This window comes from Leptospira yasudae (genome assembly GCF_003545925.1).
Lineage (GTDB): Bacteria > Spirochaetota > Leptospiria > Leptospirales > Leptospiraceae > Leptospira > Leptospira yasudae.
In genome coordinates this window covers 1-57,671 of the sequence record NZ_QHCU01000005.1, presented here as the reverse complement: position 1 = coordinate 57,671, position 57,671 = coordinate 1, and the positions used below count along the sequence as shown (strand labels likewise).

At 47.2% G+C, this 57,671-nt stretch carries 47 protein-coding genes and 2 pseudogenes (1 of these 49 running past the window's edge); 19 read left to right on the top strand and 30 right to left on the bottom strand.

Translation table 11 applies throughout. From position 1 onward, the window contains the following. On the bottom strand, positions 1–396 hold the start of the coding sequence (locus tag DLM76_RS14515; protein ID WP_118965656.1) for a M20/M25/M40 family metallo-hydrolase. The gene continues 1,050 nt to the left of window position 1, outside the view; 396 of the gene's 1,446 nt are visible here — the first part of the coding sequence; the start codon lies at positions 394–396; its stop codon lies beyond the left edge, outside the window. A 168-nt stretch (positions 397–564) separates the two neighbouring features. On the opposite strand from DLM76_RS14515, the gene DLM76_RS14510 reads away from it, so the two are divergent. Both DLM76_RS14510 and DLM76_RS14500 read left to right on the top strand, forming a co-directional pair. Beyond that, the gene (locus DLM76_RS14510; RefSeq protein WP_118956808.1) at positions 565–1,185 is read left to right on the top strand and encodes an adenylate/guanylate cyclase domain-containing protein; all 621 of its coding nucleotides are present in this window, start codon (positions 565–567) and stop codon (positions 1,183–1,185) included. 544 nt (positions 1,186–1,729) lie between these two features. Next, on the top strand, positions 1,730–2,032 hold the full coding sequence (locus DLM76_RS14500; protein WP_118956810.1) for a hypothetical protein: 303 nt from the start codon (positions 1,730–1,732) through the stop codon (positions 2,030–2,032). A gap of 9 nt (positions 2,033–2,041) precedes the next feature. Here the strand turns inward: DLM76_RS14500 and DLM76_RS14495 are convergent, their stop codons facing one another. The 5 genes from DLM76_RS14495 to DLM76_RS14475 all read right to left on the bottom strand — a co-directional run bounded on the left by DLM76_RS14495 (position 2,042) and on the right by DLM76_RS14475 (position 7,285). Then, positions 2,042–3,436, bottom strand: a complete 1,395-nt coding sequence (locus DLM76_RS14495; RefSeq protein ID WP_118965655.1) for a PP2C family protein-serine/threonine phosphatase — start codon at positions 3,434–3,436, stop codon at positions 2,042–2,044. 13 nt (positions 3,437–3,449) lie between these two features. Then, positions 3,450–4,832, bottom strand: coding sequence for a class I SAM-dependent methyltransferase (locus tag DLM76_RS14490; RefSeq protein ID WP_118956812.1), 1,383 nt, complete (start codon positions 4,830–4,832; stop codon positions 3,450–3,452). Between the two features lie 4 nt (positions 4,833–4,836). Continuing rightward, on the bottom strand, positions 4,837–5,208 hold the full coding sequence (locus DLM76_RS14485; RefSeq protein WP_118956813.1) for a hypothetical protein: 372 nt from the start codon (positions 5,206–5,208) through the stop codon (positions 4,837–4,839). A 1-nt stretch (position 5,209) separates the two neighbouring features. Further along, complete coding sequence (locus DLM76_RS14480; protein ID WP_118956814.1) at positions 5,210–5,743, bottom strand: ATP-binding protein; 534 nt, start codon at positions 5,741–5,743, stop codon at positions 5,210–5,212. Between the two features lie 63 nt (positions 5,744–5,806). Then, a complete protein-coding gene (locus tag DLM76_RS14475; protein WP_118965654.1) occupies positions 5,807–7,285 on the bottom strand; it encodes an adenylate/guanylate cyclase domain-containing protein in 1,479 nt (492 codons plus the stop codon). Positions 7,286–7,902: 617 nt separating this feature from the next. On the opposite strand from DLM76_RS14475, the gene DLM76_RS14465 reads away from it, so the two are divergent. Then, the gene (locus DLM76_RS14465) at positions 7,903–8,841 is read left to right on the top strand and encodes an alpha/beta hydrolase (RefSeq protein ID WP_118956817.1); all 939 of its coding nucleotides are present in this window, start codon (positions 7,903–7,905) and stop codon (positions 8,839–8,841) included. A gap of 165 nt (positions 8,842–9,006) precedes the next feature. Continuing rightward, the gene (locus DLM76_RS14460; RefSeq protein ID WP_118965652.1) at positions 9,007–11,079 is read left to right on the top strand and encodes a 7TM diverse intracellular signaling domain-containing protein; all 2,073 of its coding nucleotides are present in this window, start codon (positions 9,007–9,009) and stop codon (positions 11,077–11,079) included. A 139-nt stretch (positions 11,080–11,218) separates the two neighbouring features. Here the strand turns inward: DLM76_RS14460 and DLM76_RS14455 are convergent, their stop codons facing one another. After that, on the bottom strand, positions 11,219–11,779 hold the full coding sequence (locus DLM76_RS14455) for an NADPH-dependent FMN reductase (protein ID WP_118965651.1): 561 nt from the start codon (positions 11,777–11,779) through the stop codon (positions 11,219–11,221). 69 nt (positions 11,780–11,848) lie between these two features. Then, positions 11,849–14,065: a PAS domain-containing sensor histidine kinase gene (locus DLM76_RS14450; protein ID WP_118965650.1), complete on the bottom strand. Its 2,217-nt coding sequence runs from the start codon at positions 14,063–14,065 to the stop codon at positions 11,849–11,851. A 759-nt stretch (positions 14,066–14,824) separates the two neighbouring features. Here DLM76_RS14450 and DLM76_RS14440 point away from each other — a divergent pair. Both DLM76_RS14440 and DLM76_RS14435 read left to right on the top strand, forming a co-directional pair. Further along, entirely contained in the window at positions 14,825–15,763 is a 939-nt protein-coding gene (locus tag DLM76_RS14440; protein ID WP_118965648.1) for a family 2A encapsulin nanocompartment shell protein, read from the top strand. Further along, the gene (locus tag DLM76_RS14435; RefSeq protein ID WP_118965647.1) at positions 15,750–17,492 is read left to right on the top strand and encodes a family 2A encapsulin nanocompartment cargo protein cysteine desulfurase; all 1,743 of its coding nucleotides are present in this window, start codon (positions 15,750–15,752) and stop codon (positions 17,490–17,492) included. The genes DLM76_RS14440 and DLM76_RS14435 overlap by 14 nt, the downstream gene beginning before the upstream one ends. Here DLM76_RS14435 and epsC read toward each other — a convergent pair. The 5 genes from epsC to DLM76_RS14410 all read right to left on the bottom strand — a co-directional run bounded on the left by epsC (position 17,489) and on the right by DLM76_RS14410 (position 22,114). Further along, on the bottom strand, positions 17,489–18,400 hold the full coding sequence (gene epsC / locus DLM76_RS14430) for a serine O-acetyltransferase EpsC (RefSeq protein ID WP_118956825.1): 912 nt from the start codon (positions 18,398–18,400) through the stop codon (positions 17,489–17,491). The two genes, DLM76_RS14435 and epsC, sit on opposite strands and share 4 nt — an antisense overlap. Positions 18,401–18,549: 149 nt before the next feature. Continuing rightward, positions 18,550–19,062, bottom strand: a complete 513-nt coding sequence (locus DLM76_RS14425; RefSeq protein WP_118965646.1) for a winged helix-turn-helix transcriptional regulator — start codon at positions 19,060–19,062, stop codon at positions 18,550–18,552. A gap of 51 nt (positions 19,063–19,113) precedes the next feature. Continuing rightward, positions 19,114–19,878, bottom strand: coding sequence for an SDR family NAD(P)-dependent oxidoreductase (locus DLM76_RS14420; RefSeq protein ID WP_118965645.1), 765 nt, complete (start codon positions 19,876–19,878; stop codon positions 19,114–19,116). 224 nt (positions 19,879–20,102) lie between these two features. Next, complete coding sequence (locus DLM76_RS14415) at positions 20,103–21,551, bottom strand: catalase (protein ID WP_118965644.1); 1,449 nt, start codon at positions 21,549–21,551, stop codon at positions 20,103–20,105. After that, positions 21,548–22,114 (bottom strand): ankyrin repeat domain-containing protein, encoded by a 567-nt coding sequence (locus DLM76_RS14410; RefSeq protein WP_118965643.1) that lies wholly within the window; start codon positions 22,112–22,114, stop codon positions 21,548–21,550. The genes DLM76_RS14415 and DLM76_RS14410 overlap by 4 nt, the downstream gene beginning before the upstream one ends. A 160-nt stretch (positions 22,115–22,274) precedes the next feature. Between DLM76_RS14410 and perRA the strand changes: the two genes are divergently transcribed. Next, a complete protein-coding gene (gene perRA / locus DLM76_RS14405) occupies positions 22,275–22,709 on the top strand; it encodes a peroxide-responsive transcriptional repressor PerRA (RefSeq protein ID WP_118965642.1) in 435 nt (144 codons plus the stop codon). Positions 22,710–22,838: 129 nt separating this feature from the next. Next, positions 22,839–23,702 carry a flagellar hook-basal body protein gene (locus tag DLM76_RS14400; RefSeq protein WP_118956831.1) on the top strand — a complete coding sequence of 288 codons (864 nt, stop codon included), beginning with the start codon at positions 22,839–22,841 and terminating at the stop codon, positions 23,700–23,702. Positions 23,703–23,705: 3 nt separating this feature from the next. On the opposite strand, the pseudogene DLM76_RS22170 reads toward DLM76_RS14400, so the two are convergent. Continuing rightward, a pseudogene (locus tag DLM76_RS22170) lies at positions 23,706–25,043 on the bottom strand (transposase); the annotation flags it as partial. Continuing rightward, a pseudogene (locus DLM76_RS21905) lies at positions 24,988–25,164 on the bottom strand (transposase); the annotation flags it as partial. The pseudogenes DLM76_RS22170 and DLM76_RS21905, both read right to left, overlap by 56 nt. A 126-nt stretch (positions 25,165–25,290) precedes the next feature. Between DLM76_RS21905 and DLM76_RS14385 the strand changes: the two are divergent. Then, on the top strand, positions 25,291–25,641 hold the full coding sequence (locus DLM76_RS14385) for a DUF3147 family protein (protein ID WP_118965641.1): 351 nt from the start codon (positions 25,291–25,293) through the stop codon (positions 25,639–25,641). A gap of 533 nt (positions 25,642–26,174) precedes the next feature. On the opposite strand, the gene DLM76_RS14370 is transcribed toward DLM76_RS14385, so the two are convergent. Next, a complete protein-coding gene (locus tag DLM76_RS14370) occupies positions 26,175–27,020 on the bottom strand; it encodes a class I SAM-dependent methyltransferase (RefSeq protein ID WP_118965638.1) in 846 nt (281 codons plus the stop codon). A gap of 49 nt (positions 27,021–27,069) precedes the next feature. Next, positions 27,070–27,444: a hypothetical protein gene (locus tag DLM76_RS14365; RefSeq protein WP_206610258.1), complete on the bottom strand. Its 375-nt coding sequence runs from the start codon at positions 27,442–27,444 to the stop codon at positions 27,070–27,072. Between the two features lie 96 nt (positions 27,445–27,540). Here DLM76_RS14365 and DLM76_RS14360 point away from each other — a divergent pair, with 96 nt between their 5' ends. Next, the gene (locus DLM76_RS14360) at positions 27,541–28,356 is read left to right on the top strand and encodes a helix-turn-helix domain-containing protein (RefSeq protein ID WP_118965637.1); all 816 of its coding nucleotides are present in this window, start codon (positions 27,541–27,543) and stop codon (positions 28,354–28,356) included. 39 nt (positions 28,357–28,395) lie between these two features. On the opposite strand, the gene DLM76_RS14355 is transcribed toward DLM76_RS14360, so the two are convergent. After that, the gene (locus tag DLM76_RS14355; protein ID WP_241548255.1) at positions 28,396–29,613 is read right to left on the bottom strand and encodes an adenylate/guanylate cyclase domain-containing protein; all 1,218 of its coding nucleotides are present in this window, start codon (positions 29,611–29,613) and stop codon (positions 28,396–28,398) included. Positions 29,614–29,851: 238 nt separating this feature from the next. On the opposite strand from DLM76_RS14355, the gene DLM76_RS14350 reads away from it, so the two are divergent. From DLM76_RS14350 to DLM76_RS14335, 4 genes are read left to right on the top strand one after another with little or no spacing between them, the layout of a single operon-like run. Beyond that, the gene (locus DLM76_RS14350) at positions 29,852–30,892 is read left to right on the top strand and encodes an MBL fold metallo-hydrolase (protein WP_118965636.1); all 1,041 of its coding nucleotides are present in this window, start codon (positions 29,852–29,854) and stop codon (positions 30,890–30,892) included. 4 nt (positions 30,893–30,896) lie between these two features. Next, a complete protein-coding gene (locus DLM76_RS14345) occupies positions 30,897–31,322 on the top strand; it encodes a YeeE/YedE family protein (RefSeq protein WP_118956837.1) in 426 nt (141 codons plus the stop codon). After that, positions 31,319–31,756, top strand: coding sequence for a DUF6691 family protein (locus DLM76_RS14340; protein ID WP_118965635.1), 438 nt, complete (start codon positions 31,319–31,321; stop codon positions 31,754–31,756). The genes DLM76_RS14345 and DLM76_RS14340 overlap by 4 nt, the downstream gene beginning before the upstream one ends. Before the next feature lie 7 nt (positions 31,757–31,763). Further along, positions 31,764–32,567 carry a sulfite exporter TauE/SafE family protein gene (locus DLM76_RS14335; protein ID WP_118965634.1) on the top strand — a complete coding sequence of 268 codons (804 nt, stop codon included), beginning with the start codon at positions 31,764–31,766 and terminating at the stop codon, positions 32,565–32,567. Positions 32,568–32,666: 99 nt separating this feature from the next. On the opposite strand, the gene DLM76_RS14330 is transcribed toward DLM76_RS14335, so the two are convergent. Then, positions 32,667–33,182, bottom strand: a complete 516-nt coding sequence (locus DLM76_RS14330; protein ID WP_118965633.1) for a copper resistance protein CopD — start codon at positions 33,180–33,182, stop codon at positions 32,667–32,669. 303 nt (positions 33,183–33,485) lie between these two features. Between DLM76_RS14330 and DLM76_RS14320 the strand changes: the two genes are divergently transcribed. Next, the gene (locus tag DLM76_RS14320; RefSeq protein WP_118965632.1) at positions 33,486–34,247 is read left to right on the top strand and encodes a DUF1554 domain-containing protein; all 762 of its coding nucleotides are present in this window, start codon (positions 33,486–33,488) and stop codon (positions 34,245–34,247) included. A 48-nt stretch (positions 34,248–34,295) separates the two neighbouring features. On the opposite strand, the gene DLM76_RS14315 is transcribed toward DLM76_RS14320, so the two are convergent. Both DLM76_RS14315 and DLM76_RS14310 read right to left on the bottom strand, forming a co-directional pair. After that, on the bottom strand, positions 34,296–36,080 hold the full coding sequence (locus DLM76_RS14315; protein ID WP_118965631.1) for an FG-GAP repeat protein: 1,785 nt from the start codon (positions 36,078–36,080) through the stop codon (positions 34,296–34,298). Continuing rightward, a complete protein-coding gene (locus DLM76_RS14310; RefSeq protein WP_118965630.1) occupies positions 36,064–37,686 on the bottom strand; it encodes an FG-GAP repeat protein in 1,623 nt (540 codons plus the stop codon). Before DLM76_RS14310 ends, DLM76_RS14315 begins: the two co-directional genes overlap by 17 nt. Before the next feature lie 573 nt (positions 37,687–38,259). On the opposite strand from DLM76_RS14310, the gene DLM76_RS14305 reads away from it, so the two are divergent. Beyond that, positions 38,260–39,987: an FG-GAP-like repeat-containing protein gene (locus DLM76_RS14305; protein WP_118965629.1), complete on the top strand. Its 1,728-nt coding sequence runs from the start codon at positions 38,260–38,262 to the stop codon at positions 39,985–39,987. Positions 39,988–40,033: 46 nt separating this feature from the next. Here the strand turns inward: DLM76_RS14305 and DLM76_RS14300 are convergent, their stop codons facing one another. Further along, entirely contained in the window at positions 40,034–41,074 is a 1,041-nt protein-coding gene (locus DLM76_RS14300) for an SH3 domain-containing protein (protein ID WP_118965838.1), read from the bottom strand. Between the two features lie 199 nt (positions 41,075–41,273). Here DLM76_RS14300 and DLM76_RS14295 point away from each other — a divergent pair, with 199 nt between their 5' ends. Further along, positions 41,274–42,185: an SDR family oxidoreductase gene (locus DLM76_RS14295; RefSeq protein WP_118965628.1), complete on the top strand. Its 912-nt coding sequence runs from the start codon at positions 41,274–41,276 to the stop codon at positions 42,183–42,185. Between the two features lie 40 nt (positions 42,186–42,225). On the opposite strand, the gene DLM76_RS14290 is transcribed toward DLM76_RS14295, so the two are convergent. Continuing rightward, positions 42,226–43,236, bottom strand: coding sequence for a hypothetical protein (locus DLM76_RS14290; RefSeq protein ID WP_118956848.1), 1,011 nt, complete (start codon positions 43,234–43,236; stop codon positions 42,226–42,228). Positions 43,237–43,543: 307 nt separating this feature from the next. Between DLM76_RS14290 and DLM76_RS14285 the strand changes: the two genes are divergently transcribed. Further along, the gene (locus DLM76_RS14285) at positions 43,544–43,747 is read left to right on the top strand and encodes a hypothetical protein (RefSeq protein WP_118956849.1); all 204 of its coding nucleotides are present in this window, start codon (positions 43,544–43,546) and stop codon (positions 43,745–43,747) included. Positions 43,748–43,785: 38 nt separating this feature from the next. On the opposite strand, the gene soxR is transcribed toward DLM76_RS14285, so the two are convergent. Further along, positions 43,786–44,238: a redox-sensitive transcriptional activator SoxR gene (gene soxR, locus DLM76_RS14280; RefSeq protein ID WP_118956850.1), complete on the bottom strand. Its 453-nt coding sequence runs from the start codon at positions 44,236–44,238 to the stop codon at positions 43,786–43,788. A 385-nt stretch (positions 44,239–44,623) separates the two neighbouring features. On the opposite strand from soxR, the gene DLM76_RS14275 reads away from it, so the two are divergent. Continuing rightward, a complete protein-coding gene (locus DLM76_RS14275; protein WP_118965627.1) occupies positions 44,624–45,898 on the top strand; it encodes an MFS transporter in 1,275 nt (424 codons plus the stop codon). Positions 45,899–45,936: 38 nt separating this feature from the next. Here DLM76_RS14275 and DLM76_RS14270 read toward each other — a convergent pair whose 3' ends face one another. From DLM76_RS14270 to DLM76_RS14245, 6 genes are all read right to left on the bottom strand, one after another. Continuing rightward, entirely contained in the window at positions 45,937–47,073 is a 1,137-nt protein-coding gene (locus DLM76_RS14270; protein ID WP_118965626.1) for a sensor histidine kinase, read from the bottom strand. 15 nt (positions 47,074–47,088) lie between these two features. Continuing rightward, positions 47,089–50,718 (bottom strand): response regulator, encoded by a 3,630-nt coding sequence (locus DLM76_RS14265; RefSeq protein ID WP_118965625.1) that lies wholly within the window; start codon positions 50,716–50,718, stop codon positions 47,089–47,091. Further along, complete coding sequence (locus DLM76_RS14260) at positions 50,715–51,302, bottom strand: chemotaxis protein CheB (RefSeq protein ID WP_118965624.1); 588 nt, start codon at positions 51,300–51,302, stop codon at positions 50,715–50,717. The genes DLM76_RS14265 and DLM76_RS14260 overlap by 4 nt, the downstream gene beginning before the upstream one ends. A 17-nt stretch (positions 51,303–51,319) precedes the next feature. Next, positions 51,320–52,147, bottom strand: coding sequence for a CheR family methyltransferase (locus DLM76_RS14255; RefSeq protein ID WP_118965623.1), 828 nt, complete (start codon positions 52,145–52,147; stop codon positions 51,320–51,322). A 338-nt stretch (positions 52,148–52,485) separates the two neighbouring features. Next, positions 52,486–53,652 (bottom strand): histidine kinase dimerization/phosphoacceptor domain -containing protein, encoded by a 1,167-nt coding sequence (locus DLM76_RS14250; protein WP_118965622.1) that lies wholly within the window; start codon positions 53,650–53,652, stop codon positions 52,486–52,488. Positions 53,653–53,655: 3 nt separating this feature from the next. Further along, the coding region (locus DLM76_RS14245; RefSeq protein WP_158586392.1) for a hybrid sensor histidine kinase/response regulator at positions 53,656–57,671 on the bottom strand (4,016 nt) is incomplete at its 5' end.

The following is a 57,671-nucleotide window of genomic DNA, read 5'->3' as shown; positions in this document are numbered from 1 at the left end:
ACCGCTGAACGGAGGCACGGTCCATTCGGCGGAATCCGCTTCCACAACGTCCATGTGATTTCCCAAAATGATTCCCTTCAAAGAACTCGGCTTGGAAGGTTCCAGCACCGCGACCAAGTTCGCACGTTGGCTATTTTCCTTGGACGCATAAATCTTAGAAGTGATTCCTTCCTTTTGAAGAAGTTTCTGAATGTATAAAACGGCTTCGAGTTCGTTGGAACGTTCGGTGCGAATTCGAATCAGATCTTGTAGAATTTTTGCCGCTTCCTGATTTCGTTCTTCCCAATTGACGGTTTGCGGAATTGGTTTGAGAGAGATCGTTCGAATCGGCGAAGAAGAAATACATCCGCTCAAACACGAAATACAAAGAGCAAGAAGAAGCAAAATATTTATCATAAATCCAAACAGGAAGCTCTTATTCTTGGAAAGAAACAAGTAACTTTTTTCATCCCGTTTGGTTCGATATGCGCGTCTCGAATTTCCGGATGATTTTTATCCGATAAAAACAAGATTCGTTGACGAAAAAAAGAATTCCAGTTACAAAGTTCGGATTCAAGAGGCACTATGGCATTTCGTAGAACGATCGGAGCGAGCGCATCCGAAGACAGACTGGAAAAGTTGATTCAGGATCGATTGAAACCCGGAGCGGATAAAACGAAAATCGATCAAAGGATCTGGGATCTTTTCGGAGAGGATTGGTGCGTGATGTTTACGGATCTTTCCGGTTTTTCCAGAGGAGTCGAAAAGTTCGGAATCATCCACTTTCTACAGACGATTCACGAATCGGAGCGAATTCTTATCCCGATCATAGAAGACCACGACGGAATCCTTTTGAAATCGGAAGGAGACAGTTTCTTGGTTATCTTTCGAAACGTGGGCAAAGGGATCGAATCCGCGATCAAGATGCAACAGGAACTCGTGACGTACAACCAAGACAAGATTCCGGAAGAGAAAATCCTTCTCTGCGTCGGACTCGGGTACGGGAAAGTGTTGAAGATCGGAGATTCGGACGTGTTCGGTTCCGAAGTCAACACCGCGAGCAAACTCGGAGAAGACACCGCAGAAGCGGGCGAAATCCTAGTCACCCAGTCCGTATTCGAACAAGTCGTAGTCAAACACCTTCGTTTCGAGGAATTAAAGGAAGCCCCCGCCGGAACTCCGAAAGCATACAAACTTCTCTACTGATCCATTCTAATATTAGAATATTCTAAATTAGATCGAAAAACGGGCCGCCGATCACATAGGGCAAATCACCCTATGGGTTCGGAATGTTCCGCAAAGATTTCGGAAGATTCTTTCCTTGACCGACCGCGCAAAGAAGGTTTCGATAAAGGCAGTGTTTCCCAAAACGCAATCATTCAAGACGGGATTCTTCCTTCTTTTTTTGTTTTCGACGTTTGGAACCTGTAAAGCGAAGACAGACGGCGAATTGCAGATTCTTCTTCAATCCGCTTCTCTCCTCGGCGAAACAAAATGCAGCTGCGAAAAGGTTGAACGAAAAGAAGGGATCGATTCCGAAGAACTGGCGATATGTCTTCATCTTTTGGAAGAAACCCAAAGAAAATACGGAGTCTACGTTCGGAAATTTCCGGAAACCGCGAAACAAAGCGAACTGGTCGTCCAAAAATCCTATGCCAAAAATTGTCTGCGCTAAGTCCTTAGGACAAAATCCCGCGCAAGAAATTCAGAAACGTTCGTTTAATCATTCGTATACGGGTTCCGCGATTTCATGAAACCATCCATTCACACAGAAGGCCCTCTCCCCGACCTTTCCGGTTCGTATCAAATCACCATTACGGAAACTTCGGTTCTCGCGGTTTCCGCGACGATTCGCATCGAACAGGAAGAGGATTTGATCCGGGTCAGTTTAGAATATAAAAATCAGAACAAGGCGGATTCTCCGCCGAAACGTTTGCAGGGAAGAATCACCGAAAGAAACAGACATCACGTGATCGTTCGGTTTGAAAACGGAACCTGGGAACGTTATGTGTTTCATGAGGGAAGATTTTCCGGTCACGAGTTTCTGTTTTAGAAACGAAACTTAACCCCGGTTTTTCAAAAGCACTAAGGTCATATCGTCGCTCTGAATCTCTTCGAACGCCGTTACCGTGGAAAAGATCTCCGTTCCGAGCTGCCGCAACGGAAGTTTTGCGTTGGATTCCAATAACTTCATCAATCGTTCTTCTCCGAACAAATCCTCGTTTTGATTCCGAGCTTCCGTGATTCCGTCCGTATATAAAAGGACGATGTCTCCCGGCGACATGGGAATCCTATGATCCTCCAAGACTTCCCCCAGATCGTCCACGATTCCAAGCCAAGATCCGTTGGTCGGGATGACTTCGACCTTCTTCTCCTGAGCGCGGTAAATCATCAGATCCAGATGTTTTCCGGCCACGAGAAGATGATCGTCCTCCAATCGAAAGAGCATCATCGTCATATATCGATCCGTTCCGAGCCGCGCGATGTTTTCCTTGATGACTCGGTTCGCTTCGATTAACACTTCGGAAGGACTGAGCATCGCGTGCTGTTGAACGATCGCCTGGATCGCGGTCTGCGCCATCATCATGATGAGACCCGATTCCACGCCGTGACCCGAAACGTCTCCGATGCCGACCCACTTCTCGCCGTTAGGCGCATCGATGATGTCGTAATAATCTCCTCCCACCGAATCGGTGGGAACCATCAACGCCGCCACTTCGTAATGTCCTATGTTCGTTCTTCTCGGAAGAAGAGCCGTTTGGATCATCTTTGCGAGTTGCATTTCTCCCCAAAGAGCGTCGCGGGCCCGCAGCAAATCCGCACGGGACTTGTCCAGATTCTGATTCGCGCCCACCAATTCGGCGCGCAATAGATATTCGGACCGAACCAGTTTAAACCGAACCCAGGAAATCGCTGCGGTGATGATGATCGTGGAACCCAAAAAGAAAAGATTGTTCACGAGAATTCTCGGATCGAACGGTTGATTCTCCCACGCGTTGAACCCGAGATAAATCGACAACGTTAAAAATCCGTTGACCACGGAGTGAATCGGTCTCCAAGAAAGTAGAATGTTCACCGCCATCAACACGAGCATCAACCCGGCGTAATAACTCGAATTGAATCCTCCCAAGTCCACCGTCATGAGAACGATCATCAGACTTACGATGGATGAAATGATGTAACCGTGTACCGGATACGAACGATTCGGATGCGTAAAACGGATGAGCAGATATTCTATGATGACTAAAACCGTGGTCGCTCCCCGATAGATCGCAAACCGCAGATGCAAATGCGGAGGCTGCGTGTAATAATCCAACAGAAGAAAGAAAGGAATCAGAACGATACAGAGCATGGTTAGAACCTGCATCCATTCGCGCACGATACCCTGAAGGTATATTTCGAAATCATGATTTACTTTCGAATCGACGATACTATGTTCTTTTGCTCTAAACGTCATTCTCTTGACCGTTTTAACCGTTTGGTACGCGTATTTCGAGAAACATCTGGCAGCCGGTCTCCTCGAAAAAAATACGTCTGTGTCCCGGAAGAGTCGAAGCCAATTCGAGCATCTCTTCCTCCGTTCTGTGATACAAAACCCAATCCAACCAATACTCCATAAACGCCTTATTCGGATTGCTGACGTGAAAATTTCCGACGATCAGCTTTCCACCCGGCCGCAACATTTCGAAGAGCCGAGCGAGTACGGCTCTTGCCACGGGCGGAGTCAGATAATCGAAGAGCCCCATCGAATAGATAAAATCGAATCTTCCCCAGGCTCCCGGAAGATCCCGAATGCGAAGCATGGATCGCACCGAATCGTTGATGTATTTTACGTGAATGGAAATTCCCTTTTCCAGTTCGAGCTGATTGACCGTGTTCATCGCGACTCGAAGCGCTTCCATATCCTGATCGAGGAGCGTAAAATGAATCTTCTTATTGGTCTCTATATCGCTGAACGCGTCTCCGATTTCCTCAGCGGGACCGCATGCAACGGACATCGCTCTAAATTCGGACGTGTTGTGGTTTTCCACCGCTTCCCGGATTTGATCGGAGATCATCCTGCGGCGATTGCGCACCGCGTTCGCTGCGGGAATTTGTATTGGATAACTGTGAAGCAAACGCGCGAACAAAGTTTTTCCGATGATATCGTTTTCATAGATCATTCTCATCATCTCGTAGTCGCCCGCGTAACCTCTCGGTTTTAAATTGGTTCGGAGCATAAACGCGGAATGCAGAATAAAATCCCAAACCTGTTTTCTAAAAAAGAATCCGTGCGCTTCGTTTTCGTCCTTCGAGAAATCCTTCGTGTGTTCTTCGAGTTCGAGAACCTTCGATTCGAAGAATTCCATAAACGTCTGTCCTTCCCTTTCTATGATCATCTGATGGAGATGATCCTGAACCGGACCCGGTTCCTTTAAAAATTTCCGATCCAATTCGTCGAAGAATTGTTTATATACGTTCAGCTCGAAGGTAAGATTGGAACTGTATTCCTTAAAGTGTTGCGTTACTTTTTCTTTTTGATTGAGAATGAGTTGAAGATTGAAAAGCCCCGTATCGTAAACCGTAAATCTTCTTTTGCCGATCAGATCCGCCACGTCGATCGTGTCGTCGAGAAGAAGGACGATGTATTGAGGAGTGGACGCGTCCTTGACCGGAAGCATTCTGCATCGGCCCAATTCGATTTTTTTTCCGTCCAGTTCTATGATGAATCCGTCCGCGTTGAACGGCACGAAGTAGGAAGGCGGTTTGGGAAGACGAATCTGAAACGAATAACGCGTGTGACCGCATATTTCCACGCCGATGGCGCTTCCATTCGTTCGCAGTTCCCCCGAGATTGTATGTTCCACAATCATAAACTCATTGCCCTACTACTTGAATCCTTCCGTCCTTAGTTTCGAAAATTCGAAGAGCCGAGAAACTCAGATCCTGCCATTTTTTGCCTTTGTTGTAGATGAGCTTCACCTTACCGGTCCCCTTCTTGACCATCTCCAGAGTTTTGATCACCGGAGTGATGGTGGAAGAATTCATATATTCCAATTGTCTAAAGTCCCAGATGACGGCCTTATTCTGCATCGCTCCTCGTTTCATGACATCGGCCAACGTCGGTATGATGAATTGACTCGGGTTTCTCTGAACGCTTTTACCGAGCCAACGAATTTCAATCTGGTCTCCGTCTACAACCTCTAACTGAAGCTGGTCTTCCGAAAAAATCTGATTGTTTAAGCTCATGTCAAACCACCTGTTCCCTGTCCAATTTCGGTTGTAGCGCCGAGACATAGAGAATATCGTCTTCGTTCACGTAAAAATCTAGAATGGCTTCTCCCTCGTATGCGATGCGGATCAATCCGAGACCGCTTTCGTTATCCTCTAAAGGTTGCCCCGCGACGAGTTTTAACCTTTCCAAATACGCTTGAAACGGAGATTGATAACTTCGGATCCATTGAATGATGGAATCAAGTCGTCTTAAATTTTCGACGATCCCCGCGGATGGAAGAGGACTCCAAGCCTGTACGAGCATTCCGTCTTTTCCGGATTCGAGTTTGAACGTGAACTCCTGCGTTTCGCTCGTAAAATGTCCGTATTTGATCGCGTTCTCGAGAATCTCCGATGCGATCATACAAAGGGCGTCTCTCGTCTCGTCGGACGAACCTATTTCTTCTAAAAAGCTACGGCAGCTTTCTCGAGCCCTTTCGATTTCCGCCCAAACCGGGCGCAGTTTCATCTCAAGCAATTTGCCTTCGTTATTTTTTTGACTATTTTCCATCCGAGCCTCCGGGCTTTTTACGGCCGCACATATTCTCCAACGTTGGATGAGGCGTTGGAATCTTCATAACATACCGACCGGGAAGAATACTTCCTGCGGTTCCTTTTTTCCTCGAAGCTGAAACATTCCCACGGCTTCGACGTTGATTTCGTGACGAATCGATTCGTATGTGAGCGAGTCGATCAGGATATCATGACCCGTGGTTTTCGTCAATGCCTCGAGTCTGCTCGCCGTGTTCACTGCATCACCTAACACGGTGTATTCCATGTGACGGGAAGAACCGATGTTTCCGGCGAATACGTTCCCCGTGGAGATACCGATTCCCATGGCGACCGGCGTTTTCAATTTCGGATTTCTGCTTTCGTTAAATGCTCTCAGATACTCCCGGATTTGGAGCGCAAGCCGGACGCAATTCAACGTGTCCTCGTCTTCCGGAAACGGACAACCGAACGTGATCAAAAGCCCGTCGCCTAACAGTTTATTGACGGAGCCTCCGTTCGCATACGTAAGATCCATAAGTCCGGTAAAGAGTTCGCTCAAGAACGCCGCAAACTCGTCCGGATTAAGTTGTTCCGCGATTCCGGTGGAATTACGAACGTCGCAGAACAACATCGTGGCTTGAACGTTCTTCCCTTCGAGTTCCGTTTGTCTGCGTTCATCGACGAGATAGTCCACCAAGTTTTCCGGAAAATATTTTTCCAAAAGACGTTTCGCTTGTTCCACATCCTCCATACGTTTGCTGAGTTCTTCGGATTTAGCGTGCAATTCGCTGATATCCCTCAGAGTAAAAACGCAGCCTTGGGAAGAACCGTTCACGTCGTGGATCGGAGCGATCGTACAGATCACTGGAATATTTCTTCCATTGGAACCCGAAAGAATCGCGTGCTCGAATACGGAAGGAGAATGATTGATCGAAGCGTACGAGATCAGGTTTTCAATGACGGTTCCTTTATCATCCCGGAGATTCATCACCTCGTCCACGATTCGTCCTCGAACGTTCTTTTCTTCCACGCCTAAAAGAGAAGCCGCAACCGGATTTAAGAACTTAACTTTGGAAACGGAATCCGTCGCGATCACTCCGTCGCCGATGGAGCTCAACGTCGTGGTAAACCAACTCGCGTCTTCCCGAAACCGTTTTTCCATTTTATGACGATAGAGACACATCTCGACCGTGATTTCGAGTTCCCGCACGTTCACCGGCTTGAGAATGTAACCGAAGGGTTCAGTGACCCGCGCTCTTCGAAGCGTAGCCTCGTCGCTGTGCGCGGTTACGTAGATGACGGGAACGTCCAAAACGTCCTTCAGCTTTACGACGGTTTCCACTCCGTCTATAAAGCCGGTTCCCAATACGATATCGATCAGAACCAAATCGGGTTTGATCGTACGCGCCATCTGGAGCGCCTTTTCACCGTTAGTTGCAACTCCGATGGAAGAATAACCGATTTTTTGAAGGATCTCCTGAATGTCCCTGGCTACGATCCGTTCGTCTTCGACGATCAGAATTTTGGAGGCCCTGGAAACCTTATTCTGAAGATCCAACATACTAAGTCCGCCGATCGCAAAGAATCGTCTTACGGATTCGATACGAACGTGAAAAAGCGAGGAACAAAAGCGGAATATCGAAAGGATTCGTTTTCGATCCTATTCTGTTTTGCATCGTCAAAACCTGCCTATCGTTCGTAACGAGCTGAAGGCGATCGAGATTCGATTCGTCTCAGCAGCCTGAAACCCTGAATTTGCAACGCTTTGAAACTGAAGATCCTGCGACCTTTTCAGGTCTCGGTAGCCGTTGCGGCAAACCGCCAGTACGGACTAACAGATTTTTTGACATTAGTCAACTAGTTATTTCCACATCTTTAAAAATGGAAAAATCGAAATTGTGAAAATCGCAGCACGATCCGTAACGATCGATATTTTATAAAAATTGAATGTAAGCTATAAAAGAGATTATTTCTTTGAAAGCGGAGAATCCATCCTTCCTCCGCTCCCGGATTCGTATACAAACCGTATCCAGGACCTTCGCGTTTCTTTTCAGTCAAAAACACCGAAAAAATGAAGCAAAAAGCCTCTTTTAAAGCGGGAAAATCTTCTCGAAAAAAAAACGGGAATTCGAGAAACTTCCAAAGCGAGAAACCTGCAACCGGAGATTGCAAACGACGATGATCCATTTTGAACACAACCCCGCTTTAAAAACTTCCAAATCGACTTCAGCCAAAAATCCCCCCATTCTGTTCGCGCACGGGGCTTGGCACGGGGCTTGGTGTTGGAAAGAGAATTTTATCCCCTATTTTCAAAAAGCGGGATACGACGTTTATTCTTTGGATATGAGAGGTCATGGAAAAAGTTCGAACCGAGGCGGATCTTTTCGCTGGCATTCGATCCGAAACTACGTTCAGGACGTCCAAGAGGTTCTAAATCAACTTCCTCAACCTCCGATCTTGATCGGTCATTCGATGGGCGGTTTGGTCGTTCAAAAAATATTAGAAAATACGCATGTACCGAAGGCTGTTCTGCTTGCGAGCGTTCCCACGCACGGTGTCTTTAAGATCACGCTCGAAATTTTACTCAAACATCCGATCAAATTCCTGAAGGTTTTGTTGACAATGTCCCTTCTCCCCGTCGTCGAAAATCCGAAGATCGGAAGAAAACTATTTTTCTCCAAATCGATCAGCGATGAAAAAGCGCTTCACTACGCTTCTCAGATGCAGGACGAATCCTTCCTTGCGTTTTTGGATATGCTGGTTCTTACTCTTCCGAAACCGAAAAAGGTAAAAACCCCTCTCCTCGTTCTCGGAGGAGAAAAGGACAGGTTCTTCGCACCGTGGGAAGTGAAACGAACGGCTAACGCGTATCAGGCGGAAAGTGAAATCTTTCCGGGAATGGGCCACAACATGATGCTCGACGAGGGTTGGGAAAAAGTCGCACGGAGAATCGACTCCTATCTTTCGGATTCAGACGATACGTCCGCGCGCGAGGTTCAAGGCAATCGACAAAACGGTTCGAACGAAATATCGAAAAAGAACGCCGCAACCGCCTCTTCCAAAAAAAAGACCGGAGCGAAAAAAAAGACGCTTCCCAAAAAGAAGAAAACGAAATGACAAACCCCGCTTTTGATAAGCGAACTTCCGTTTTAAACGGACATTTCGAAATAATTTAGTCAATTTATTATTGATTTTTTATAAATCGGGTATTCCATATTCCTTCACGCTTTTGTCCGGGACTCGGCCGGTGGGTCGATCCGGACAAAGCAAAGGAAGCGAAATATGGGATTTAGAATCCGAGCGTCTTTATTTTTTTCGATTCTCCTTCTTTCTTTGCCTCTGTCCTCTCAGAGCCTGCTCCTCGATTCCGGGTTTCAAAAATCCAATCTCATCGGTTATGTGGAACGATACGAGGACGATCACGCCTCTCTCAAGCCCGCGGATCTAAGCAACAAAGAACTTGTCTTTCAAAAAGTCAGCAAGGTAAATCTAGGGTATTCGGATTCGGCGCATTGGTTTCGGTTTAACGTAAAGAACGCCGAGAAGAATTCCAAACTCGTTCTCTACGAACTCGCATATCCGCTGATCGATTCGATCGAGGTGTTCGTTAAAAATCTGGATACGGGAGAAGTGCAAACCCTCTCCTCGGGAGATAAACTTCCGTTTGGAACGAGAGAGATCCGGCATCAGAATTTCATCTTTCCCGTTCGTTTGGCTCCGCAAACGGAATACCGTTTTTTGGTGAGAATTCTCACGGAAAGTTCCGTGCAGTTTCCGATGACTCTGTGGTCCGCAAACGAGTTTTCCAATCATATCGTGGATGAACAGAAAACGTTCGGATTATATTACGGAATCATGATCGCCATGATGGCGTATAATTTTTTTCTCTTTATCGGAACCAGGGACAGATCCTATCTCTTTTACGTATTATTCTTAACCGGTTACGTTTTGTTTCAGGCTTGTTTAAACGGACTTGCCTTCCAATATCTCTGGCCGGATTCGATCTGGTGGGCCAATTCTTCACTTCCGTTTTTTATGTTCTTCGGAGGAGGCTGGGGCGCGCTATTTTCAAGAGAATTCCTACGGATGAAATCCTATCATCCGCTTTTGGATCGGATTCTTCTCTCGTATTTCTTTTTGGGAATGATTTCTTCCGTTCTAACTCTCGGACTCAACTTTTCGATCGGAATCAAATTAGCGATCGCTTATGTGTTTTTGATGGTGGTTCTTTTGATCTCCTCGGGTCTCGTTTCCATCTTCAAAGGATATCGCGCCGCCCGATTTTATCTTTCCGCGTGGATCTTCCTCTTATTGGGAATCGTAACCTACATTCTGAAAACGCTTACGTTGTTTCCCTCCAACTTCGTAACGGAATATTCGATTCAATTCGGCTCTTCCTTTGAAGTCCTATTGTTGTCTCTGGCGCTCGCGGACCGAATCAATATCTTAAAAAAGGAAAAGGAGGAAGCTCAAAAGAAGCTGATCGAAAACCAAAAAGAAGCGTTGAAAAAACAAACGGTGATGACGCAGTCCTTCGAACGATTCGTACCGAAACAATTCTTAAATCATCTGGGGAAGGACGACATCAGCGACATTCGATTGGGAGATCAGGCGAGAAAAGAAATGACGATCTTCTTTTCCGATATAAGACATTTCACCAAACTTTCGGAAAAGATGGACCCGAAAGACAATTTCAATTTTTTGAATTCTTATTTGAAACGGATGAATCCTCTCGTCATTCAGAACGGAGGTTTTGTGGATAAGTTCATCGGAGACGCGATCATGGCGCTCTTTCCCGAATCGGGAGAAGACGCTCTACGCGCCGCGATCGAGATGCAATCCGAAGTCCGATTGTACAATCATCATCGACTCAAGACCGGATACGAACCGATCAAGATCGGAATCGGAATTCATACGGGTCACCTGATGCTCGGAACGATCGGAACCGAAGAAAGAATGGAAGGCACCGTGATCTCGGATACGGTCAATCTCGCATCTAGAATCGAAGGTCTTACGAAAAAATTCGATTCTTCCATTCTCATCAGTGAAAAGACTTTGCAGACGATCCCCGATCCGACCCGCTACAAGATGCGTTTGATCGGAAGAGCCAAAGTAAAAGGAAAAGAGGACGAGATCGTGATCTTCGACGTTTACGAAGGACTTTCCCAATTTCAGATCGATCTAAGAAACGATACGAAATACGAATTCGAAAAGGGAGTCACGAATTTTCTGTTAAAACAATTCGACCGCGCGGAAGACTCCTTCGCCTCCGTTCTCAAAATCGATCCCACAGATTACGCCGCAGAGATTTATCTCAAAGCGTTGCGAAAGACATCCACGCTTCGAAAGACCTAAAAAAAGTTTTGTCCAGGATTCACTCTAAATTGTTCCGACAAACCGTGGATCCGATAAGATGGACGCAGAATTCGATACTCGATTTGCCCCGATCAAAACAGTAAGATCGTAAATTTCGAAACAACGGAATCGACCGCCGTCACACGTTATCCGTCACCGATGACTTCGATTCTACGATGGAGTTTGCAAATTCCTGAAGCGCGATTCGAAACGTTTCGATCGTATCTTCTCCGATCAGTTCGTCGTTTTCATTTACCTTTCGGCGCGCCAAAGGAATCGGAAACGAAGCCTTTTCGACGATATGCGTGTTCATCACTTTGAGCGTCGTGAGAAGAGACGCATGGGCTTTCTCACCGCCCGAATACGAAGGAGAGGAACTGAGAGCCATCACGGGTTTATTCACGTATTCTCCCGAACCGACGACCCAATCCAGAGAGTTTTTCAAAACGCCCGGGATTCCGTGCGCGTATTCCGGAGTGCAGATCAAAACTCCGTCCGAGTTTTTCAGAGCTTCCCGATAACGCAGTACGACCTCGGGAGAATTCTCCCCATCCCGCTCCGGGGAAAAAAACGGAAGATCATCTAACTCCGTATAGGTGATAAACTCCATATCCGCAGGGGCGACTTTGGCGATTGCGCGAAGAAGAGAGGAACTGGTTGCCTGGGAACGAAGACTTCCCGAAATTGAAAGTATTTTCATAGCGTAACACTTAGAGCGTTCCGTCCGTCGTTTTGGAATAAAAAAATTTCCTATTTTTCGCGTTCCTTCTTAGAGAAGAACGATTCGAAACGTGGTGCCGATGTTGACCTTGCTTTCCACCTCGATCCGTCCCCCCATCGCCTCCACTTGATTTTTGGTAATGAACAAACCGATGCCTTTCGCGTCTCGGTTGTTGTGAAAGGTTTTGTACATTCCGAAAAGTTTATCCCCGTTTTTATTCATGTCGATCCCGAGTCCGTTGTCGGCGATGCTCAATACGAGACGATTCTTTTCATACACTGCGCTGAGAATGATTTCCGGAATACGGTCGGGATGTCTGTATTTCACCGCGTTGGTTAAGAAATTCAAAAGGATACTTTCCATATAAGATGGGTTGCATCGTACTCGAATCGAATCCGAAACCAGATTTTTGATCTGAACCTGATACTTTTGGATTTCTCCGCTGATCGTCCGAGTTGCTTTATCGATGTATTCCCGCAAAACGATTTCCGTGTTTTGAAGATTCTTATTCGTTTGAATCGATACGACCTCGTTCAAATTCAGAATCGTATCCATCAAACTGTCCGAGGCTTTCGTGATGTATCGAACGACTTCCTGCCGTTCCTCTTCGCTTTCCGATTCCTCCAGAATCGTTAAAAGCATGGTGATATTTCCCGCGTGCGAACGGAGATTGTGCGAAACAATATGAGCGAAATTTAATAATCTTTCGTTCTGATCGTTCATGATGTCGAGGGTTCTCTGCAACGCGAGTTCCCTCTGCTTTTGATCGTGGATGTTTTGAAACGTTCCGGAAACGCGGATGCACTTACCGTTCAAATATTCCGGTTTTCCTACGGAACGGGTCCAAACAAGATTTCCCTTTGCCGTTACGATTTCGATTTCGAGATCGAAGGGCTTTCCGGTTCGAATGGATTCCTCCAGTTTGTCGGCCGCTCGTTTGCGCTCCTTCTCGTTTTTATAAAAACGCGCACCCTCGTTTCCGGGAACGTAATCCTCCGGAACTTCGAAGATGGCCTTAGTGACCTTACTCCAAATCCGTGTGTTTGTTTCCAGATCCAATTCCCAAGAACCGATCTGAGCCGCCTCGTTGGTTCGGGTAAGAATCTCTTCCAGTTTGCTTCTTTCGAATTCCTTTCTTTTGAGAGCTGTGATATCGGCGGTATACATGAGAATGCCGCCGACGACGTTCTGCGAGACGTACCAGGGTCTTACTTCCCAGATGATCCACTGGATCGATCCGTCCAAACGGGTAAAGGATTCCTCGTCCTTCCGCATCACCTTGCCCTGTAGACATTCCTGATGAATCCGTTTCCAATCATCACCGATTTCAGGAAAGATCTCGTAGTGGGAACGACCGATGATTTCGATTCCTCCGAGATGATAATCGGTCAGCCATTGCTGGGAAGCCGCCATATAACGCATGTTCGTATCGAACATCGCGATCGCGGAAGGCGCCTTTTCGATAAAGACCTTGTTGAGTTCATAACTTTCTTTTAATGCGATTTCCGCGTTCTTGTGTTTGGTGATGTCCCAATTCGTTCCGAGCATTCGAAACGGTTTTCCGGAAGCGAGACGTTGAACGATCGCGATGGCTTTGATATGATGTACGGAACCGTCCGGCCAAACGACTCGAAACTGAGTATCGAAATCCTTTTCACCCGATACGGCCTGTTTGAACTCGAGCATACATCGTTCTTTGTCATCGGGATGCAGACTTCTTTCCCAATCCGCCACGGCTCCGTGATAATTCTCCGGCCTGATTCCATAGAGGTCGAACATCGTATCGTCCCATTCAACCTTCCCATCGATCAGATCAAAATCCCAAATGCCGACTCTCGCCGTACGCGTAGCCAGTGCGAGCCGGTCCACGGTAAGCTGCAGTTCGGTTTCGATCTTTTTGGATTTCGTAACGTCGAAATAGGTGCCGATCATCAAGATCGGTTTTCCCTTCAAATCCACTTCGACTACCTTACAAGTGCATTTAAACCAAACGATGCTTCCGTTCTTATGAAGAAAACGGATGTCCGCCTCGTAAGGCTGACTTACATCCGTCTTTAAATAATCCTCAAACTCGTTTCGGATCGGGTCCAGATCTTCGGGAACGATATGCGATTGCCAAGTGCGGATCGAATCTTCCAATTCATCCTCCCGATAACCGAGCATTCCTTTCCAAGCAGGGCTTAGGTAACTGGCGCCATCGACAAAGTTTTTCTCCCAATAACCTGCGTGCGCTTGTTCGAGAATCGTTTGAAGAATATGAATCATCGTAAAGTAATGTATTCCGAACGTTTTTTGATCAGAATAGAATGTGTAACGCGCTATATTTTGAACAAAACCCCGCTCTCGGTCAAGCTCAAAAGAACGAACTCGTTCTTAGAAACGAATCTTTGAACCGATAAAGGGAGAATTCACCCGATCCGCGGAAAGAAAGAACGGGATTTGACAAAGACAGATTCGAATCCAAGCAGTTGTGAAAGAAACCCAGAAATTTATTTCCAAGCTGTGTAAAAATCGGCCAGAGACAAAAGACGGGAATCGTTTTCGTCTTCTTATAATCCGAACTTCTTCCGAGACAGGATTCATAAAATATCAATCCTTGAACCGTAGATTCGTTTTGAATCTCCTGCCGATTCAATCGAATCGTTGAAACTGTGCGGTTTCCGATTTCCAAAATTTGGATCGGGAGTTTATCCCCAATCCTTTTCCTGAGGAGACTCCCTACAAAAGCCGACCAACCTCGGGAGGCGGACAAGTCCGCCCACTCCTTTTCGACAAAATTCATTCAAAACAACGATACGATTTTAAAAAATGATTTTCATTTTCCAAAGACTATCAACGATGCTCTTCTGTTAAGGACCCTAAATCAGTTCATATTTTTAGAATGTAATATTTGTATAATATACTGTTCCTTTGCTCAGTATATTATACATTCAAAAATCGAAATATACGGAGCTTATTTTCCAAAGAAAGAATCGAAACTCTTCTTTCGGTCCCGATCGAATTAGAACTTCAGGAGCAATCGGCATGGCTGATACGACCGTACAACATTCCTTAGGCGACAACGCCGCGCGCAAATTAGCGAACACCACCAAAACGGCACCCCAGTACGGAGCGATAACGCCTCGCTGGCTCGTTCGTCTTTTGGATTGGAAACCTCTCGAATCCGGAACTCTCCGCGTAAACCGAGTGAAAGACAATACGAGCGTGGACGTTCTTTGCGGACAAAAGGACGAACAACCTCTTCCGGAAACCTTCGTAAACTACGAAGAGCAGCCGAGAGAATACACGTTAAGCGCCATCTCAACGGTGTTGGACGTTCACACGAGGGTTTCGGATCTTTTCAGCACGCCTCACGATCAGATCAAGGAGCAGCTTCGCTTAACGATCGAAAGCGTAAAGGAACGCCAGGAAAACGAACTCATCAACAACGCGGATTACGGTTTGCTAATACACGCGCCTAAATCGCAAAGAATTTCCACGCGCAAAGGACCTCCTACTCCGGACGATTTGGACGAACTCATCACGAAAGTCTGGAAAGAACCTTCTTTCTTTCTCGCGCATCCGCTTGCCATCGCGGCGTTCGGAAGAGAATGTACACGCAGAGGGGTTCCGCCCGCTACCGTTTCTCTTTTCGGCGCGCAGTTTCTCACTTGGAGAGGACTTCCGATCGTTCCTTGCGACAAACTTCTCGTAGACGGAGAAAGCAAACCGAAAACCACTTCCGGTAAAACCAATATTCTTCTTTTAAGAGTGGGAGAAAAGAAACAAGGAATCATCGGACTCTTTCAACCGGGTCTTCCCGGTGAACAAACTCCGGGACTTTCCGTTCGCTTTATGGGAATCAATCGTTCCGCAATCGGTTCGTATCTGATTTCTTTGTATTGCTCCGCTGCGATTCTTACCGACGATGCGATCGGAGTTCTTGAGAACGTGGACGTAGGCAACTACCATGAGTACAAGTGATTTCTTCCCGAAATTCCCGAACGACTCGAGCTTTGGCGAATCGGAAGAATTACGCGGACTGATCGATCCCAATCAGATCGTTTCGATGGCGACGGAACTGTTCGGTTCCCTTCCTCGAAGCGGCGGAGTGGATGAATTGATTCTTTCGGATCTTTCTCCTTCCGAATCGAAACCGCCCGTACAAACGAGCGCTCCCGTTCGCACCGGTCAAACATTCACGAATTCTTATGGACTGAGTTTAAGCGAATCCGATCTGAATCGAATTCCCGATGAATTCTTGGCCGGAACCGGACTTCCCTCCTTTCCCGGAGAATTGAATCCGAAAGGAATTCTCCCCGCTGCACCTTCGCTTTCCTCCGCGTCTTCTCTTCCGAATTCGTTTTCGTTTTTGGACGACGTGCGTTCTTTTCTTCCGCAAACGGAAGTGTCGAATCTTCGGATCGAAGACGCGTATAGTTTTTCTCCGAGTCTGATTCCGAACGTGGATATCTCTTCGGGAAAATTCGATATCTCCTCTTTGAAAAAGGATTTTCCGATTCTGAAGGAAAAGATCAACGGAAGAGATCTCGTTTGGCTCGACAACGCGGCGACCACGCACAAACCGCAAAGCGTCATCGATAGAATTTCTAAATTTTACGAAACAGAAAATTCTAATATTCATCGAGGCGCTCATACGCTGGCGGCGAGAGCCACCGATGCGTATGAAGCCGCGCGCGAAAAGACCGCTCGTTTTTTGAACGCTTCCTCCAGCAACGAAATCGTGTTCGTTCGAGGAGCCACCGAAGCGATCAACTTGGTCGCCCAAACCTGGGGAAGACAAAACATCGGTAAGGACGACGAAATTCTCATCACCTGGCTGGAACACCACGCCAATATCGTTCCCTGGCAGATGCTTTGTTCCGAAAAAGGCGCAAAGTTGAAGGTCGTTCCCGTCGATGAAACCGGACAAATCATTTTGAACGAATACGAACGACTTCTCACCCCGAGAACCAAGCTCGTTTCGATCACGCAAGTGTCCAACGCGTTAGGCACCGTTACACCCGTGATTCCGATGGTGGAACGGGCGCATCGTCTCGGAGCCAAGGTTCTTGTGGACGGAGCGCAAGCGGTGTCCCATATTCCGATCGACGTACAGACGTTAGACTGCGACTTCTACGTTTTTTCGGGTCACAAGGTGTTCGCGCCGACCGGCATCGGTGTTTTATTCGGAAAATCGAATATTCTCGAATCGATTCCTCCTTGGCAAGGAGGAGGAAACATGATCGAAGATGTACGTTTTGAAAAGACCGTGTATCAACCGGCTCCGTTTCGATTCGAAGCGGGAACCGGAAACATCGCGGACGCGGTCGGTCTCGGAGCGGCCATCGATTATCTGAATCAAATCGGAATGCAGAACGTCGCGGATTACGAACATTCCCTTTTGGAGTATGGAACTTCTCAGCTGCAACGAGTGCCCGGTTTGCGTTTGATCGGAACCGCAAAAGAAAAGGCGGGAGTTTTATCCTTCGTGATGGACGGTTTTAAAACCGAGGACGTGGGTAAGTATTTGAACTTGGAAGGAATCGCGGTTCGATCCGGTCACCACTGCGCCCAGCCGATCCTGCGCCGTTTCGGATTGGAAAGTACGGTAAGACCTTCCCTGGCTCTTTACAACACCTGCGAAGACATAGACGCGTTAGTCGCCGCTTTGCTGAATCTGAAAGGAGGAAGAACCTCGGGACCGCTTTAAATCGTAAAATCGATTACGTCGTCGAGTTCTTTCGAGGTTCTTACCCGAACCTCGTTTCTTTGATTCACGATCGAATACGGAGGAACGCTATGGGTCAACCAGGCGTTTCCTCCAATGATGCTGTTCCTTCCGATCACCGTTTCTCCTCCTAGAATCGTCGCGCCAGCATAGATGATCACATTCTCCTCGATCGTGGGATGTCGCTTTAACGTAGCCATGTCCTTACTGACGGAAAGGGCGCCGAGCGTAACTCCTTGATAGATTTTCACGTTATCCGCGATGACGGAAGTCCCTCCGATTACGATACCCGTTCCATGATCCATAAAAAAGGATCTTCCGATGGAAGCCCCTGGATGAATGTCGATCCCCGTTTTTTCGTGCGCGTATTCGCTTAACATTCTCGGGAAAATGGGAACGGCAAGTTTATGAAGAACGTGCGCCACCCGATGAACCGCGATCGCGTAAAAACCCGAATACGCGAGAATCACTTCCTTAACGCTTTCCGCGGCCGGATCTCCTTCGAAAGCGGCGATCGCATCCTGCCAAATCAGTTCATATAAAGAAGGAAGTTCGTCCCGAAACCGTTCCAAAACTCCGTCGATGGTAAGATGTTCTGAAAAGGAACGTTCGTGACTCGAAAGATACGGATAGAGTTTGTCTTTGGTGTGCAGGAAGAATTCGGAAAGACTGTCCTCCACGTGGGCGATATCGCGAAACGTAACGTCCGAAAAGTAACCCGCAAAGATAATGTTGAACAGCTCGCTGATGAAATTTCCGGCGACCTTGCGCCCGCCGTAACGATGCGGATCTTCGTTCTGTTTTTGAAAGATCGATTCGATGAATTTTTTATATCTTCCCTCTTCCGGGGAAATGCCGAAATGCGTGGGGCTGAACTCTTTTTCGCTCATCCGAAATTCCTCTTCCACAAGACTTACAGTCTTATGAAAAGAAAGCCCGTATTAAGAAATCCCCATTTTAAAATTCTGGAGAATATCTTCCGCATTCCAGGAATATATGTTACAATTTTTGAATATTTTTAACCGCGGGCGTAGCAAGTTCATCGTTTCGATTTTTTGGCGGATGAGACCGCGCGTTTTACGGGTGAAGTCGAACGTTTGACGGCGGATTGATCCAAAAAAAGAAGCCTTACGTCCTTCGAGGCGAGAGATCGGCCGTCTTGGGATCTGATCTCTATCTTTTGAATCGGTTTCTGATTCCGTTCGTCCACGAGAACCTGACCCAGTTCCTTTTTATCGAAGAGATATTTTTCCCCCCATTGTCTGAGGGAAACGAGAATCGGAAACAAATCCCTTCCTTTCGTAGTAAGAGAATATTCCTGATAGGCGCTGCCGTCCGAAGCGGGAACGATCTCCAGAATTCCTTCGGCGACGAGCTTTTGCAAACGCGCGCTGAGAATATTCTTGGCGAGTCCCAGACTTTTTTCGAACTCGCCGAATCTTCGTTTGCCTAAAAACGCATCGCGAAGAATGAGAAGAGACCACCATTCTCCGATCGAAGAAAGGGACCTTGCGATCGGGCAATCGTCTTCCTCAAGATTTTTGCGTTTCACAACAAGGTCCTCCTCGAATCCGATCCTACGTTGAATCTCGGAAATCGCTTCCTACTTGGCAAGATAAATTGGCGCACCCGCCGGCAAACTGCTCGTGCCTCCATCCACGATGATCTCGGCTCCTTGCACATACGAAGAATCGTCCGATGCGAGAAAGGCGACCACGTTTGCGATCTCATCCGCGTTGCCCACTCTTCGTAAAGGAATCGAAGCGGTCAGACTGGAAAGTCTTGCGTCCGCCGATTCGGAACTTCCCCAGATCGGAGTTTTCGTCGCACCGGGAACGACTGTGTTAATGCGAATTCCTTTGGGACTCAACTCCGCGGCAAGGGATCTCGCCATCGCGCGCACACCCGCCTTGCTCGCCGCATACGCGCTCACACCGGCGACTCCGAGAGTACTGATGACGGAACCGTTTAGCACGATCGAAGAACCTCGTTTGAGAAGAGGAAGCGAAGATTGGATCGTAAGAAAAACTCCGGTAACATTCACGCTCAACACTTCTTCGAAGGTCGCTTCGTTCGTATGACCTGCGGGCGTCGGCTTCATGATTCCCGCGTTCGCAAACACGACGTCCAGCTCCCCGAATTCTTCCCGGATCGATTGAAAGAGCGATTCTCTTTGATCGTGATCGACTACGTCCGCACGGATCGCCCTTGCCTTCGGTCCCAATTCCTGAACGGCCGCGTCCAAAGTCTTTGGATCTCTTCCCGTAATGATTACGTTCGCACCTTCCGCTACGAATAACTTTGCCGTCGCCAATCCGATCCCGCTGTTGCCGCCCGTGATCAAAACGTTCTTATCCTTGAATCTCATGATGGTTTCTCCCTGATTCTGGTTTAATAATAAAACTACATTATTTTGGACCGAATCTGGTTTAATTTTGCAACCACTTTTTAATTAAAAATCCTGAAAAAACGAAGCTCGGATATAAAAAAAAGAGAAGAAACGCTTTTGGCGGCGCTTCCCCTCCTCGGAGTTTTCTTTTTTTGCAACTCGATTCGTTTTCAAAAAACGAACTGAATTTTTTCGTTTTCGTCTTATCGGATCTCGTTTACTCCCACGCCCGTTTTTTCGGCCAACTTGGTTCCGTATTCGGGATCGCAGCGATAGAAATGTTTTACGTTCGCGACGATCAAACCCTTCGGCAGCCCCTTCATCGTGGAAGCGATCGTGGAAGTCAGCCTTTCCCGTTCTTCCGGCTTCATCATACGATACAAATCTCCCGCTTGCGTATAATCGTCGTTTTCCTTGTGAGAATCATAACGATCCGCGTCGCCGGAAATTTTCAGCGGAGGTTCCGCATAGGAAGAATCCTGAACCGGTCCTTCAAAACCGTTCGGTTCGTAGTTGTCGTAGTCACCGTCGTATTGAAACTTAACGCTTCCGTCTCTGTGATACGCGTTCACGGAATTTTTCGGTCTGTTGACCGGAAGTTGTTGGTATTGAACCCCCAAACGATATCTCTGCGCATCCGGATAAGCGAACAATCTTCCCTGCAGCATTTTATCGGGAGAAGCTCCGATTCCGGGAGGCATGTTCGAAGGAGAGAACGCCGCTTGTTCCACTTCTTCGAAGTAATTCTTGGGATTCGCGTTCAGCTCCAAGACTCCGACTTCGATCAAAGGATAATCTTTGTGAGACCAGACCTTTGTCAGATCGAATGGATTGAATTTATAGGTTTCCGCCTCTTTTTCCGGCATGATCTGAACGCAGAACTTCCACTTCGGAAATTCTTTACGTTCGATCGCTTCGAACAGATCCCTCGTCGCGTAATCGGGATCGGTTCCGGCTAACGCAGCCGCTTTCTCCCCGCTGAGATTTTTGATTCCCTGCATCGATTTGAAATGAAACTTCACCCAAAAACGTTCTCCCTTAGCATTCCAAAGTCCGAATGTATGACTTCCGTATCCGTTCATAAAACGATAGCCGTCCGGAATTCCTCTGTCTCCGAAAAGGATCGTCATCTGATGCAAAGCTTCGGGAGCCTTGGCCCAATAGTCCCACATACGGAACGGATTCTTATAACCGGTGATCGGATCTCTTTTTTGAGAATGGATGAAGTCCGGAAATTTCAGGGGATCTCTTTCAAAGAATACGGGAGTGTTGTTACCCACAAGATCCCAGATTCCTTCTTCGGTATAAAACTTGATCGCAAAACCTCTCGGGTCCCGTTCCGTATCCGCCGAACCCTTCTCGCCCGCAACCGTGGAGAATCGCAAGAACAAGGGAGTTTGTTTTCCCGCCTTGGAGAACACGGCCGCTCTCGAATATCGGGAAAGATCCTGAGTGATCGTCAGGGTTCCGTACGCGCCCGCGCCTTTTGCGTGAACGACTCGTTCCGGAATTCTTTCCCGATTGAAATGCGCGAGCTTTTCGATGAGATGCGTGTCCTGAATCAGAAGCGGACCTCGCGGACCCGCCGAAACGGAATGTTGGTTTTGCGGAACCGGATGACCTCCGGCCGTGGTAAGAGTTTTTCGACTCATTGTTTTGCTCCTTGTATGGTTTGAAAAAGATATAAAATCCAGGCTTTGAGAAAGGTTCCGAAGAACACCAAACGACCGTTTGTCGAGGATTCGCTTAACAATTCCGCGACTTCGGTGCGGCCGAACAGATTCGCAAACTGCAAGGCGGTTTGCCCTTTCGGATTTCGATAATTCTTATCCGCTCCCGATTCCAGAAGAAGCCGAACGATTTCGGTATGACCCTTGAAGGCCGCCCCCATCAGGATCGAATTTCCGGCCGCGTCCGTTGAGTTCACATCCGCGCCTTTGGAAATCAAAAATCGGACCGCTTCTTCCCTTCCATTGTAAGCGGCTAACATGAGTAAGGTGTAACCCTTGGAATCCGCTTCGTCGATCTGCGATTCGAAACGCAAGTGACGCGCTAAACCGTCCACATCGCCATTCCTCGCGAAATCGAAACAAGGATCGGGCGCCTTCATACTGTTCTTGTAAGCGAGCCAAGCCTGGGAAAATTCGGACAAAGCCTCCCGAGAAACGTGACTTCCGAGGCTTTCTGCAGATTGGTTCTGAACTGAAGATTTCATTCTAAACTGCCTTAAATCAAAGAATTAATCCATAATTTTAATTTTTAAAATTGATTCTCAATTTAGACTAATTCTAATATTAGTAAAAATTAGTTCAAGTCTTTTTTTAGAATTAGTCTAAATTAGTGACAAAAATCGAGGTCCGTGAGAGAGTGATCTTATGAAGGATTCGTACGAAAGAAGCAAAAAGATTCTGGAAGACGCTGGAATCAATGTGACGGTTCAAAGGCTACAGATGGCAAATCTGCTTTTGTCCGAGCCGCAACATTTGACCGCGGATCAAGTGTTTCAATTGGTAAACGAACACATGCCGAACGCTTCCCGCGCTACTATATTCAATAATTTGAAACTGTTTGCGGAAAAGGGAATCGTGAATCTTCTCGAGTTGAAGTCGGGAATCACTTTATACGATTCGAACGTCAGCAATCATCATCATGCGGTCGACGAGGAAACGGGAGAAATCTTCGATATCGATCTGGATTCTAAACTGGAAGAAGCCGTTTTGGCGGAACTGAAAAAAGATTTCGAAACGAAAACGGGAACCTCTCTCAAAGACTGCAACCTGCTCATCACTCTCAAAGGTAAGAAGAAGTAACCCCGTCTCTCAGGGCTTCTTCTTACCCCGCTCCGCGATAAAAATTCCCGAAATTCTCCCTTATGTCTTCAAAATCGTTTGGGAAATTTCCGAAAACGTCGATCTTTAAATTGAACCAGGAGATCGATTATGCTCAGAGGAATGTACACAGGCGCCAACGGGATGATTATCCAGCAAACGAGAATGGACGTGATTTCGAACAATCTCGCCAACGTCGATAAGACCGCCTTTAAAAGAGACACCACCGTTTTTAAGACATTCCCCGAACTGCTGCTTCATCGATTCGACGAAGACGGAGTCGGCAAGGTGCCTATGGGTTCCTTCGACACCGCTCCCGTAGTCGGCAAACTCGGATTAGGCGGAGAAGTGAACGAAGTCTATACTCGCTTCGAACAGGGAGCCGTTAAAAAAACGGAGAATCCTTTCGATCTTATGCTGCAAGACAGACCCGGCAGCGAACATCCGGCGTTCTTCAGCGTGATGACAAATCGAGGAGAGCGTCTTTCTCGAAGCGGAGCTTTCATCATGGACACGAACGGTTATCTCGTCACCCCGCAAGGCTTTCCTTTGATGGGAGAAAACGGTCCGATCCGGGTCGCACGCGGTAATTTTTTAATCAAGGAGAACGGCGAAGTGTGGATCAACGGCGAAATCGGAAACGATCCCGTGAACGGCACTTCCATTGAGAAGAACCGTTTTGAAACTCCCGTCCTTTTGGATAAGATCAAAATCCGCACCGTTGAAAATCCGCGCCACTTAGATAAAGAAGGCGATTCTTTTTATGCCGACACCCCCGAATCCGGCGAACCCACACCTTTCGATTTTAAAGACGAGCCTTCCGTTCTGCAAGGGTATCTCGAAGCGTCTAACGTGAGCGTCGTGACCGAAATGGTGGAAATGATCGAAGTCAACCGTTCTTACGAAGCGAATCAAAAGACGGTTCAGACGCAAGACAGCTTGCTCGGTAAACTCATCAATGAGGTTCTGAGATAAATATCCCTTCGGTGGAAAACAGACCGCTGGCCTGGAAGGGCCTCCGGTTTTCCCCCGATGAGATCCCCACCTCACCCCTCTTCCCTCATCAACTTCACCAGCAAGCATCTCTCCATTCTCACAAATCACATCCAACCCAAACACATGAGCATTCTTGAGAAAGGAAAACTCATTCAAATAACGAGTAGAATTCTCAGGACGGATGTAACAGTAAGAAGAAAAAGCAGATTTCAAAACTCTGTGATTTGCCTCTGCCACCTGCGAATGGACTCCATTTTTACTCCATCTGTTTCTTGCCCAACGGTAACGAGCATCTTTAGAATGAGCCGAGTGATTTACACTTCGATGATTTTTGTATATACCCCAAAGCCAAGGATAACCTTCATCAGTCATTAAGGGAGTTTGTATAGGAAGATGATTCTTAATAAGTGGACCTAACGTTCCCATCTTCTGATTTGGAACGCTGTGAAAGAAAACGGGACCATTCTTTACAGCAATCGTATGCACTAACATCCCTACTTGTCTGCCTCCAAGTTTGTCTGAAAGGTAAATGGATGATGTAGAACCAGAGTGGCGATAGCGTCTCCTACCCTGATTAGCCCTCTGACTTGCTGAATACAAAACTACTGTATCAGCGCAGACGTATGGACGATTTTCCATGATTTCAGTAATATCAGTATCTTCATCAGGTGGTAAGGAGAAGTCTTTGAACTCTCTGTCGAGTGCATCAAAGGTGAGCTTCTGATATTTAGGAAGTTGTTGTGAAGCGAAGACTTGAAATCTTTTCTTCAGCATTGAAGCACCTTTGTAGGAGATCTTCAGTCGTTTACTGATCTCTGTTGAAGTGACTACTTTAGGATGCTGAATCATACTCTCGTAGAAGACATATCCAAACATCCAAAGCGGGAGTTTCATGTGGTGTAAAATCGTATAGCTAATTCGGGAAGTAAGATATCTACACTTCTCACAACGGATCAATTCAGGTTGAGTTGAGATCTCTTTAGTCAGCAGTTTGCCTGGGCAGTTAGGGCAATACTTTGGGTAGAAATCATTCAGGATCTTCTTAGTGAGGTTTGTAAAGAAGTCGATGTTGATTGCTGGGTTCTTGCGCTTCTCTTTAAGTTGTGCTGACGTTAGAGATTTAGGACGTGATGACTTGGTAGGTGCTGAGGGTGTGGAAATTTTTGCGGTACTAAAACTCAGATCCTGAGCGATCTTCATTTTAGTCTGCTTACTTAGTGGCTTAGGTTCGGGAACTAAGGTGAGTTTGTGGTCACGGTTGTCTTTACACTGAAGAGATAGGTAAATAATTACTCGAACTTTTCCCCAACAGACCTTGATTCTCTGATATAATATCAAGACCGAGAACTCTGGCGTTTTTGAGAAACGAAAACTCGTTTCAATAGAGCGTCGAGTTCTCCGGCCTTAGATAGCAATAAGTACCGAACGAAGTTTTCAGCAGCAGAAACCCGAACACAAACCCTATCTTCCTGATTTCGTTCGGGTATGTTAGCCGGAGAAGATTCACGAACGATAAATCTAAAAAGACTCGGAAAAAGAGATTACTGTAAAGAATTAGGCAGAATCTATGCTGTATCTTATATTCAAATACGCTGTAACATCCGGATTGGTAGTTTTGATTTCCGAGATTGCGAAAAGAAACGATCGAATTGGAGGATTGATTGCTTCCCTTCCTATCGTTACGATTTTAACTCTTCTTTGGTTACAATTGGAAAAAGCCGATCCGGACAAGATATCGAATCACGCCTATTATACGTTTTGGTTTGTAATCCCTACCCTGCCCATGTTTCTTGTTTTTCCAAAGCTGTATTCTTCTTATGGTTTCTGGCCCTCGCTCGGCATCAGCACCGCGTTGACAGTTCTACTTTTCTTCAGCTTTAACCTACTTCTGGAGAAATTCGGAATTACGTTATTCTAAGGCGTTCAATGGAAACACCATTTACGAATACACGCGTTCCATTTGCCAAACGAGTCCAACTTTTCGTTCCATAAAACTTTTAGGTACGCCCAATAGATTCAATTGACTCAATTCTTTGCGGAATGTGAACGAGCTGCAAACCATCGCGCGGGTTTTCATGTTCACGAAATCACATCGACCGTTCACGAATCGAAAACTTCCGTTGATTCGCATTAACAAAGCGGAATACACGATATTCAAGAATACAACGGAGAGTTCCCGTTCAAAGCAGCCGGAGGTTCCGATCGGTTCCCGGAAATCATTCCCCCGAAATCGCAAACGAGTTAAGGCCGTCGATTCTCTCCATCCTCAAAAAACTTTCCATAGGCTTTTTGAACTTCTTTCTCTGCTATGTTACGGACCATATCGGAATCAAAAGAATCGTTACTCCGAACAAGATCACAAGAGAACGTCGCTTTAATTCTTGAGATGAATCCGTTCGCATCTCGGATGATCGTACCAACATCCATACCCGACCGAAAGGCCTTTCTTCCTCAAAGATAAACCGTTACCCGCAAAAACGTGGCTGGTATCAAAACTCCGTTCGATTTGCTTTGATTCTGCTCATTTGCGAGCGCGATCAGTCGACTTCTTAGCTCCTTCCCTCTTTCGTTTTTTTCCGCGGCTTCAAACGCATTCATCGTAGGTCCGTAAAATCGACCGAGCAACTCGACAAGATCTTCCGGAGTTTTATCCGGTGATTGAAAGTTGTACGTATCTTTGATCATAGAAATTCTTTCGATAGGAACTCCGGCCTTTGCGAAGTATTCTATAACACGAGCTTCGACACCCCAAGTCATAGGGCTCACAAAACCTTCCGGCGGCAACGGAAGATAAGATGAACTGATCGCCAACAGTTGCGAAACAAAGGAAGTGGAATCGTTCGGAATCCAATTCCCCATCACGATACGACCTCCCGGTTTGGTAACCCGAACCATCTCGCTTGCGACGTCAAAGGGTCTGGGAGCAAACATAGCGCCGAAGACGGAAAGAGTAAGATCAAACGAATGATCCGCGATCCCTTGCAGATTGCAGGCATCTCCTTCTTGAAACGTAAGCAGAGAAAGTCCGGCCTCGGCGGCTCTTTGATTCCCCGCTCGAACAAGATTCTCCGCTATATCGATTCCAAGAACATGCGCGCCCGTTCTTGCAAGAGGAACCGCCGTCGTTCCATCTCCGCATCCAAGATCCAATACGCGTGAAGGTCGTTGTATCGCAAGTGATTCAACGAGCTTCTCACCCGATTGCCGCATGAACGCGGCAATCTCCGTGAAGTCGCCCTTCTCCCATAATGTTTTGTTCGGATTTTCCAATTTAGAATCGGAAGATTGTTGTATCATATATGCAAATCCTGTTGAGTTATTCCATCTATATTCGTTTTCACTCGGATTACGGCGCAGAGTAGATTCGGATTTCGGGATTCGCTTTGAGCAAAGGCTTCAAAGCAGACACGATATCTTTCGCAAACAGTTCGCTCGTAAGATATGCTTCGGCTTGTTTTCGGTTCGCAAAGACATGCAACACTTGAACATCCTCGTCCCGCAGCAATAGTTCTTTCGATTTCGCTCCCGCGATTTGTTTCAGAAAAGGTTTCCTGAATTTTTCATAGACTTCTCCTGCGGCTGATCGATCGCTTGCATCTACCTTTAATGTAATTTCAAGATATGCTTTTTCCGCAAAGACGATCGTCGGCGACACGAGCAAGGTTCCGATGAGTAAAGCAAAAATTGATTTACTCTTGATCCGGGTTAATAATTGATTCATCTAAAGTTCTCCTTTATGCCATGGATTATATTTGCAGTCGTCGAAAGCTCATTGTATAATTCTGCAAGGTCGAGAAAAAACTAACAGGCCTCTATCATGAAACTGGATTCAAAACCGCTCGTACGTCAGGAAAGAATTTGCATTTGGGGAAGCCGTTGTCTGTTTGCGGGTTATCTACCGGATTTAACTCTGCGCCGCAGAGCCGCAGCGACTGTTTGTATCGGCTTAGATGAAGAATTTAAACTTTCTCTGAACGATTCGGATTGGATGAGTTTTCGTTCCGTTTTAATTCCGCCGATGGTGGATCATTCCATTCGATTTTCAGGCGGGTTTTGTGTTCTTCTTTTTATGGACTTAAGCAGTCCCAATTACGAATTCTTAAGAGCCTCCAACCGGGAAAAGGAAAATCAAGGAATCTTTATAACTCTGCAGGAAGAGGATCAACTCTTCGATAAGATCAATCAAATCTTGAAGACGGACTCGGATGAGTCGCTGGTGGAGCTGTTGAATCAAATTCCTCCTTTAGCCGATGAGGAATCGCGGGTTATCGATGAAAGAATTCAAAAGATCGTCGATTTAATCACTTCGATGCCGCAAGAGGACCATTCCGCAAAAGATTTGGCGGAAATCGCAGGAATGTCCGTTTCCAACTTGGAGCACCAATTTAAAAAGGAAGTCGGCATTCCGTTTCATTCGTTTCGCACTTGGTTCCGTCTTAAATTGACCGTCTATTCGTTGTTACACGGAATGAGCCATACGGACGCGGCGCACCGGGCAGGATTTTTCGATTCGGCTCATTTTACGCGAACCTTCCGCTCTACGTTCGGTCTGCCTCCCTCCGAAATTTTCAGAAGCACAAGGCAGTTGAAGTCGTTCATAGAAGTTCCGGCGAGTTACGCTGAATCTTGGTGATCGCGGTAAAAAAAGACCGCGTCCTTTGGTGAAAGTTTCTTATTCGTAACTGAGATACGTGGTCATCGTTCCTTTTCCTTTTACATCCACGGATCGGCTGAGTTCTATGTTGGATTTATCGCTCAATAATGCGTATGTCGTTTCGGAAATTTGAATTCTCCCCGGTATTCCGTGCGATTCCAATCGACTCGCAGTATTCACAGCGTCTCCCCAAAGGTCGTACGCGAATTTCTTTTTACCGATCACACCGGCAATGACGGGTCCGGAATGAATCCCGATTCGAATCCGCAAAATTTTTCCGGAAGAAGGGTCCCGCATCGTCTTCGTGAACTTCTGCATCTCAATCGCCATCTGCATCGCCGCGTCGGCGTGAGCCTCGTCCCAAATCGGAATTCCCGCAACGACCATATACGCGTCGCCGATCGTTTTAATTTTCTCCATTCGGTATTTCTCGGCGAGAGTATCAAAGTGAGAAAATACTTCGTTTAAAAAATGCACCAATACCTCCGGCGATACTTGTTGCGAGATCACCGTAAAATTTTCTATATCCGCAAACAGGATCGAGACGCTTTGATAACCGTCCGCGATCGTGGAAGGATTTCGTTTCAATCGATCCGCGATCGGAGCGGGAAGAATATTCAACAAAAGATTTTCCGCACGATCGTGTTCTTGTTTATTTTTGGAAATGAAATAGAACAAACTGAAGAACGTCAATGTGCCCGCCCCGACGATGTTGATTACGAAGAACAAAATTCTCAGGTTCGGCTCCACTTTCGGAGTGGGCAACCGCAGATAAAATTCCGCCAATCCGGTTAAAGCCAAAACGATCAGAAACAACCCGAACCATACGAGGCCTTGTCGAATCGGAGCGAAGGAAAGCGCTCCGAGAGGACAGAGAATCGCCCAGATGATTACGCCTCCCGAATTTTCGAATCCGCCTAAACTCAACTGCAACAGCACGGGAAGAATTAATATAAATAGAAACTGAAGAAATCGAAACGCCACGTATTTACCTGTGACGAATACGAAGAGTAAACTGAGTAAGCTCAGAATCGCATACCACCCCGGAATCAAAGCCGATTGAGGAAAACCCAACCGGAAATAGAGAAAGCTCCACAGAAAGCCGGCAACGGTGAAGGCCATCGAAAAAAGAATCAATCCGTTCTTGTGAAGTTTCTCGCGTTCCGCAGTTTGTACATTCGATACCATATACCCTCGATAGACGATCGAAACGATATTTCCGATACGGTCTTCCAATAGAATAACCTTCGAAAATTCGGTCGCTTGTATAATACTGCAATCCTGCAAAAAAGTTTTAAAGTGAGAACTCTTCTTTTTTAATCAAAGCTGCAGAATTATACAAGGCGGATGTTTTTATGCGAGCTATGCTACCCAACAATGAACATCTTTCCGAAAGTTGAACGAGCCGAATCGAATTTCGAAAACTCGCGCTCGATCCAATTCGGAATACTGATGAACATTATAATTTACGAATATGAAAGACATTCTATTTTATCAACTCTTTGAAACTCAGTCATCGACCTATACGTATCTCATCGCCGATTGGGAAACGAAAGAAGCGGCGATCATCGATCCGGTATGGGAAACCGTGGAACGGGATCTAAAGCTGATCCGCGACCTCAATCTTCATCTCGTCTACGTCTTAGAAACGCATATTCACGCGGACCATATCAGCGGAGCCGATGAAATTCGTCAGAACACGATCGCAAGAACGGCCATAAGCGCGGACGCTGGAATCGATTGCGCGGATATTTCCCTCGAACACGGACAAGAACTCCTGCTCGGAAACAAAAAAATCACAGCGATCGCGACACCGGGACATACGAACGCGTGCATGAGCTATTTCTTCGAAGGAATGATCTTTACAGGAGATTCTCTTTTGATTCGCGGAACGGGAAGAACGGATTTCCAAGACGGGTCAGCTTCCAAGCTTTATGACAGCATAACGCAGAGGCTTTTTTCTCTTCCGGAGGAAACACAAGTGTATCCGGGTCACGATTATCAAGGCCTAAGTTTTTCAACGATCGGATTGGAAAAAAAATTGAATCCGAGAATCGGAGGCGACCGTTCCAAAGAGGATTTCCTGCGAATCATGAGACAACTTCAACTTGCGACTCCGAAGAAAATGCATCTTGCCGTTCCCGTCAATTTAGCCTGCGGCAAATTGGAATCCGTAAAGGTGATGAACCCTCAGGTCGTATCGGGAATCCCCGTCGTTTCGACGGAGGACGTATTCGAGAACATCGGAAGAGTAAAGATCATCGACGTGCGTTATCCCGGAGAATTTCACGGCGCGTTAGGCCATATCAATACGGCTCAACTTTTGCCTCTCGGTTCCGAGCTAACGAAATATTTACAAACCGGAAACCGTTCCGAAGAAATCGTGTTTGTCTGTCGCAGCGGAAAACGATCCAGACAAGCCACGGAAGAAAGCATTCGATTGGGTTACAAGTTCACGGCTAGCATGGCAGGCGGCATGTTGAATTGGAATGAAAGATCGCTGCCAAAGGAGTAAGCAAATGACCACAGAATGGGTTATGGGATTGATCGGAGGAGCGGTGATCGGCATCGCCGTTTCTTTGATGCTTTTATGGAACGGAAGAGTTACGGGAGTCAGCGGGATCGTATACGGTGTTTTAGTTCCGGTTCAAGGTGATACCGCTTGGAGATGGTATTTCATCGTGGGACTTTTATTGGGAGGACTTTCGCTGAAGTTCACCGCTCCCGAACTTTTAGCGGTAGAACTGCAAACGAAGACCTGGCTCGGCGCGTTAGCCGGAATCCTCGTAGGTTTCGGCGCTATGTTGGGAGGCGGTTGCACGAGCGGTCACGGAGTTTGCGGGGTAAGTAGATTCTCGCTTCGATCGATCATCGCTACGATTCTTTTTATGGGAGCCGGGATGGGGGCCGTATTGTTTCTTAGAACGATCGGATTGCTTGTATGAAATACAATCTCGGCGCATTTATCGTAGGTCTGCTCTTTGCCGTCGGCTTAGGCATATCGGGAATTTTGCAACCGGCAAAAATAATCGGATTTTTGAATGTATTCGGAAACTGGAATCCAACCCTACTTTTTACGATGGCCGGAGCGGTCGGAATCCATTTCATCACGTATAAATTAATCCGAAAACGAAAAACTCCGATGCTTACGAAAGACTGGTATATCCCGACTCGGCAAGAGATCACTCCTGCGTTGATCATCGGAAGTCTTATCTTCGGAATCGGCTGGGGATTAGGCGGTTATTGTCCGACCGTGTCGGTCACTTCCCTCGCCAGTTTTGAAACGAGACCGTTCGTCGTTTTTCTAAGCGTCATCGTGGGAATGTATCTCTTTCGATTCTTAGATAAAAAAATGAATCTGAAAAACAAACTCGAATAAGAGCGACATGCTGATCCTCGGTTACATCACATCCTTTCTTATGGGAACTTCGATCGGACTGATCGGCGCGGGCGGGTCCATTCTCATGGTCCCCATTCTTTTCTATTTCTTTGGGCAGGATGCGATACAGGCGACGACGAACTCTCTTTTCGTCGTCGGAGTAACGGCGCTGATCGGAGCTTTGTTGAACGCGAAAAAAGGAAATATAGACGGGAAGATAGGAATTCTTTTCGCTTTGCCGAGTTTTATCGGCATTTATATTGCGAGACGTTTCCTACTTCCGGTTCTTCCAAACTCGTTCGATTCGTATTTCGGAATCGTTCTGACAAAATCGCTTTTGGTAATGATCGTCTTTGCGACCGCGATGATCTTCAGTGCATGGGGGATGATTCGCACTTCCGTTTCCTCCGGAGAATTGTCCCTCAATTCCGCGAAGTCCGTGCCTTGGATGACGATCGGACTCAAAGGATTGTTCGTAGGTTTGATCACCGGATTCGTGGGAGCGGGAGGCGGCTTTTTAATCATTCCGGCTCTTGTGCTTCTACTCAAATTCTCGATCGGTGTCGCGATCGGAACTTCTCTTGCGATCATCGCGGCCAATTCCTTGTTCGGATTTGCGATCAGTTTCTCGACCGCACAGACGGAGGTTTGTCCTTTGCTTTTGACGATTTGTGCATTAGGAATCGGAGGAATGGTTTTCGGACAAATTCTTTCTTCAAGAGTGAAGGAACAATCCTTGAAAAAAGGATTCGGCTATTTCGTTTTCACGATCGCTTCCTTGATCTTACTGGATCACGGTTTTCGTTTATGAGAATTCTTTAAAATGCCTGCGGCCTCCGTTTGTATTCGAAAAATCGATCCGACTTCCCTTTCCTAAAGAAGCGATTCCGAAAGAGGTCGGATCAAAATTCTAAACGGAGAAGGACTGAAACGAATTCACACCTCGTGAAAATAGAATTCCTAAGACCGCGATAAGAACCGAAATCAGGAGATTGATTCTCCCGAAAAACGCAGCCTGACGGCGGTATTTTTCCCACAAAACGGGATCTTCATGAATCAATCTTTGCGTCAAAGGACCTAAAAAGAAATCGTGAAAAACGGAGCTAATTACCAATATACAGAATAGAAAAATTTTCAACGAAATGATCGAAAGCGGATTCTGAAACAAGAAAGAAAGATCCGTTAGGCGATACCCTTTCCAAAAAAGAATTCCGGCCCCGCTCAAAAACGAAACGGAGAATAAATAATACGCAACTTTTCTAAACTGCAAAGCGAATTCATAAAATAGATTTATCTTTACGCTTACGTAGTCCGGTTTCTTTAATACGGGTCGAAAGAGGAACACAAAGGACAACATTCCGCCGATCCAAAATATTGCAGCGGAAATGTGAAAGAACAGTAAGATAAAATAAACCGAAAGACTCACCGTTCCAGAATACGGCTCGGATTCGATTCCGCAAGAATAGTTTTCCGATCGATCGATTCGATCCGATGATTTTTCTCAAAGACGCATCGTGTAACTCGTCCGGTTCCTTTTTATCGTATCAACTTCCCGCAAAATTCGGAAAGCGCATAAAAACCCGCGGCTCCCTAAAGTCGATCATTCCGAAAACAATGGCGTTCATTCCCCTTCGCGCTTCCAAAGCCCGGAATCTACTTTTATGGGGAAAATTATTCTTTTCGAATGTGTTTTTATAGATAGAGCGAGACTTCTAAACTCGGAAGGAAAATGATGAAGAACGATTTTATAAAAACGTCCGTTTTGTTCGGGATTCTTTCGTTTACTTCCTATTGCAACCAAGCGGACAGGATCTCGATCGATGCTCTGAAAAATCCGCTGATCGCTTTGGTGGAACCCGCACGTTTTTCCAATTCTTCTTCCACGCAACAGCCGGGTGAAGTCCCGAACTGCAGCACCACCTTGGGACCCTGTTATATCTTTGAACTCTACAATATCGGAGGAATTCTCACGAACGGATCGATGGGAGGAATTCCCGGTGCGGACACTCTTTGTCAAACCGCAGCAGCCGGTCTGCCTTCTTCGTTCGGAAGTCCGAGCGAATATAAGGCAATGCTTATGGACGAATCCGGTGCAAGAGACCTGAATCACAATTGGGTTTTGCATCCGAATACGAGTTATTTCAATATTAAAAAAAGTTCTTTAAATCCCGCAGACAGCAGACTCGTATTCACGACGGACTCGCAGGCGATGTTTAGTGCGTTTCCCGCGAGCAACGCGATCATCGTGGATGGAACCAGACCCGCCAGCACATACACGTTCACCGGAATTCGAAACGATACTCCGGGTTCGGTTGGGACTTGGATGCCCGGCGCTGCAAGAAGTTGTTTCAATTGGACGAGTACGTCAACGGGAACCACGTACGGTTCCATCGGTTATCCGGAAGACGTTTCCACTTATATGATCGATCGAGGTTATTCTGCTGCAACGGGTTGTAATTCGACGCACGGCCTTTATTGCGTTCGACAGTAAAATTGTTAAACGAATCGGATCTCGATCTCTTTGCCGATGTTGATCGTTTTAACGATTGAAAACGTATACGGCTCCCGAGTTCGGTTTCATTTCATTCCAAGTTTGAATCGTACCTTGCGTAATCGTAGTTTGTCCCGAGTCTTCCTGCGGAGCTCCGGCAAGAATTGTGTCTCCCGAGATTGCGATGCCCATTCCGAACCAATCACCGGTCTGCACATTCTTCGCTTTGAGATAGGATTCCTGCGCCCAGGTCGTTCCGGTTCTTTGATAGACATACGCGGCCCCTGCGCTTTGAAGGGAGTTGTTCGTACTTGCGGTGATTCCGTTCTGAATTTGATTCGCGTTACTTCCCTCCCAATACGAACCGACCACGATCGTATCTCCCGAAATCGCCAGACTATTTCCGAATTCGTTGACGGAACCCGGATTAACCGGCTTGAGAATTCTTTGCTGCGTCCAAGTCGTCCCGCCGCGGACGAATACGTAAGCGGCCCCTTCCGATTCTCCCGTTGCACCCGATACGATCGTATCCCCCGAAATCGCGACGCTGTATCCGAGCCAATTCCCCGCGGACGCGTTATTCGCCTTTAGATACGCTTCCTGCGTCCAAGCGGTTCCCGTCCGTTTGTAAACATAGACCGCACCCGATTCGCTGTTGCTGTTGTCCGCGCTCGAAGTCGGACCGTTCGTGATCGTAGTTTGATTGCTGCTTTCTCCGTTCGCGCCGACCGCGATCGTATCTCCGAAGATCGAAACGCTGTATCCGTATAGATCTCCCGCTTCCGCGTTAGACGCCTTTAGATAGGCTTCTTGCGACCAAGTCGTTCCGATTCTTCGAAACACATAGACCGCTCCCGAACTTGCGGCGCTGTTGTCCGCGCTCGCGGTCGTTCCGTTCGTGATCGTAGTTTGATTGCTGCTTTCTCCAAAAGCTCCGACTGCGATCGTATCTCCGAAAATCGCGACGCTGTATCCGAAGGAATCTCCGGCTTCCGCGTTCGGGGCTTTAAGATACGCCTCTTGCACCCAGTTCGTTCCGATTCTTCGAAACACATAGACCGCTCCCGAACCTCCGGCGCTGTTGTCCGCGCTCGCAGTCGTTCCGTTCGTGATCGTAGTATCGCTGCTGCTTTCCAAATACGCTCCGACCACAAGAGTATCTCCCGAAATCGCAAGACTATAACCGAAATAATCGTACGCTTCCGCATTCGGCGCTTTGAGATACGCTTCTTGCGCCCAGACCGCTCCGTTTCTTCGATACACATAAACCGCACCCGAACTATCCGCGCTGTTATCCGAACTGGCGGTTGTTCCGTTTGTAATCGTAGTCTGCGCGCTGCTTTCTTGATACGCCCCTACCGCAATCGTATCACCGTCTATCGCGATCGTGTTTCCGAAATAGTCCGCAATATCCGCGTTAGACGCCTTGATGTAGGCCCCGTTTTGCCAGATGCCGACGGAGGCTTGGAATCGAATCGTTGTTTGGATGGAATTCTTCGCATTGCTCGCAGTAATCGTATAATCCGTCGCCGGAAGCGACTCGGTGGGAATTCCGGAGAGAGCGCCCGTGGTAACGTCCAAACTAATCCCCGCCGGTAGTGATGGAGAAATCGAATACTGACTTGGAAATCCCGTAACCGAAGGACGGATCGTAGGAATCGGAACAAATTTCGTATATTGCACCAAAGGAATCGGATATTTCAGATCGGAAAGAGGTGCGTCCAACAGAAGAGCCAAGTTTCCGTAGAACGGTTTTGCTTCTCCGCCTCCTAAGCATTGGAGAAAAAACAATACGCTTAGAATCACGGAGAAGATTCTATTTTCGAAACGCATACGCCGCTCCCGCCCGATACGCCGAATTGTCCGCACTTGCGGTCGATCCGGAAGTGATCGTTGTTTGATTGCTGCATTCTTGAGAGGCGCCTATCGCGATTCGGTCGCCTGAAATCGCAACGCTGATCCCGAATAAATCCGCTACGTCCGGATTCGGAGCTTTGAAATACGCCTCCATTCCCCAGACTCCGGAAACTTTTTGAAATAAATAAGCCGCGCCCGATTGCGGCGCATGATCATTCCAATTGTTTAAGATTCCATTCGTGACCGTGGTTTGATTGGACCCCTCGTTGATCGCCCCGATTAGGATTCGATCTCCGCCGATCGCAACGCTCGTTCCGAACTGATCCCCACCTTGGACGTTCGGGGGTTTTATATACGCCTGCTGCGTCCAAAGGCTTCCGTTTCTTTCGAACACGTAAGCGGCTCCGGCGCTTCCGTTCGAATTATCGGAACTCGCGGTCGAACCGTTCACGACCGTGTTTTGATTGCTGTCTTCCAAAGGCGAACCGACTACGATCGTATTACCGATAATCGCGACGCTGAAACCGAATCGATCGCTCGTATCCAAGTTGGAAGCTTTGAGAAACGCTTCTTCCGCCCAAACCCCCGCCGACCTTCGATAAACATACACTGCGCCCGAAGCAAACTTGGAATTATCCGCACTTGCGATTCCCCCGTTGATCGAGACGGATTGACTGGATTCTTGATAAGCGCCGATCGCGATCGTATCGCCGGAAATGGAAACGTTCGATCCGAAATAATCGCCGCTATCCGAATTCGACGCTTTCAAATACGCTTCCTGCGTCCAAACGCCCGTATTTCTACGAAATACGTACGCGGCTCCCGAATCGCTTCTGCCGTTATTCACACTCGCCGTAGTTCCGTTTGTGATCGTCGTTTGATTGCTGTCTTCCCATTGCGCTCCTACCACGATCACATCCCCGTCGACGGCAACGTCGGAACCGAATTGATCTCCCATGTCGAAGTTGGAAGCTTTCAACACCGCTTCCTGAACCCAAGCAGTTCCGGTTCTCTGAAAAACATACGCGGAGCCGGAGCTTCCGTCTAACGTCGCACCGACGACGATCGTATCACCCGAAATCGCGACGCTGATTCCGAACCGATCGTTCGTATTCGCGTTGGAGGCTTTGAGATATGCTTCTTGAATCCAATTTCCCGAAACGTTCCGAAACACATACGCCGCCCCGGAGTCCATGAAACTCGTATCCGTACTTGCGGTCGGACCGTTCGTGATCGTAGTTTGATTGCTGCTTTCCCGGTAAGCGCCGACCACCATCGTGTCTCCCGAAATCGCCAGGTTGTAGCCGAAGTATAAACCGCCGAATCCGACGTTAGGCGGCTTTATATAGGCGTCGTTCGTCCATCCGCCGACTGGCGTAGAAGCGGGAGGATTGGATGTCGGATCGTCGATTCCGCCTTGGGAAGAATTGGAGGAAGAAGTTCCTGTTCCTAAAAGAAGAAGCAGATTCTGATCGTCCTTCGGGCGATATTCGCAATTGAAAAGAATGGAAAAAACGAACAGATAAGGAAGAAACGATCGGAATCCTCTGCTTAAGAATGTTGGTTCTGAATCCGGCTTCAATTTCGATCGACCTTCTTTTTAAAAATGCAAACTTTTCGTCCGTTTGAATCGGGTCAATGTATAGGAAAAGTGGACGCAAGTCCCCGTTTCTTATAATCATACAATCGCAATTATGAATCGAATCGCAAAAGACGAATATGCAACATTGGGCATACACGATTCCGAAAAAATCATCGAATCTTAATTTAAGAAATCATAATAGACTTGGGAAGAATTGAAGACCGAACCTCGGTAGGAAACGGGATTCTTTTTTTTGCCGGGCCTGCCGTAAAAACGGTCGAATTTTTCACCGAGAAAGAATTCTTCCCGAATCCTTACGTAAAAACGACGTCGAAAACCCATCCCTCGTTCGGGGGATTTTTCGGATCTCTACGTCCCTAAATTGTTAAGCGAAGACTTGGGAACCGATGCCTCGGCTCGTAGTTTTGGAAATATTTTTCCCCTCGTTTCAAGATTCCGCTTTCCTTCTCGGGGGCCGCGCAAAGTAGAATCCGTTCTAAAGCCCATAACGTTGCAAAAACGAGAAAGCCCGGTAATTTTTACGGATTTAATTTCGTTTAACAATTCAATATCTTGAAAAGAATCTTCGAAATTCTCGTATCCGCGGTTCTCGCTTCGGCCCTTCTGAATTGTGCCGCCGAAGGGGTTTACAATCCGGAAATCTCCTTTTCGACCGCGTGGTGGGAAACGCAAATTCTCAAGTGTGTTCTATCGGGGGCATGTACGGATCAGACCCCGCCCACGCTCGTAGTCGGCAATCTTTCCTCTTCACACAACTCGATCTTAGAATCCGGCTTTATCGTCGGAACGGCAAGCGACGATCTTCTTCTTTCCCGAATCGAAGTCAGCGTGGATTCGGGTCCGTTCCTTCCCGCAGTGGGAACGAATACGTGGCAGTATCAAATTCCCTCCCAATGGAGATCCGGAAGTTCCCATTCGGTTCAAGTGCGAAGCTTTGATTTTGCGGGGAATGTTTCTCCGACTCTAAACTTCTCCTTTAAAAAAGGAAACAACAAGGACGTCAACGGGGACGGTTTTCCCGATCTCGCGGCGACCGCGTCCTTATTTTCCACGACAAAAAACGGAGAAATTTATCTCTTCTACGGTCTCGGCTCGGGAACGGCTGCTCTCAACAGCACTTCGATGGCAAACGTGACGATTACCGGAGACACGACGAGTTCCTTCGGTTATGCGCTTCAGTTAGGCGATTTAAACGGAGACGGCTATGCGGATCTCGCGGCGGGAGGTTCGTTCGAATATGGAAGCGGGACCGGTCAACTGTATGTTTTCTACAGCACGGGGAAAAATGGAATCGTTGCGAGCAGTTTTGCAAGCGCGAATCTTACGATCAACGCGGGCCCTTCTACCTTGCTCGGTTATTCTCTTTCACTGGGAGACGTGAATGGAGACGGATTTACGGATATCGCTGCGAGCGGATATCTTGGAGCCGGACGCGCGCTGATTTATTACGGCGGAGCCGCAGGAGTTTCGAGCATACCCGCAACGACGATCACCGGTCCGGGCTCGAACTTCGGATCGGCGGTTCGTTTGGGGGATTTGAACGGTGACGGGTTTGCGGACATGATCGTAAACGGAAATACATACAGCGCTTCCGCCGGACGACTTTGGATCTTTCATAGCACCGGTTCAGCGGGAATCACGGCCGTCGATACGTCCGCACCGACTTTGACTTTGACGGGAATTTCCGCAAGCGACTCCTTCGGAATTTCCATGACGACCGGAGACATCAACGCGGACGGTTACGAAGATTTAATCGCCGCCTCCCCCGGCCATTCGGGCAATCTCGGAAGAGTCTACGTCTTTCACGGAGGAACGACAGGAATTTCAGCGGCTTCTCCGGCTACCGCAAATCAAACTCTAACCGGCGCGATCGCCGGAGAACGTTTTGGCACCGATGTCGTGTTAGGCGACGTCAACGGAGACGGATTTCTCGATCTTGCGACCGGAGCGATCCTTTTCAATACGAGTATGGGGAGGCTCCATCTGTTTCATTTTTCGGGCGGGACCATTTCCGCTACGGCCTCCACGCTGATTACGGGAGAAGCGATCAACGATCAATTCGGAACTTCTACATTCCTGGATTGCAACGGAGACGGTTTTTCGGATCTCGTAGTCGGGGCGCAAGGAAATACGAACGCAGCCGGAAGAGCCTATCTGTTTCGAAGTCCGGGTTCCGGCGGTTTGACCGTTTCTTTGGCAACGAGCGCAAACATCGCGATTTCAGGTTACAATCTTCCCGGTCCTACCGGCTCGATATTCGGTTCGACATTCGGACAGTAAGACTTCGGAATATTCCGTTTTCTGAATCAACGATTCTTCGCCGGGATCACTTCCCCTCGAAGAAAGAAGTTCGATATTTCCGGATTTCCTCGGTGCATCGGTTCCGACTTTTGGAATACATCCCCGAAAGTTTTTCGATAAAGGGAAAATAAGCGGACGTTTTGTTTTTGCCGAGAAAATTCCTGTAACTCTTTTGCGGTTCCGATGCAAGAGAACAGATTTCGCCTTTGCACTCGCAGACAGGAGTATTGTCCATTCCGTTCGCGTAACTGTATGCGTATCCTTTCAATAAGGCTTCGACTTCCATTCTTTCAGGAGCGGATTTTTGTTCTTTAAGAAAGGTTTCCATCTTTGCGATCCGATCTCTCATTTCTTCCCATGAAATTCCGATTCCACCGTCGCATGCGTAGAGATAACCGACCGTGTTCATAAGGCGGACGTATTCCTTAAACGGAAAGTTATAGTCCTTTAACAGGTTCCAGTAGTGATCGTAGTATTCGACCAGGGCTCCGTCGCCTTCGCAGTATTCGACGGTGAGTCCGTGCGCTTTGAGTTTCAGAGCCAATTCCGTATCATACTTCCCGTAATCGGTCTGCAGTTGTTGCTGCAATCGATCGCTCAAGTTTCCGCTCTGAAAATTTACGAACTTCGTATAAATCCGAAACGCGTTCTCCGCTTCCGTCGAACCCGTGTTAAACGCGGTCAGAAATTTCTTTTCCGCGTTTTTTAAAGAGGAGAATTCTCCCGGTTTTAAACCTTCCAGGTATTTTAGATAATCCGCAAGAGAATCCTTTCCGGACACCCCTTCCAAATATGCGTCAAACACCCAGCCTTTCGTTCCAAACAATTCTACTTCGGTCCAGCGTCCCTTTTTGCCGCCGATGACTTCCGTTTTATCCGATGTTCCCGCAACCTTCAAAATCATTCCTTGTGGCAAAAGAGTCACGGGACGGCTCTTTTGGTTCGCTTCTTCCCGCACATACAAACCTCCGTCCGCCGCCACCTTCGCATAACCGTTGTTTGGCTGTGCGAGGAGCACATTCCAAGCGAAAAAAAGAAGAAGGAAAAAGAATAAAAATGGTTTCATGAACAATCGTCTCGCTCGTGATCGAAAATTTTTGCCGATCTTGAAATACATCCCGAAATCGGAACTCGATTTATGCGACATTCGCAGAAATTCGGAAAGCTTCAACTCTTTATTACGAACAACCGAGTGCGCGAAGGTTTGACATTCTTTCCGAAACCCTTACAATAAAAGGCCCGAAATACTAACTGGAGATTCCTATATGAGCAAATCATTAAACGATAAAGTTGCCTTGGTCGCGGGAGGAACCAGAGGAGCCGGAAGAGGAATCGCGGTTCAACTGGGAGCCGAAGGCGCAACCGTGTATGTTACGGGGAGAACGACAGCCTCCAAACCGTCCGAGATGAATCGCCCGGAAACGATCGAAGAAACCGCGGCGCTGGTAGATCAAGCCGGAGGAAAAGGAATCGCGGTACAAGTCGATCATCTCGTACCAGAAGAAGTCCGTTCGCTGGTCGCACGGATCGAACAGGAACAAGGACGACTCCACATTCTCGTGAACGATATTTGGGGCGCGACTACGATGGAATGGAACAAAACCGTTTGGGAATCTTCGTTGGAAATCGGACTTAGGACGATGCGTCTCGGAGTCGATACGCACGCGATCACGAGTCACTTTGCGCTTCCGCTTCTAATAAAAACTTCGGGAGGTCTGGTGGTCGAGATGACCGATGGAACGAACGAGTACAACTCGCAAAACTACAGGGTTTCCTTCTTCTATGATCTTGCAAAGGCCGCCGTCAATCGAATGGCTTTCTCTCTCGCTCATGAATTAAAACAATACAATGCGACCGCGCTTGCTTTGAGTCCGGGTTGGTTGCGATCGGAGGCGATGCTGGATGCGTATCGAGTACAGGAATCCAACTGGAAGGATGCAACGAAAATCTCGCCGCACTTTGCGATTTCGGAAAGTCCCGCGTTCGTGGGCCGAGCGGTCGCGGCTCTCGCAAAAGATCCGAACCGTTCGCGATGGAACGGTAAAACCGTATCCAGCGGAGAATTATCGAAAGTCTACGGTTTTACCGATTTGGACGGAAGCAAACCCGATGCGTGGAGATACATGGTCGAAGTGCAGGACCCAGGCAAACCCGCCGATACGACGGGTTATCGTTAAGCGAACATCACATTCCTTTTTTTGAATGTGATTTCATTTGTCAATTCGGACCGGAAGGCCACAAGAATCGATCGAAAGAATAGAATCTCACTCTTTGACGATTGCTCTTATCTGTGCAAGCGCAGTTGTTTCCGCCCACAAGGGAACATCCTTGGCAGTATCTGCGATTCGTTTCGGGAGGCGGAGTCGTTACGATCCATTTTTTACCGTTCGGGTCCGTATAAAAGGAGAATCCTCCGGAATGTCCCGGCTGATACGTCATCGTATACGTCGTCAAAGCGTTATCCGGTCCGAGCTTGGTTTGATTTCCTTTCCAAACGCGGATCACGTTCGGGTTTGCGGAGAATAAGATACAAGCCTTATACCATCCGCCGTTTTTGTAATATACGTCGCAGTCTTGAACCCCGTCCCTTCCCGCGCTGTTGATATTGTTTCCCGTCGTGATGTCGCTGTAACTTCCGCAACTCCCGTCCGTATAGTTGCATTGTCTTTCGTAATACTGATCATAGGAATAAAAACGAGTCTTTGCGGTAAGCGTGGATGTGTTCGGATTCGGAATCGACTGTCCTACGAAACCCACCGAATGATCGAAGAAACCTAGGTATTGAACCGTTCCCGCCCCGTTAAACCGATACAACTGCGAACGCATATCGATCCCGTTGCTTGTAAAACCCACGTAAGCCCATCCGTTGTAATAGAAAATCCCGCTCGGATGATCGTACGAAGAACCCGCGTTGAACTTGCGGATCAATCTTCCGTACTTATCGTGCACGAATAGATACGCTGTGTTGTTTCCGTTCGTATCCATGCAGGAAGAGTAAAAGAAGTTTCCGTCGAACTTAACTCCCTGAGAATGACATCCGTTCTGGTTGGAACCGATCGTCGCCGTTCCGACATCTTGCAGAAAATAATCCACGTTCTCCACGGGATAATCCGCACCGCTTACGATATTCTGAATGTTTAAACCTTGTGCGCTAACGGAAGAACCGCTCACAAATAACAAAAGGCTCCCCGTTACCAGAGCCCAAAGATTCGCCTTCAATGCATTCATTTTGAAATTTCTCTCCACGATTTATTTTTTTCGAAAGGTCATGGTCGGCGTATGATGCTTCGAAAAACGGCCGGTTTCAATCAATTTTTTATTTATAGGCGGTTCGTTAAAAAACTACCTTATAAATCAGTGTCTAAAAAAATTCCCGATAGGAAAATAGAAATCGAACAATTCGATTTACAGTTCTTCGTAAATATGGATAATCGTTTCGCCGAAGCGTTTTCGTAGGATCGGTGTTTGACAAAAGGCGTCTTTCTTCCTAAAAGGAGAAGCTCACATCCGATCGAATTTTTGGGAGGGCGGCCGTATGAAGAAACGATATTTCCTCATTCTCCTGTTGATCGGGATCGCCGTATACGGTTGTTCCCAAGAAAGCGACCGTCGATCCGAAAAGGACTGCGAGGAGAAGTTTCTATTAGGCTCCGCGTTAGTCGGAAATCATCCGGACGCGCTCAATCTTTTGATCGTGGACTTTCTGCAATGTATCGAAAAGGTAAGGCCGAATTGTTAAGCGAAGAAACCGTAATGTGATTCCCGCTCCTTTAACGATTATTTTTTTCCTTTGCCCACCCAACGCAAAGGCCCGGAGCCGTATCTTCCCAAACGATCTCCCGGATTCGTGAGTTTGCAGCGCGCAAGAGATAAACACCCGCAACCGATACAAACGGACAAACCGCTTTTCAACCGTTCCAATTCCGCGATTTTTTCATCGACCCGCAAGCTCCAAGTCTTTGAAAGTTTGGACCAATCCTGACCGTTCGGAGTATAGTCTTCCGGAAGTTTAGCGACTTCCACCGCGATTTCTTCCAGCGAGAGACCGACTCTTTGCGCAAAAACGATAAAGGCGATTCGACGTAAAACATGACGGGGATATTGTCTATGTCCTGAGCCGGATCTTTGAGAATGGATCAATCCCCTTTCTTCGTAGAAACGCAAGGCCGAGGACGCGACTCCGCTTCTTTTAGCGACTTGTCCGATGCTTAAGAGTTCTTCCTTATCCATGATTTCGTCCGATAAATCTTAAGAGATCGATCCTCGTCTAAAAAGCAATCTTTTCCGAAATTTGATCCGATTCAAATTCTAAATTTGCAATATAAAATTAAAGTATGCTTTAACTTTATATTTGAACGAACGACTTAAATCCCCAAGTCGGGGAGCCTTTCTTTTTTTCGAAAAATCGTTAAAAAAAGTTGCCGCCGGGTCTTTACTTCAAGTTCACTTGAAGTTGTAGAATCAAAGAATCGAATTCTAAATTTCGAGGGAGAAGATTCATGACCTTACGTAAAAGAGGATCGCACATTTTATTCGAATCGGGTTTAAGGACCGAAACATACAACGGGCGTTTTCAAAAAAAGAATCGCCCTTCTTTTTTTGAAAAGGAAGCATTATGAAATTTTCATTTCACAAATATCAGATCTTCATTATCGCTTTGCTCGCGTTCATTCAGTTTACGGTCGTTCTGGACTTTATGATCCTTTCCCCTTTGGGAGTGCAAGTCATGGAGGATCTGAAAATATCAACGACGAAATTCGGATTGGTCGTTTCCGCCTATGCAATCAGCGCGGGGATCTCCGGAATTCTTTCCGCGGGTTTCGCGGACCGGTTTGATAGGAAGAAAATCCTTCTCTTCTTCTATACCGGATTCGTCGTCGGAACCGCATTGTGCGGTTTATCCACCACGTATCAATATCTTCTCGCGGCGCGAATCGTAACCGGACTTTTCGGAGGGGTGATCGCTTCGATCAGCTTTGCGATCATCGCCGATCTTTTTCCTATGGAAGTTCGCGGGAGAGTTATGGGATTCGTGATGACCGCGTTCGCGGCGAGCCAGGTATTCGGTCTCCCGCTCGGAGTTTATATTTCCAATCTTTGGGGCTGGCAATCCCCTTTCTGGTTGATTACAGGAGTGGCCGGTCTTGTCGGTTTTATTGCCTCCATTTACGTGAAACCGATCACCGCACACCTTCAAACATCCGTTCAAATAAAGGCAATCAAACATCTTTTTCAAACGGCGGCTAATCGCAGTTATATGCCTGGTTTTTTGGCAACGATGCTTTTAGCGACCGGAGGGTACATGCTTATGCCGTTCGGAAGCGCATTCACCGTTCACAACCTCGGAATTCCGCTGACCGATCTTCCAACCATCTATATGATCACCGGAATCGTAAGTATCGCGGCCGGTCCGTTGATGGGTCGGCTTTCGGATGCGATCGGTAAATATGCCGTGTTTGCCGGAGCATCCCTCGCCGCGATCGGAGTGGTTCTTTATTATACGAGACTGGAGCACGTTTCCCTTCTTCTTGTAATCGCCGTAAACTGTTGTTTGTTTATTCCGATTACTGCGCGCGTGATCTCCGCAAACGCTCTTACTTCAGCGGTTCCCGATCTACAGGATCGCGGCGCGTATATGGCGATCAGCTCCTCTTTACAGCAGCTTTCCGGCGGAGTCGCTTCGTATTTCGCGGGTTTGATCGTAGTTCAAACGTCGACCGGGTATCTATTAGGATATCAGAATTTAGGATACGTGGTAACGGCCGCGATTTTGATCACGATCGCGATCATGTATCGTGTGGATCTTCTCGTTGCAAGCAAATCCGTATCCAAACAAGGTCCGATTGCAGCGCCGATTCCGGCGAACCAAGAAGTCTCTCTCGAAAACTAAACAAAACTTAAGAATATTATAAAATTTTAAATCCGGCTCTATACGGAGCCGGATTCGGCCATCGTCGGTAATGCGAAATAGAAAGCGGCGCCTTCGTTCGTTTTTCCCTCCGCCCAGACCCTTCCTCCGTGACGCAGAATCACCCTTTGGACGATCGCAAGACCGATCCCGATTCCCTCGAACTCTTCGTTCTCGTGCAGTCTTTGAAACACACCGAACAATTTGCTCGCATACTGCATATTGAAACCAGCACCGTTGTCCTTCACATAATAAACGCATTCGTTTTCGTTCGGAACCGATCCGATTTCCACTCGCGGGTCCGCTCGTTTGGAAGAATACTTGATCGCGTTCGATATCAGATTGATCAGAACCTGTTTCAACAATTCCGGATCGCCCATTGCGGGCGGAAGATCGGAAGTTTCTATCCTGAGTTTCTCGTTTTTCATTTCTTCTTGAAAATCCTTAAGAACGATCCGTAACAAATCGTTCATAACGATCGGCGTCTTTCTCATATCTTTTTTTCCCAAGCGGGACAAAAGCAGAAGGCTGTCGATGAGTTTGCTCATCTTGGCTGAATTGTCGATGACCACGTCGAGGATCTTTTCCCCTTCGCCGTCGAGTTTTTCCCGATAGTCTTCCTTGAGAATATTCGTATAGCCGCTTATGGCGCGTAACGGAGCTTTCAAATCGTGAGAAACGGAATAACAAAACGCATCCAATTCCCGGTTGGAATACTCCAGCTCCAGATTCTTTTTTCGTAGACTTTCGTTCAGCTCGTGAAGCTCGATTTCCTGAACGTGTTTATCCACAAAAAACTTCACCTTATTGATGAGCATTTCCGGTTGAAAGGGCTTTGTGATAAAGCTGAACGCGCCTTTTTCGTATCCCTTAAAAACGTTGAAATTGTCCGTATAAACGGCGGAGATAAAGATAAACGGAAGACGCGCGGTTTTACTTTCTTCCCTGAGAATGCTCGCGAGTTCGTAGCCGTCCATCTCCGGCATTTGAATATCCAATAATGCTAATGCGAATTCGTGATGCAGCGTCTCCTTAAGCGCGTCGTTTCCGCTGAAAGCCTTGATCAAATCCACGTCCAAGTCCTTCAGAACCGTTTCCAGAGCCACCAGATTTTCCGGCTTATCGTCTACGATCAAAATTTTCGGTCTCGAATTCATCGTCGTTTCAACTCTCTATTTACTCAACCAAACCCGCATCAAAGAAAGAAGGCGCTCCACATCCACCGGCTTTGAAATATAGTCGTTTGCGCCCGCTTCGATACATTTTCGTTTGTCGTCCTTCATCGCCTTTGCCGTCAAAGCGAGGATGATGATATCCTTATATTTTGTATTTTCCCGAATGCGTCTCATCGCCTCGTATCCGTCCATTTCGGGCATCATGATATCCATCAAGATCAGATCGGCATCCTCGTTCTTATGGAGAATTTCGATCGCATTTTTTCCGTTCTCCGCCTTGAGAACCGTCATTCCGCGCTCGGAGAGTATTTTAGATAAAGCGAATATGTTTCTCATATCGTCGTCGACGAGGAGAACCTTTTTTCCTTGAAACAACGAATCCTTATCGTATAAACTATTGATGATGCTCCGTTTCGATTCTGGCAGATTTCGAATCGTACGATGGAGGAACAACGCGGTTTCATCGAGAAGTCGTTCCTCCGATTTGATTCCCTTGATGATGATGCTCTCCGCGTATTTTTGAAGCTCTCCGTTTTCCTCCTTCGTGAGTTCCCTGCCGGTGTAGATAATGATCGGAGGAATATGTTGACCTTTGATCTTTTCCATTTCATAGATCAGATCGAATCCGCTCATATCGGGAAGCCCTATATCCAAGACGATACAATCGAAATAATTCTCGCGATACATCTGGACGGCCTCCTTTCCCGTGCCTGCTTCGAAACATTTCACGTCACCGTTCCCGATCAGCTTCCGCATCGCCTTCCTGGAATTCTCGTCGTCTTCGATGATCAAAAGATTCTTCATCTTTCGGTTGATAAAGCTTTCGATCCGATTGAACGCCTCTTCGATCTGTTTCTTATTTACGGGTTTTCTAATATATTCTACCGCGCCTTCTCGTATGAGTTCGAGGGAATATTCGTTTACGGAGACGATATGAACCGGAATGTGCCGAACGGATTGATCGGTTTTGAGTTCGTTTAATACCGTGTGACCGTTGATACCCGGCAGATCCAAATCCAAAAGAATCGCATGCGGTTTATATCTCCTTGCAAACGCCAATCCGTCCTCTCCGGTGGCGGCGGAAATGCACTTGAATCCTTTTTCTCTCGCTTGTTTAACGAGAATCGAAGCGAACTTCAGATCGTCCTCCACGATCAATAGAATCTTGTCCCCTTCTTCGATTTCATTTTTGTCGTCTTCCACCGCAGGATAATTCAGAAATTCGTTTCTTCTTTCATTCGAGAACGAAGTCGAAGCGGGGACAAATTTTCTTTCCTCTTTTGCGGGGGAAGTCTGCGCGTCTATCTCGATCGGAATACGAAGCGCAAACGTGGAACCCTCGTTGATCTTACTTTGAAGAGTTAGACTTCCTCCCAAAAGTTTTGCGAGTTCCCTTGAGATCGATAAACCGAGCCCGGTCCCTCCGTATTTTCGGCTCGTGCTTCCGTCCGCTTGTTGAAACGCCTCAAAAACCGCAGCGTGTTTGTCCTCCGGAATTCCGATCCCCGTGTCGATCACCGAAAAAAGAATTCCTTCCGGTTCGTCTCTTTCGATTTCCAAGCGAATGCCGCCTCTTTCCGTGAATTTAAGCGCGTTGGAAAGTAAGTTTTTCAAGATTTGATTGAGACGGAGCGAGTCGGTCCGGATCGCTTCCGGAAGATTCTCATGCAGAATCAGACTCAGTTCGAGTTTCCTTTCGCTCGCCTGATGTTTGAAACCGCTCAGGAGTTCGTCGCAGAATTTTTGGAGAACCACCCTCTCCACGTTAGTCGACATCTTGCCGGATTCTATTTTAGACAAATCCAGGACTTCGTTTATCAAAAGAAGAAGATCGTGCCCGCTCTTGTAGATGATGTTCGCGCTCTCCACCTGATCCGAGTTCAGATTCTTTTTCTTATTGTCCGCCAAATCCTTGGAAAGAATCAGTAGACTGTTCAAAGGAGTTCTCAGCTCGTGAGACATGTTCGCGAGAAATTCCGACTTATAACGGCTGGAAAGTTCCAGTTGTCTGCTCTTTTGTTCCACGTCGTACTTCGCGCTTTCGACTTCCCGATTTTTTGCCTCCAGTACTCTCGTTTGTTCTTCGAGCTCTTCGTTCGAAACGCGTAATTCTTCCTGTTGTTGCCGGAGAATCTGCGTTTGCTCCTCCAGTTCCTCGTTCACCTGCTTTAATTCTTCCTGCTGCGATTGAAGCTCCTCTCCCTGCACTTGCGTTTCTTCAAGCAAATCTCCGATTCTTCTTCTCGCCGCCGAGGAATTAAAAATGATGCCGATCAAATCCGTCGAAGCGGTTAGGAACTCGATTTCCGTGGAGGAAAATACATCTAGTTTTCCTAATTCGATGACCCCGATCGTTTTATTCTCGAATAGAAACGGAACGATCAAAATCTGCCTAGGCTTGGTATCTACGATAGAGGATCGGACTCGAATCGATTCCTCCTCCATTTCGGTAAGAAGAATCCTTTTCTGTTCCACGGCGCTCTGTCCGATCAACCCTTCTCCGAAGAAATATTTTTCCGAAGAGGGATCCGCGCTTGCAAAGCCGTATCGACCGAAGATGGACAAGGAACGCTCCCGGTCGTCGCAGAGATACAGAGCACCGATACTTGAATTCAGGTAATTGCATAGAAACGTGATCAGTTCGGTGGCAAGATCGGCTTCCAAACGATCCCCTCTCATTTTTTCGTTCAGAAGGTTTTGGCCGTTCGTGATCCAGTTGTGTTTTTCGTTTTCTTGAGTCGTCTTTCGAAGATAAGACGTCATCATTCTCAGGGAAGTTCCCAGAAGATCCTTTTCCGATTTCGGGACGAAGTCGATCTGATAATTGCCTGATGCGACGTGTTTCGCGTTATCCGTCACATCCTGAAAGCTTTTGTGGATATTATTGAGCGAATCGTAAACGGGCTGTAATTCGTCGTTCGTAAACGCCTCGAATTTCGTTTCGGAAAATTCCCTGCTTGCGATTTTTTCAGCAACGCCCGCGATAAAACGGATTCTTTTTCCGATCGCATCCACGATCCAATACGAAACTGCAACGGCCGAACCTATGCTCAGGATCAAAAGAAATATCAAAAACGACAAGGAAACGTAATATCTGCTTTGGTTCGCGTTCTTCTCTTCCTGCATTTTGTCTTCGTTTCTTTTTACGAGAAGGGACAATTGTTTCGTGACCAAGTCCCGCATAACGAGACCTTTACGGATGGAAATCACGAAGGCTTTATCGTTTTCGTTTTTTAAAGCCAGAAATACGATCTGATTCAGGTCGTTTCTATATTCATTCCATGTCGTTTTAAAATCCTCGAGCAGCCTTAACCCGTCGGCGTCGGAATACGCCTGAAGTTCGACTATTTTCTGATCCACCAAATCGACGCTCTTATAGATTCGATCCTTATAAAAATTCATCTTTACGGAATCCGTTTCGATAATGATGTTCTTTTCGTGTCTTGCGGAATCCAAAACGTGAATGAGGATTTCGTTCGATAAACTCACCTTCTTCGCCGATACGTCCACGATACGGCCGAGCCTTTCGCTGGAATCCGCGAGCATCTCGATCATAAAAACGGAACTGATCGCGAGAATCGTAAGAACGATTCCGAAGCCGATGATGAGCCTGGTTCGAATCGTCATACGCCCTCTTTTTCCGAATTTTTGAAGTTCAATCGAATGAGAAATTCCGAGATCCTTTCCAACGAAAGAACATGATCCACCGAACACGCTCGGATCGCGGCCTCGGGCATGAATGGAGCTTCCGCAGTCGTTGGATCTTGAACGATCGCCAAACCGCCGTTCGCTTTGATCTTTTTCATTCCGTTCGCCCCGTCCGAGTTCGCTCCGGTCAGAACGATTCCTATCAACGCTTCTCCGTAAACTTCCGAGGCGGATTCGAACAATACGTCGACGGAGGGACGTGCAAAATTGACGCGTTCATCGGCGGAAAGGGAGAATGTGCGATTTTTTTCGATCAACAAATGATAATTAGGCGGGGATACGTAGACTGTAGAGACATTGATCGTTTCTTTTTCGTCCGCTTCTTTTATTTTGATGCGGCAGGATCTGCCGAGAATACGGATCCATTCTCCGTCGGAACGCGGACTCAAGTGCTGAACTACGATCAAAGGAATTTCGTAGTCAGCGGGCAAAGCGGAAAAAATCGTCTTCATCGCGTTCAAACCTCCTGAAGAAACTCCCACAACGATCGCCTCGTATTTCATTCAAGTTTTTGAATATTCTATTCGTATTTTTTCTTATAGATCTTTTGTTTTGAATCCAACGCGTCGTATTGATCCCGGGCGTCTCCCAGTGAGATTCCTTCCTTCGAACCCAAACATAGAATTCCTCCGTTCACGAGACTTTCCCTAAAAATGCGATGCACTTTGTTCTGCAATTCCCTCTTAAAATAGATCAGAACGTTTCTGCATAAAATCAGATTCACTTCCGCGAACACGCCGTCCGTTACGAGATTGTGGTTGGCCCAAACGATGTTTCTCTTCAACATCCGGTTCATAATCACCATCTCGTGATCCGAAGTATAATAATCCGAAAAAAAACTTCTCCCGCCCGAAAGGCCGTAGTTGGCCGTGTATTCCTTTATCGACTCGTTTCTAAAAATTCCGTCCCTTGCCGTTCGCAAGGCGTGCTCGTTAAAATCCGTAGCGTACAGAATCGAGCGTTCATATAAACCTTCTTCGCTTAACACGATCGCCATCGAGTAGACTTCCTCTCCGGTGGAACAACCGGCGTGCCAAATTTTAACAAAGGGATACGTTTTTAAGATCGGGATCACTTTTTCCCGCAGACAAACATAAAAGTCGGGATCTCGGAACATTTCCGTTACCGTGATCGAAAGGTCCTGTAAAAGTTTCGCGGCGAATATTTCGTCCCGCAACGCGTGAAACTGCAATTCGGAAACACTCTTCAAACCCGAAAGTGCAAGCCTATTTAGGATTCGCCTTCGGATATGAGCCTCTGAATATTGTCTGAAATCGTATCCGTATTTTTGAAAAACGGCCTCCAGGAGAAGTTCTATTTCGATATCCTGCGTATTCTTCAATTTCATAAACCGATTCTTCCCTTGCGGAAGGTTTTATCGCGAGTTTTCCGATCCGAATAAAAGATCGTTCTCCGTTTGGAAAATAATTTTCCGAAAAAGAGATCCTTCTTACGCGCAAACGGCGTTTCGGCTTATAAAGAAGCGGTCTATAATAATATTATAAATATGTTAAAATCAACTATTTATTTCATAAATCTATATTTTTTCTCATATTTATTCCGTAACGGTTCGACCAGATTCTTTTTTGCGTATATTCGTTTTATTGAATTCGTTCGATCAAACAGTATACAGTCGATATTTGGAACGAAAACGGAGAAAATCCTAAAAAAGGAAATCTTTTACGATTATTTTTTTACGCGGCTCATATCCGCGGTGGTCAATGTGAATTTCGTTCCGTTGCTTCGTTCCAATTCCAGATTCGCTCCGATCTGCTGCGAAAGTATATTCACTAATTTTAATCCGAGTGAATCGGTCTGATTGAAATCGAGTCCCTCCGGAAAACCAACGCCGTCGTCCTGAACCACAATCACGAATCCGTCATCAAATCCTTTGATTTTAATCGAGATCTTCCCTTTGTCCCGATCCTTAAATCCGTATTTGAGCGCGTTGGTTACGAGTTCGGTCACGATCAATCCGCAGTGAATCGCCGTATCCAAGGAAAGATACAACGTGTCCGCTTCGATTTCATAATCGATTCGTTTGTCCACACGATACGTACGGAAAAGATTCTTTACTAGATTTTCCAGATAATCCTTGAAATCCATCTTAGCAAGATCCTTGCTTTGATAGAGAAGCTCATGAATGAGCGCGATCGAACGGATTCTAGACTGAGCGTCTTCGAACATCGCCAAAGACTTTCCGTCCGTGATATAGTTCCCCTGAAGACTGAGTATGCTCGACACGATCTGAAGATTGTTCTTTACCCTATGATGAATTTCGCGCAGCAATACTTCCTTTTCCTGAAGGGAATTCTTCAGAGCCTCTTCCATCCGTTCCCGTTCCGCGATTTCGCTTAACAATTCACGGTTGACCCGGTTCAATTCGCTGGTTCGTTCCTCGACCCTTTGTTCGAGTTGGTCGTGGCTTTCCCGGAGAAGTTCTTCCTGCAACATCAAGGTCTTATTCTTCCGATGCAGATCCACGAATACGGAGGCTTTGGACGTTAGGATTTCGGGTGCGATCGGTTTGATCAGAAAGTCCACGGCTCCGAGCGAATATCCTTTGAACAACCACGTCTCGTTGGTTGCGTAAGCGGTCAAAAAGATGATCGGTATGCTCGCGCACTTCTCCCTTTGGCGGATCAGAGAAGCAGTTTCGAATCCATCCATGCCGGGCATGTAGATATCCATAAAAATTAATGCGAAATCGACCGGATTCAACAACGCCTTCAGAGCCTCTTCTCCGGAGCTCGCCTTAATCAGATCCAATTCCGGGTTTGCCAGAATTTTCTCCATCACCCATAGGTTGTCCTGGTTATCATCTACAATCAGTATCTTGACTCTCGATTCCATACATTACCTGCATAACCAAACTCTAAGAAGGGAAAGAAACTGATCCACGTCCACGGGCTTCGTGATGTAATCGCTCGCACCGGCTTCAAGACATTTTTCGCGATCGCCTTTCATCGCTTTGGCGGTCAGCGCGATGATCGGAAGGGACGCAAATTGTTTATCGGCGCGGATCGTCTTCATGGCTTCGTAGCCGTCCATGTCGGGCATCATCACGTCCATGATCACGATTTCAATATCCGATGTGCTTTTCAAAAGTTCGATCCCATCTCTCGCACTCTCCGCAAACGCGACCTTCATCTTGTGCTGTTCTAGAATACTCGTAAGAGCGAAGATGTTTCGTATATCGTCGTCCACTATGAGAACTTTATGGCCGATCAATATAGGATCGTTGTGGGAAGCCTCCGATAAAAGGGCTCTTTGTTTGGGTGAAATGCTTTCTTGAGATCTATGCAGAAAGACCGCGGTTTCTTCCACCAGCGCGGCGACTGTTTCCGCCTCCTTGATCGTATTCGTCTCCTTTAAACCTTGAATTTTAATTCGATCCTCGTCCCCGAACGCCGTATCGGAATAGACTACGATCGGAATCTGATCGAAACCGGATTGATTGATCTCTTTGACAAGATCGAACACGGTGGAATCCTTCAGCTGCAGAGAGGAAATCATACATTCGAAGGTTTCTTTCCGGAGACTTTCCAAAACTTCACGGCTCGAAGCGGCGACTTTCGCGATTACGTCTCCGTTTCCGATCAGCTCCAAAAGTTTTTTACCGTGTTTTTGATCCGAGTCCGCGATCAGTAGATGTCTCGGGTGCGATTGTATAAACTTTCGAACACGGTTCAATTCGCTTTGCAGGATTCCTTCATCGAGCGGTTTGGAGATATGACCCAAGGCTCCCATTCTTAAACTTCTTCTCCATTGATCGTCCTCCGATACGATCAGAACGGGAACGTGTCTGAACTTCGGTTCTTTTTTGAGCCAATTGAGGATGAACCATCCGTTCATATCGTCCAGATGAAAGTCCAGAAGAACCGCGTGAACGGAATAACCTTTCAAAAACGAAAGACCCGTTTTTCCGTCCATCGCAACGATGCCTTTGAATCCGTTGGATCGAACGCTTTTCAACAATCGCCTTGCGAGACCTTCGTTTTTTTCGATGATGAGAACGACTTCGCCCGAGAGGTTGGACCGATCGTCCTCGATGATCTCCCTTTGTTTTTGGGAATTATCATCGCCTAACACCGATGTGCCGATGATGTTCGGGATGAAGGTTCCGCCTCGATCGTCCAACACCGGAGGCTGCACCCACTTCGGTTCGTTCAGATCCTCCGGTTCGAGATTGATCTCGGTGGGAATGTATTCCGCAGGAAGATACAACGCGAATCTGCTTCCTTTTCCAGGTTCGCTCATCAACTGCAATTCTCCGCCTAACAGCCTCGTGATTTCTTTGCTGATCGAAAGTCCGAGTCCGGTTCCTCCGTATTTACGGCTCGTACTTCCGTCGGCTTGGCGGAACGCTTCAAAGATCAGGCCTTGTTTTTCGGGAGGAATTCCGATTCCCGTATCGGTTACGGAGAACTCGATCACGGTTTTCGCCTGCTGAAGAATCTTGTGTTCCCTGTCCCAACCGGAAACGACAGGAGCGATTCTCAGATCGACTCCTCCTTTTTCGGTGAACTTAAACGCGTTGGAAAGAAGGTTGCGGAGAATCTGCTGCAGTCTCTGTAAATCTGTCGTCATTCGTATCGGCAGTTCCGCGCTTAGATCCACTTGGAACTTGAGTTCCTTGTTTCTCGCCGTTTCGCGAAAGGATCGCTCCAGATAATCCGCGAGTTCGCGAAAAGAGATCGCATCCAGATCGACCGTCATCTTACCGGATTCAATTTTAGAAAGATCTAATATATCGTTGATCAACTGGAGCAGATCGTATCCGGAACTGTGAATCGTCTTCGCGTATTCGATCTGTTTCGGAGACAGACTTTCGTTTTCGTTGTCGTATAACAATCGGGAAAGAATCAGCATGTTGTTCAGAGGAGTTCTCAGTTCATGCGACATGTTCGCCAAAAACTCGGACTTATAACGGGAAGTAAGCGCGAGTTGTCTCGCCTTTTCTTCGAGAGAATGTCTCGCCTGTTCCACTTCCTGATTTTTGCGTTCCACCTCGTCGTTGTTCTTTGCGAGAAGGCGCGCTTTCTCTTCCAATTCGTCGTTCTTTTCCTGCAATTCTTCCCTTTGTTTTTTGAGAAGATCTTCTGAATCCTGCAACGACTTGGCTTGTTCCTCCAGACGTTCGTTCGTTTTGGTCAATTCTTCCTGACGTCCTTGAAGTTCTTCCGTCAAGGTTTGGGATTGAATCAGGAGTTCCTCGGTTCTCATACTCGCGGCGATCGTATTCAACACGATCCCGATACTTTCCGTAAGCTGATCCACGAAGTTCAAGTGAATGGGCGTGAAGTTCGAAAAGGACGCAAGTTCGATGATCGCCTTGACCTCTCCTTCGAATAACACCGGTAATACGACGATATTCAACGGAGGCGCTTCTCCGAGAGCCGAACTGATCTTGATGTAATCCGTCGGTACGTTCGTAAGCATGATTCTTTCCTTTTCCAGAAAACACTGGCCTACGAGTCCTTCTCCCGGACGGAATCGGTTCGATACGTGTTTGCGTTCCTGATAGGCGTAACTTACGAGCAGCTTCAAGGAGGGTTCGTTCTCGATGGTTTCCGTGATAAAGAACGCCCCGTGTTGTGCGGAGACGAGAGGAGCCAATTCGGAAAGAATCAGCTTGCTGACGTTGACCAGGTTTCTTTGACCTTGCAGCAAGCGAGTGAACTTGGCGAGGTTCGTTTTGAGCCAGTCTTGTTCGGTGTTGATCCGAGTCGTCTCTCTCAAGTTGCGGATCATCTCGTTGATGTTATCCGATAAGGCCGCAACCTCTCCGGCCGCCTTTACCATTACGGTTCGGGAAAGGTCCCCTTTGGTCACACCGGTCGCCACTTCCGCGATCGCTCTCACCTGAGACGTCAGGTTACTTGCGAGCTGGTTCACGTTATCCGTAAGGTCTCTCCAAAGACCGGCCGCTCCGGGCACGCTCGCTTGTCCGCCGAGTTTTCCTTCGATTCCCACCTCTCTTGCCACCGTGGTCACCTGATCACCAAACAGCCCTAAGGTGTCGATCATGTCGTTGATCGTATCCGAAAGTTCGGCGATTTCTCCCTTCGCTTCCAAGTAGAGTTTCTTTTTCAAGTCCCCGTTTGCGACCGAGGTCACGATCTTCGCGATCCCCCGCACCTGAGTCGTGAGGTTGTTTGCCATGAAGTTTACGGAATCCGTTAAGTCTTTCCAAGTTCCCGCAACACCGCGCACATCCGCTTGTCCGCCGAGGATCCCTTCCGTACCTACTTCCTTTGCAACCCGAGTCACTTCCGATGCGAACGAGTTCAACTGATCCACCATCGTGTTGATCGTGTTTTTCAACTCGAGGATCTCGCCCTTAACGTCCACGGTGATCTTCTTGGACAAGTCTCCTCGCGCCACCGCGGTCGTTACGTCCGCGATGTTACGCACCTGACCCGTTAAGTTCGAAGCCATCGAGTTCACCGAATCCGTTAAGTCCTTCCAAGTTCCCGCAACACCGCGCACATCCGCTTGACCGCCGAGTTTTCCTTCCGTTCCCACTTCTCGCGCCACCCGAGTTACTTCCGATGCGAACGAGTTCAATTGATCCACCATCGTGTTGATCGTATTCTTAAGTTCTAATATTTCTCCCTTAACATCCACGGTGATTTTCTTAGACAAGTCGCCTCGCGCCACCGCAGTCGTTACGTCCGCGATGTTACGCACCTGACCCGTTAAGTTCGAGGCCATCGAGTTTACCGAATCCGTTAAGTCCTTCCAAGTTCCCGCAACACCGCGCACATCCGCTTGTCCGCCGAGTTTCCCTTCCGTACCTACTTCCTTTGCAACCCGAGTCACTTCCGATGCGAACGAGTTCAACTGATCCACCATCGTGTTGATCGTGT

What these genes read in the sequence shown, in the direction of transcription:
- DLM76_RS14510 (WP_118956808.1), top strand. Translation starts at nt 565, where the DNA reads ATGGCATTTCGTAGAACGATCGGAGCGAGCGCATCCGAAGACAGACTG.
- DLM76_RS14500 (WP_118956810.1), top strand. Translation starts at nt 1,730, where the DNA reads ATGAAACCATCCATTCACACAGAAGGCCCTCTCCCCGACCTTTCCGGT.
- DLM76_RS14495 (WP_118965655.1), bottom strand. Translation starts at nt 3,436, where the DNA reads ATGACGTTTAGAGCAAAAGAACATAGTATCGTCGATTCGAAAGTAAAT.
- DLM76_RS14490 (WP_118956812.1), bottom strand. Translation starts at nt 4,832, where the DNA reads ATGATTGTGGAACATACAATCTCGGGGGAACTGCGAACGAATGGAAGC.
- DLM76_RS14485 (WP_118956813.1), bottom strand. Translation starts at nt 5,208, where the DNA reads ATGAGCTTAAACAATCAGATTTTTTCGGAAGACCAGCTTCAGTTAGAG.
- DLM76_RS14480 (WP_118956814.1), bottom strand. Translation starts at nt 5,743, where the DNA reads ATGGAAAATAGTCAAAAAAATAACGAAGGCAAATTGCTTGAGATGAAA.
- DLM76_RS14475 (WP_118965654.1), bottom strand. Translation starts at nt 7,285, where the DNA reads ATGTTGGATCTTCAGAATAAGGTTTCCAGGGCCTCCAAAATTCTGATC.
- DLM76_RS14465 (WP_118956817.1), top strand. Translation starts at nt 7,903, where the DNA reads ATGATCCATTTTGAACACAACCCCGCTTTAAAAACTTCCAAATCGACT.
- DLM76_RS14460 (WP_118965652.1), top strand. Translation starts at nt 9,007, where the DNA reads ATGGGATTTAGAATCCGAGCGTCTTTATTTTTTTCGATTCTCCTTCTT.
- DLM76_RS14455 (WP_118965651.1), bottom strand. Translation starts at nt 11,779, where the DNA reads ATGAAAATACTTTCAATTTCGGGAAGTCTTCGTTCCCAGGCAACCAGT.
- DLM76_RS14450 (WP_118965650.1), bottom strand. Translation starts at nt 14,065, where the DNA reads ATGATTCATATTCTTCAAACGATTCTCGAACAAGCGCACGCAGGTTAT.
- DLM76_RS14440 (WP_118965648.1), top strand. Translation starts at nt 14,825, where the DNA reads ATGGCTGATACGACCGTACAACATTCCTTAGGCGACAACGCCGCGCGC.
- DLM76_RS14435 (WP_118965647.1), top strand. Translation starts at nt 15,750, where the DNA reads ATGAGTACAAGTGATTTCTTCCCGAAATTCCCGAACGACTCGAGCTTT.
- epsC (WP_118956825.1), bottom strand. Translation starts at nt 18,400, where the DNA reads ATGAGCGAAAAAGAGTTCAGCCCCACGCATTTCGGCATTTCCCCGGAA.
- DLM76_RS14420 (WP_118965645.1), bottom strand. Translation starts at nt 19,878, where the DNA reads ATGAGATTCAAGGATAAGAACGTTTTGATCACGGGCGGCAACAGCGGG.
- DLM76_RS14415 (WP_118965644.1), bottom strand. Translation starts at nt 21,551, where the DNA reads ATGAGTCGAAAAACTCTTACCACGGCCGGAGGTCATCCGGTTCCGCAA.
- DLM76_RS14410 (WP_118965643.1), bottom strand. Translation starts at nt 22,114, where the DNA reads ATGAAATCTTCAGTTCAGAACCAATCTGCAGAAAGCCTCGGAAGTCAC.
- perRA (WP_118965642.1), top strand. Translation starts at nt 22,275, where the DNA reads ATGAAGGATTCGTACGAAAGAAGCAAAAAGATTCTGGAAGACGCTGGA.
- DLM76_RS14400 (WP_118956831.1), top strand. Translation starts at nt 22,839, where the DNA reads ATGCTCAGAGGAATGTACACAGGCGCCAACGGGATGATTATCCAGCAA.
- DLM76_RS14385 (WP_118965641.1), top strand. Translation starts at nt 25,291, where the DNA reads ATGCTGTATCTTATATTCAAATACGCTGTAACATCCGGATTGGTAGTT.
- DLM76_RS14370 (WP_118965638.1), bottom strand. Translation starts at nt 27,020, where the DNA reads ATGATACAACAATCTTCCGATTCTAAATTGGAAAATCCGAACAAAACA.
- DLM76_RS14365 (WP_206610258.1), bottom strand. Translation starts at nt 27,444, where the DNA reads ATGAATCAATTATTAACCCGGATCAAGAGTAAATCAATTTTTGCTTTA.
- DLM76_RS14360 (WP_118965637.1), top strand. Translation starts at nt 27,541, where the DNA reads ATGAAACTGGATTCAAAACCGCTCGTACGTCAGGAAAGAATTTGCATT.
- DLM76_RS14350 (WP_118965636.1), top strand. Translation starts at nt 29,852, where the DNA reads ATGAAAGACATTCTATTTTATCAACTCTTTGAAACTCAGTCATCGACC.
- DLM76_RS14345 (WP_118956837.1), top strand. Translation starts at nt 30,897, where the DNA reads ATGACCACAGAATGGGTTATGGGATTGATCGGAGGAGCGGTGATCGGC.
- DLM76_RS14340 (WP_118965635.1), top strand. Translation starts at nt 31,319, where the DNA reads ATGAAATACAATCTCGGCGCATTTATCGTAGGTCTGCTCTTTGCCGTC.
- DLM76_RS14335 (WP_118965634.1), top strand. Translation starts at nt 31,764, where the DNA reads ATGCTGATCCTCGGTTACATCACATCCTTTCTTATGGGAACTTCGATC.
- DLM76_RS14320 (WP_118965632.1), top strand. Translation starts at nt 33,486, where the DNA reads ATGATGAAGAACGATTTTATAAAAACGTCCGTTTTGTTCGGGATTCTT.
- DLM76_RS14315 (WP_118965631.1), bottom strand. Translation starts at nt 36,080, where the DNA reads ATGCGTTTCGAAAATAGAATCTTCTCCGTGATTCTAAGCGTATTGTTT.
- DLM76_RS14300 (WP_118965838.1), bottom strand. Translation starts at nt 41,074, where the DNA reads ATGAAACCATTTTTATTCTTTTTCCTTCTTCTTTTTTTCGCTTGGAAT.
- DLM76_RS14295 (WP_118965628.1), top strand. Translation starts at nt 41,274, where the DNA reads ATGAGCAAATCATTAAACGATAAAGTTGCCTTGGTCGCGGGAGGAACC.
- DLM76_RS14290 (WP_118956848.1), bottom strand. Translation starts at nt 43,236, where the DNA reads ATGAATGCATTGAAGGCGAATCTTTGGGCTCTGGTAACGGGGAGCCTT.
- DLM76_RS14285 (WP_118956849.1), top strand. Translation starts at nt 43,544, where the DNA reads ATGAAGAAACGATATTTCCTCATTCTCCTGTTGATCGGGATCGCCGTA.
- soxR (WP_118956850.1), bottom strand. Translation starts at nt 44,238, where the DNA reads ATGGATAAGGAAGAACTCTTAAGCATCGGACAAGTCGCTAAAAGAAGC.
- DLM76_RS14275 (WP_118965627.1), top strand. Translation starts at nt 44,624, where the DNA reads ATGAAATTTTCATTTCACAAATATCAGATCTTCATTATCGCTTTGCTC.
- DLM76_RS14270 (WP_118965626.1), bottom strand. Translation starts at nt 47,073, where the DNA reads ATGAATTCGAGACCGAAAATTTTGATCGTAGACGATAAGCCGGAAAAT.
- DLM76_RS14265 (WP_118965625.1), bottom strand. Translation starts at nt 50,718, where the DNA reads ATGACGATTCGAACCAGGCTCATCATCGGCTTCGGAATCGTTCTTACG.
- DLM76_RS14260 (WP_118965624.1), bottom strand. Translation starts at nt 51,302, where the DNA reads ATGAAATACGAGGCGATCGTTGTGGGAGTTTCTTCAGGAGGTTTGAAC.
- DLM76_RS14255 (WP_118965623.1), bottom strand. Translation starts at nt 52,147, where the DNA reads ATGAAATTGAAGAATACGCAGGATATCGAAATAGAACTTCTCCTGGAG.
- DLM76_RS14250 (WP_118965622.1), bottom strand. Translation starts at nt 53,652, where the DNA reads ATGGAATCGAGAGTCAAGATACTGATTGTAGATGATAACCAGGACAAC.